This is a genomic window from Geobacter psychrophilus, from assembly GCF_056821595.1.
In genome coordinates, this window is sequence record NZ_JBXDTU010000004.1 from 1,202,501 (window position 1) to 1,260,171 (window position 57,671).

The 57,671-nt window shown below is 57.2% G+C and carries 51 protein-coding genes (2 of these 51 running past the window's edge); 20 read left to right on the forward strand and 31 right to left on the reverse strand.

Annotated elements, in window-relative coordinates; all coding sequences use genetic code 11:
- The 4 genes from ACOCF6_RS07880 to ACOCF6_RS07895 form a co-directional block, all read right to left on the reverse strand.
- Positions 1-173, reverse strand: partial view of a complex I NDUFA9 subunit family protein gene (locus tag ACOCF6_RS07880; protein WP_482459834.1) — the 5' portion only. Its footprint begins 712 nt before the window's first position; the window shows 173 of its 885 coding nt (coding positions 1-173); its start codon is at positions 171-173; the stop codon falls past the left edge of the window.
- Positions 170-1,909, reverse strand: coding sequence for an exodeoxyribonuclease V subunit alpha (gene recD / locus ACOCF6_RS07885; RefSeq protein ID WP_482459835.1), 1,740 nt, complete (start codon positions 1,907-1,909; stop codon positions 170-172). The genes ACOCF6_RS07880 and recD overlap by 4 nt, the downstream gene beginning before the upstream one ends.
- Positions 1,909-3,009, reverse strand: coding sequence for a GGDEF domain-containing protein (locus ACOCF6_RS07890; RefSeq protein ID WP_482459836.1), 1,101 nt, complete (start codon positions 3,007-3,009; stop codon positions 1,909-1,911). Before ACOCF6_RS07890 ends, recD begins: the two co-directional genes overlap by 1 nt.
- Before the next feature lie 79 nt (positions 3,010-3,088).
- Complete coding sequence (locus ACOCF6_RS07895) at positions 3,089-3,538, reverse strand: YqaA family protein (RefSeq protein ID WP_482459837.1); 450 nt, start codon at positions 3,536-3,538, stop codon at positions 3,089-3,091.
- Positions 3,539-3,655: 117 nt separating this feature from the next.
- On the opposite strand from ACOCF6_RS07895, the gene ACOCF6_RS07900 reads away from it, so the two are divergent.
- The 3 genes from ACOCF6_RS07900 to ACOCF6_RS07910 all read left to right on the forward strand — a co-directional run bounded on the left by ACOCF6_RS07900 (position 3,656) and on the right by ACOCF6_RS07910 (position 6,571).
- On the forward strand, positions 3,656-4,693 hold the full coding sequence (locus ACOCF6_RS07900; RefSeq protein WP_482459838.1) for a helix-turn-helix transcriptional regulator: 1,038 nt from the start codon (positions 3,656-3,658) through the stop codon (positions 4,691-4,693).
- Positions 4,694-4,786: 93 nt separating this feature from the next.
- Positions 4,787-5,932, forward strand: a complete 1,146-nt coding sequence (locus ACOCF6_RS07905; protein ID WP_482459839.1) for a class I SAM-dependent methyltransferase — start codon at positions 4,787-4,789, stop codon at positions 5,930-5,932.
- Positions 5,933-6,571, forward strand: coding sequence for an HAD family hydrolase (locus ACOCF6_RS07910; protein WP_482459840.1), 639 nt, complete (start codon positions 5,933-5,935; stop codon positions 6,569-6,571).
- A 101-nt stretch (positions 6,572-6,672) separates the two neighbouring features.
- Here the strand turns inward: ACOCF6_RS07910 and ACOCF6_RS07915 are convergent, their stop codons facing one another.
- The 3 genes from ACOCF6_RS07915 to ACOCF6_RS07925 form a co-directional block, all read right to left on the reverse strand.
- Positions 6,673-7,632: an RluA family pseudouridine synthase gene (locus tag ACOCF6_RS07915; RefSeq protein ID WP_482459841.1), complete on the reverse strand. Its 960-nt coding sequence runs from the start codon at positions 7,630-7,632 to the stop codon at positions 6,673-6,675.
- Positions 7,633-7,757: 125 nt separating this feature from the next.
- Positions 7,758-8,021, reverse strand: coding sequence for a hypothetical protein (locus ACOCF6_RS07920; protein WP_482459842.1), 264 nt, complete (start codon positions 8,019-8,021; stop codon positions 7,758-7,760).
- Positions 8,022-8,044: 23 nt separating this feature from the next.
- The gene (locus tag ACOCF6_RS07925) at positions 8,045-9,478 is read right to left on the reverse strand and encodes a Do family serine endopeptidase (protein ID WP_482459843.1); all 1,434 of its coding nucleotides are present in this window, start codon (positions 9,476-9,478) and stop codon (positions 8,045-8,047) included.
- A gap of 211 nt (positions 9,479-9,689) precedes the next feature.
- On the opposite strand from ACOCF6_RS07925, the gene ACOCF6_RS07930 reads away from it, so the two are divergent.
- Positions 9,690-10,292 (forward strand): helix-turn-helix domain-containing protein, encoded by a 603-nt coding sequence (locus tag ACOCF6_RS07930; protein WP_482459844.1) that lies wholly within the window; start codon positions 9,690-9,692, stop codon positions 10,290-10,292.
- Positions 10,293-10,379: 87 nt separating this feature from the next.
- Entirely contained in the window at positions 10,380-10,649 is a 270-nt protein-coding gene (locus tag ACOCF6_RS07935) for a GSU3473 family protein (RefSeq protein WP_482459845.1), read from the forward strand.
- Here the strand turns inward: ACOCF6_RS07935 and ACOCF6_RS07940 are convergent.
- Positions 10,624-11,901, reverse strand: coding sequence for a M48 family metallopeptidase (locus ACOCF6_RS07940; protein WP_482459846.1), 1,278 nt, complete (start codon positions 11,899-11,901; stop codon positions 10,624-10,626). The two genes, ACOCF6_RS07935 and ACOCF6_RS07940, sit on opposite strands and share 26 nt — an antisense overlap.
- A 77-nt stretch (positions 11,902-11,978) precedes the next feature.
- Positions 11,979-12,632, reverse strand: coding sequence for an isoprenoid biosynthesis glyoxalase ElbB (elbB, locus tag ACOCF6_RS07945; RefSeq protein WP_482459847.1), 654 nt, complete (start codon positions 12,630-12,632; stop codon positions 11,979-11,981).
- Between the two features lie 294 nt (positions 12,633-12,926).
- Here elbB and ACOCF6_RS07950 point away from each other — a divergent pair, with 294 nt between their 5' ends.
- On the forward strand, positions 12,927-14,462 hold the full coding sequence (locus ACOCF6_RS07950; RefSeq protein ID WP_482459848.1) for an SDR family oxidoreductase: 1,536 nt from the start codon (positions 12,927-12,929) through the stop codon (positions 14,460-14,462).
- Between the two features lie 210 nt (positions 14,463-14,672).
- A complete protein-coding gene (lon, locus tag ACOCF6_RS07955) occupies positions 14,673-16,988 on the forward strand; it encodes an endopeptidase La (RefSeq protein ID WP_482459849.1) in 2,316 nt (771 codons plus the stop codon).
- Positions 16,989-17,175: 187 nt separating this feature from the next.
- On the opposite strand, the gene ACOCF6_RS07960 is transcribed toward lon, so the two are convergent.
- From ACOCF6_RS07960 to ACOCF6_RS07995, 8 genes are all read right to left on the reverse strand, one after another.
- A complete protein-coding gene (locus ACOCF6_RS07960; RefSeq protein WP_482463296.1) occupies positions 17,176-17,679 on the reverse strand; it encodes a MogA/MoaB family molybdenum cofactor biosynthesis protein in 504 nt (167 codons plus the stop codon).
- Positions 17,680-17,698: 19 nt separating this feature from the next.
- On the reverse strand, positions 17,699-18,202 hold the full coding sequence (moaC, locus tag ACOCF6_RS07965) for a cyclic pyranopterin monophosphate synthase MoaC (protein WP_482459850.1): 504 nt from the start codon (positions 18,200-18,202) through the stop codon (positions 17,699-17,701).
- A gap of 558 nt (positions 18,203-18,760) precedes the next feature.
- Entirely contained in the window at positions 18,761-19,837 is a 1,077-nt protein-coding gene (locus tag ACOCF6_RS07970; protein ID WP_482459851.1) for a type IV pilus twitching motility protein PilT, read from the reverse strand.
- A gap of 70 nt (positions 19,838-19,907) precedes the next feature.
- Positions 19,908-21,557, reverse strand: coding sequence for an ATPase, T2SS/T4P/T4SS family (locus ACOCF6_RS07975; protein WP_482459852.1), 1,650 nt, complete (start codon positions 21,555-21,557; stop codon positions 19,908-19,910).
- 30 nt (positions 21,558-21,587) lie between these two features.
- Entirely contained in the window at positions 21,588-22,967 is a 1,380-nt protein-coding gene (gene dnaB / locus ACOCF6_RS07980; protein WP_482459853.1) for a replicative DNA helicase, read from the reverse strand.
- Between the two features lie 9 nt (positions 22,968-22,976).
- On the reverse strand, positions 22,977-24,140 hold the full coding sequence (locus ACOCF6_RS07985) for a DegT/DnrJ/EryC1/StrS family aminotransferase (protein ID WP_482459854.1): 1,164 nt from the start codon (positions 24,138-24,140) through the stop codon (positions 22,977-22,979).
- A gap of 31 nt (positions 24,141-24,171) precedes the next feature.
- A complete protein-coding gene (locus tag ACOCF6_RS07990; RefSeq protein ID WP_482459855.1) occupies positions 24,172-25,899 on the reverse strand; it encodes a phospholipid carrier-dependent glycosyltransferase in 1,728 nt (575 codons plus the stop codon).
- On the reverse strand, positions 25,896-27,128 hold the full coding sequence (locus tag ACOCF6_RS07995; RefSeq protein WP_482459856.1) for a peptidase U32 family protein: 1,233 nt from the start codon (positions 27,126-27,128) through the stop codon (positions 25,896-25,898). The genes ACOCF6_RS07990 and ACOCF6_RS07995 overlap by 4 nt, the downstream gene beginning before the upstream one ends.
- 180 nt (positions 27,129-27,308) lie before the next feature.
- Between ACOCF6_RS07995 and ybgF the strand changes: the two genes are divergently transcribed.
- The 6 genes from ybgF (at position 27,309) to ACOCF6_RS08025 (ending at position 34,856) form a co-directional block, all read left to right on the forward strand.
- Positions 27,309-28,034 carry a tol-pal system protein YbgF gene (gene ybgF, locus ACOCF6_RS08000; RefSeq protein ID WP_482459857.1) on the forward strand — a complete coding sequence of 242 codons (726 nt, stop codon included), beginning with the start codon at positions 27,309-27,311 and terminating at the stop codon, positions 28,032-28,034.
- A gap of 52 nt (positions 28,035-28,086) precedes the next feature.
- Entirely contained in the window at positions 28,087-29,115 is a 1,029-nt protein-coding gene (locus ACOCF6_RS08005; RefSeq protein WP_482459858.1) for a LysM peptidoglycan-binding domain-containing protein, read from the forward strand.
- A gap of 70 nt (positions 29,116-29,185) precedes the next feature.
- On the forward strand, positions 29,186-30,277 hold the full coding sequence (gene dprA, locus ACOCF6_RS08010; RefSeq protein WP_482463298.1) for a DNA-processing protein DprA: 1,092 nt from the start codon (positions 29,186-29,188) through the stop codon (positions 30,275-30,277).
- A gap of 94 nt (positions 30,278-30,371) precedes the next feature.
- On the forward strand, positions 30,372-32,696 hold the full coding sequence (topA, locus tag ACOCF6_RS08015) for a type I DNA topoisomerase (protein WP_482459859.1): 2,325 nt from the start codon (positions 30,372-30,374) through the stop codon (positions 32,694-32,696).
- On the forward strand, positions 32,693-34,003 hold the full coding sequence (gene trmFO, locus ACOCF6_RS08020; protein WP_482459860.1) for a methylenetetrahydrofolate--tRNA-(uracil(54)-C(5))-methyltransferase (FADH(2)-oxidizing) TrmFO: 1,311 nt from the start codon (positions 32,693-32,695) through the stop codon (positions 34,001-34,003). The genes topA and trmFO overlap by 4 nt, the downstream gene beginning before the upstream one ends.
- A complete protein-coding gene (locus ACOCF6_RS08025; RefSeq protein ID WP_482459861.1) occupies positions 33,984-34,856 on the forward strand; it encodes an HhH-GPD family protein in 873 nt (290 codons plus the stop codon). The genes trmFO and ACOCF6_RS08025 overlap by 20 nt, the downstream gene beginning before the upstream one ends.
- Before the next feature lie 64 nt (positions 34,857-34,920).
- Here the strand turns inward: ACOCF6_RS08025 and ACOCF6_RS08030 are convergent, their stop codons facing one another.
- A complete protein-coding gene (locus ACOCF6_RS08030) occupies positions 34,921-35,184 on the reverse strand; it encodes a cytochrome c3 family protein (protein WP_482459862.1) in 264 nt (87 codons plus the stop codon).
- A gap of 294 nt (positions 35,185-35,478) precedes the next feature.
- On the opposite strand from ACOCF6_RS08030, the gene gspG reads away from it, so the two are divergent.
- The gene (gspG, locus tag ACOCF6_RS08035; RefSeq protein WP_482459863.1) at positions 35,479-35,919 is read left to right on the forward strand and encodes a type II secretion system major pseudopilin GspG; all 441 of its coding nucleotides are present in this window, start codon (positions 35,479-35,481) and stop codon (positions 35,917-35,919) included.
- Between the two features lie 140 nt (positions 35,920-36,059).
- Positions 36,060-38,717 (forward strand): pyruvate, phosphate dikinase, encoded by a 2,658-nt coding sequence (gene ppdK, locus ACOCF6_RS08040; RefSeq protein ID WP_482459864.1) that lies wholly within the window; start codon positions 36,060-36,062, stop codon positions 38,715-38,717.
- 80 nt (positions 38,718-38,797) lie between these two features.
- On the opposite strand, the gene amrA is transcribed toward ppdK, so the two are convergent.
- The 3 genes from amrA to ACOCF6_RS08055 are packed head-to-tail and all read right to left on the reverse strand — an operon-like array spanning position 38,798 to position 40,429.
- Complete coding sequence (gene amrA, locus ACOCF6_RS08045) at positions 38,798-39,346, reverse strand: AmmeMemoRadiSam system protein A (RefSeq protein ID WP_482459865.1); 549 nt, start codon at positions 39,344-39,346, stop codon at positions 38,798-38,800.
- A gap of 12 nt (positions 39,347-39,358) precedes the next feature.
- Positions 39,359-39,865: a peptide deformylase gene (gene def / locus ACOCF6_RS08050; RefSeq protein WP_482459866.1), complete on the reverse strand. Its 507-nt coding sequence runs from the start codon at positions 39,863-39,865 to the stop codon at positions 39,359-39,361.
- Between the two features lie 3 nt (positions 39,866-39,868).
- A complete protein-coding gene (locus tag ACOCF6_RS08055; protein ID WP_482459867.1) occupies positions 39,869-40,429 on the reverse strand; it encodes a glycine cleavage system transcriptional repressor in 561 nt (186 codons plus the stop codon).
- Positions 40,430-40,548: 119 nt separating this feature from the next.
- Here ACOCF6_RS08055 and ACOCF6_RS08060 point away from each other — a divergent pair, with 119 nt between their 5' ends.
- Positions 40,549-42,561 carry a molybdopterin-dependent oxidoreductase gene (locus ACOCF6_RS08060; protein ID WP_482459868.1) on the forward strand — a complete coding sequence of 671 codons (2,013 nt, stop codon included), beginning with the start codon at positions 40,549-40,551 and terminating at the stop codon, positions 42,559-42,561.
- 12 nt (positions 42,562-42,573) lie between these two features.
- On the opposite strand, the gene ACOCF6_RS08065 is transcribed toward ACOCF6_RS08060, so the two are convergent.
- From ACOCF6_RS08065 to ACOCF6_RS08080, 4 genes are all read right to left on the reverse strand, one after another.
- A complete protein-coding gene (locus ACOCF6_RS08065) occupies positions 42,574-42,897 on the reverse strand; it encodes a hypothetical protein (protein ID WP_482459869.1) in 324 nt (107 codons plus the stop codon).
- A 120-nt stretch (positions 42,898-43,017) separates the two neighbouring features.
- Complete coding sequence (selB, locus tag ACOCF6_RS08070; protein WP_482459870.1) at positions 43,018-44,928, reverse strand: selenocysteine-specific translation elongation factor; 1,911 nt, start codon at positions 44,926-44,928, stop codon at positions 43,018-43,020.
- Positions 44,929-44,932: 4 nt separating this feature from the next.
- A complete protein-coding gene (locus tag ACOCF6_RS08075; protein WP_482459871.1) occupies positions 44,933-45,637 on the reverse strand; it encodes a response regulator transcription factor in 705 nt (234 codons plus the stop codon).
- 5 nt (positions 45,638-45,642) lie between these two features.
- Positions 45,643-46,581: a sensor histidine kinase gene (locus tag ACOCF6_RS08080; RefSeq protein WP_482459872.1), complete on the reverse strand. Its 939-nt coding sequence runs from the start codon at positions 46,579-46,581 to the stop codon at positions 45,643-45,645.
- A 157-nt stretch (positions 46,582-46,738) separates the two neighbouring features.
- On the opposite strand from ACOCF6_RS08080, the gene ACOCF6_RS08085 reads away from it, so the two are divergent.
- Positions 46,739-47,221 (forward strand): hypothetical protein, encoded by a 483-nt coding sequence (locus ACOCF6_RS08085; protein ID WP_482459873.1) that lies wholly within the window; start codon positions 46,739-46,741, stop codon positions 47,219-47,221.
- Between the two features lie 102 nt (positions 47,222-47,323).
- Here ACOCF6_RS08085 and ACOCF6_RS08090 read toward each other — a convergent pair whose 3' ends face one another.
- From ACOCF6_RS08090 to ACOCF6_RS08100, 3 genes are read right to left on the reverse strand one after another with little or no spacing between them, the layout of a single operon-like run.
- Positions 47,324-49,825 (reverse strand): helicase C-terminal domain-containing protein, encoded by a 2,502-nt coding sequence (locus ACOCF6_RS08090; RefSeq protein WP_482459874.1) that lies wholly within the window; start codon positions 49,823-49,825, stop codon positions 47,324-47,326.
- A gap of 7 nt (positions 49,826-49,832) precedes the next feature.
- Positions 49,833-50,351, reverse strand: a complete 519-nt coding sequence (locus ACOCF6_RS08095) for a chromate transporter (RefSeq protein WP_482459875.1) — start codon at positions 50,349-50,351, stop codon at positions 49,833-49,835.
- Positions 50,351-50,908, reverse strand: coding sequence for a chromate transporter (locus tag ACOCF6_RS08100; protein ID WP_482459876.1), 558 nt, complete (start codon positions 50,906-50,908; stop codon positions 50,351-50,353). Before ACOCF6_RS08100 ends, ACOCF6_RS08095 begins: the two co-directional genes overlap by 1 nt.
- Before the next feature lie 195 nt (positions 50,909-51,103).
- On the opposite strand from ACOCF6_RS08100, the gene mtnA reads away from it, so the two are divergent.
- The 3 genes from mtnA to ACOCF6_RS08115 all read left to right on the forward strand — a co-directional run bounded on the left by mtnA (position 51,104) and on the right by ACOCF6_RS08115 (position 55,665).
- Positions 51,104-52,144, forward strand: coding sequence for an S-methyl-5-thioribose-1-phosphate isomerase (mtnA, locus tag ACOCF6_RS08105; RefSeq protein WP_482459877.1), 1,041 nt, complete (start codon positions 51,104-51,106; stop codon positions 52,142-52,144).
- Positions 52,145-52,184: 40 nt separating this feature from the next.
- Positions 52,185-55,310 carry a bifunctional [glutamate--ammonia ligase]-adenylyl-L-tyrosine phosphorylase/[glutamate--ammonia-ligase] adenylyltransferase gene (gene glnE / locus ACOCF6_RS08110; protein ID WP_482463300.1) on the forward strand — a complete coding sequence of 1,042 codons (3,126 nt, stop codon included), beginning with the start codon at positions 52,185-52,187 and terminating at the stop codon, positions 55,308-55,310.
- Positions 55,311-55,392: 82 nt separating this feature from the next.
- A complete protein-coding gene (locus ACOCF6_RS08115) occupies positions 55,393-55,665 on the forward strand; it encodes a GSU3128 family (seleno)protein (RefSeq protein ID WP_482459878.1) in 273 nt (90 codons plus the stop codon).
- Here ACOCF6_RS08115 and ACOCF6_RS08120 read toward each other — a convergent pair.
- The 3 genes in view from ACOCF6_RS08120 to def (ACOCF6_RS08130) are tightly spaced (each overlapping or abutting the next) and all read right to left on the reverse strand, a layout consistent with a single transcriptional unit that may run on beyond the window.
- On the reverse strand, positions 55,655-56,455 hold the full coding sequence (locus ACOCF6_RS08120) for a DUF116 domain-containing protein (protein ID WP_482459879.1): 801 nt from the start codon (positions 56,453-56,455) through the stop codon (positions 55,655-55,657). The two genes, ACOCF6_RS08115 and ACOCF6_RS08120, sit on opposite strands and share 11 nt — an antisense overlap.
- On the reverse strand, positions 56,452-57,411 hold the full coding sequence (gene fmt, locus ACOCF6_RS08125) for a methionyl-tRNA formyltransferase (RefSeq protein WP_482459880.1): 960 nt from the start codon (positions 57,409-57,411) through the stop codon (positions 56,452-56,454). Before fmt ends, ACOCF6_RS08120 begins: the two co-directional genes overlap by 4 nt.
- Positions 57,408-57,671, reverse strand: the 3' portion of a protein-coding gene (gene def, locus ACOCF6_RS08130) for a peptide deformylase (protein WP_482459881.1). The gene runs 252 nt beyond the window's last position; the window shows 264 of its 516 coding nt (coding positions 253-516); its start codon lies off the right edge, out of view; its stop codon occupies positions 57,408-57,410. The genes fmt and def (ACOCF6_RS08130) overlap by 4 nt, the downstream gene beginning before the upstream one ends.

Here is a 57,671-nt window from a genome sequence, read left to right on the forward strand (position 1 = left end):
GTGTGTTCAAAACTTTCCAGGCGGGTCACATCGCCTTCGATCTGTTCAATTCCGTTTGATACATGCGGGCTGCGCTTATGGACCAGCAAGCGCAATTGATGTCCACGTTCCCGTAGTGCATCTATCAGGTGGCCGCCAACAAACCCCGTACCCCCGGCAATCAAAATCTTCACGATGGCACCTCATTCCATAACCTGTCCGCCAGCCCGGAGTGCCTCTCGATACACCGCTCCACTGCCCGGCAAAAAACCTCTTCATCACCCCAGATCTCTAATCCGGTACGAGCCCGGGTGACTGCAGTATACAGCAACTCGCGACTGAGTATGTCTGATACCTGATCAGGCAAAACCAGCAACACCCGGTCAAATTCGCTGCCTTGCGACTTATGTACGGTCAGAGCAAAAGCACTTTCATGTGGAGGCAGGCGCAGCGCAGAGAAGCCTCGCAGCACCGAATCCGTCGCCGGAAAGTAAACCGTTTGTCCCTGCGTAGCATTTGCAGCGCTCACCACCCCAGTATCTCCATTATACAGCCCAAGATCATAATTATTGACCGTTACCATGACCGGCATCAGCGGGATGCCACCATGAGCCTCCATTCGGGATTGAAGCAGGGCCGCTTCGGCCAGCCTGTTGAGTGCGACAATCCCGTATCTTCCTTCCCGAAGTGGTGCAAGAATGCGGAAACGCTCCAATTCATCGAGTGCTGCGGCAGGCGAAGTGACCTGGGCATAGCCTGCAAAACCTTCCGAGGCAGCCATCTTGAGCGCTTCAGCATAGCTCCCGTCAGGTGGAAGCGGGCACCAGCTCAGATCGCTGTAGAGTCCGGACTTGAGCAATGCTAAGGCACCTGCTCCATCCCCGGCGTTGATCAGACGGCTCAACCTCCCGATACCGCTCCGGTCAGTAAAGCGGTAACTTTTCGTCAGCTGAATAATGGCCGGACGGGTGCCAACCGGCATGGAATCCTGGCTACTCCCGGCACAGATATCCGACATAACCGCTCCCGATTCGACCGAGGCCAGCTGATCCCGGTCACCAAGCAGGATCACCCGTGCATCCGGACGCAATGCCTCCAGTAACCTGGCTAGAAGGGGCAGGTCGATCATGGAGGCTTCATCAACCACAAGCACGTCACACAACAGAGGGTTCTCCCGATTATGGCGGAAGCTTGACTGGCCGGGAATCACACCCAGCAGACGGTGGATGGTTGAGACCTCCTGCGGCAGCGCGGAACGGACGGATTCAGAAAGGGGCAGTAATTCAACGGACTGGCTAATGGACTGCTTCAGACGCATGGCAGCCTTGCCGGTCGGGGCCGCAAGCAGAATAACGGGAGGCACGTCATCGGCCAGCTCTAGCAACAGCGCCAGAATGCGGGCCACGGTAGAGGTCTTGCCTGTGCCGGGTCCTCCGGATATGACGGTAAATCGCCGTGTCAGGGTTGCCTGTGCGGCTTCTCGCTGCAGATCACCCTCGTCGCCCGCCAGGGGGAAATAGCGGTCCAGTGCAGCTGTGAATCGGGATGTATCACCAGATATCATCGCGCTGCGGGACAGAATCCCTTCCGCGACCCGGCGCTCGCAATCCCAGGAGCGATGCAGATACAGCCGACCGGCAGCGTCAAGCACGAGCGGCGTGAAGTCTCCAGGCCTGCCAACGGCTGCACACTCTGCCAAAAGCTCCTGCCAGCGGTCAACCGGAGGGATTAGCAGCGAACCGGATTCAGGGTTGAACGGCACTATTTCGTACCCGGCAGCCGCGGACAGGTCAAGGCAGACGCTGCCTCGGCAAGAAACCGCACTGGCAAGGGCGGCCGCAATCCATAGTCCACTTCTCTGCACAGGCTCGATGCGGCCAATGAAATCGGCAAAATAATGATCTAGACTCGAAAGCTGAATGGTATCCATTAGGTTATTATAACCCCTTCTCCCTCAGCAGCGGAAGCTGCGACATCCGCTTGATATTCATAGATGGTCAGGCGGTTTTTTCCACTACGCTTGCTTGCATACATGGCCTCATCCGCATTGGCCATAACCGTCTTCACATCCGGTCCATCCTCCGGATATCCGGCCAGGCCGGCCGAGAGGGTGGTGGAAAGCATATCCCCCTCAAACGGAAAAGGCGTAGCCGCCATGCCTGCCACAACACGCTCAACGGCAGCGACCACGTTGTCTTTGGTGGTTTCATTGAACATGATCACGAACTCGTCACCACCATACCGTGCACAGATATCCGAGGTACGGATATTGGAGGTGATCATGGCGGCCACCTGCCGGATCAGTTCCGTACCGGCAAAGTGACCATACTGGTCATTAATCTTCTTAAGGCCGTCGGCATCGAGCATGCAAATGGCAAAGTTGCGCTTATAACGCTTGGCCATCTTTTCCTGGACATCAGCCAGCATAAGGAAGTTACGCATATTGTTAATGCCGGTGACATCGTCAGTCAACGACAACCGTTCCACCTCCTGGCGGGCATTCTCGGTCTCGCCGGCCAGCATGGCACCCAGGTGGGCTATCAGCATATACGGGAACAGCTCCAGGATATGGGTCAGGTAGTAGTTGATCTCACGAAGGTCTGCCGCAGCCAGCAGGACATAGGACGTAATCGCCAGGCCGGCCATGAGATAGGTGATTCTGCGCCCCTGGGTCAGTGCTGCCGCCATCAGGACCAGATAGATCAGCGAGAGAAACGGGCTGGTAAGTTTGCCGGTATACCAGCAGACAGAAACGATGAATGCCAGGAAAACCATCAGGTCAATGAACGTTTTGAACTGGCTGTATCGGCGGGCAAGCACCCCATAGCGGGCATTCACATTATAGAAGAACAAAATCAGGCAGAATATGGCCAAAAAGGAGAGACTTGACTCATCAGAAGAGGGCATGAGCTTGGTTGCAAGGGCAACCAGAGCAATCAACAGCCAGGAGATATTTCCCATGATACGGTCGTAGCCCTTAAAGCGCTGCTGAACTCCCGTATCAACACTATGCTGTTGAGAATCATCCATGCTGCCCTCCGGCACTGTCTCACGCATCGCTTCCCGGTACCAGTTGACAAGCGCCACGCTGTCGAGAAATCCTGGCTCCTTATCCTGCGGTTCCCAGTGTAATCCAGGCAGTAACAGCATAACGTACAAACTTGCCTGAGGCAACCAGCAGGGTAAAGAGCCCGAAATTGATCCGCAAGACCCCGCCTACCATACAGAGGGGATCACCGACAATCGGCAGCCAGGAAAACAGCAGCGAGAACACGCCATAGCGACGATAGTGGTCACGGGCACGTTCCTGCTGTTCGGGTGACACCCGCAGAACGTTTTCAACCAGCCAGACACCACCGTACATCCCGATCAGGTACGTCGTTACGGCCCCGAGATAATTTCCGACTGTGGCAACTGCTACCGTTGAAAACGGCTCGTATCCGCTTGCCAGCATCATCACCAGCAGCCACTCAGAGCCGAGCGGCAGCAGGGTCGAGGCCAGGAAACTGACCGTAAACAGGGTGACATACCCCGGCTGGTTCAGCCAGTCATGTGCCATGACAGTATACGTCAGAAATTGATTGTCAAATGGATTCAATTGGCTACAATACCTCCGGGACATCTTATATCAGACGGGGCATTGTAACCATATTTGGGAAATCGGCAAGGAGGAAGCATGCAGAAAGGAAAACCAACCAAAAAATATTCCCAGGCAGGGCGGCTCCACTCAATAATCCGGTTACTGGAAGTCCGGCGCGGCATGACCCTGGACGATTTGGCCGAAGAGTGCGGAGTCGACCGGCGCACCATCCACCGTGACCTGAATGCTGTTGAGGAAGCCGGCTACACTCTTACATCCGAGTGGCAGGAGGGGAAAAAGATCTACAGCTTCCTGAGCAAATCCCGTAATATCCCGCCCATAACCTTCACCCTCAACCAGCTGATGTCACTCTACCTGCTACGCTCCCTGGGAGGTGTCCATCTGGCCGGGACACCCTTCCAGACCGAAATTGACGACCTGTTCCGCAACATCACCTCGGTCCTGCCCGACCGTTACGCAGCACACCTGGAAAGGATCGCCCGTGTGTCGCTGCCGCTTCTGCACGGAGCGCGGAACTACTCTTCATCAGCAACCTATATGGAGGGGCTGCAGCGGGCCCTGCTCCACCAGTACCGCATACGACTGGAATATGCAAAAAAAGGAACCAGTGAATCCGAATCCTACGATGTCGATCCGTACACCCTGGTTTTCTATAAAGGCGGTATGTACCTGTTGGGGCTGGCCCATAACCGTACCGGCATGCGCCTGTTTGCACTGGAAAGGATTCGCGGGATTGAGGTGACACGGCAGCGTTTTGAAATACCCGAAGGGTATCAGCCGGAAGCCCATTTCGACACTGCCTTCGGGCTCGTACGGGACAACACCATGCGGGTGCGGGTCCGCTTTTCTCCCGAGGTGGCCCACACGATCAGGGAACGGGTCTGGAGACCGGAACAGCAGGTCAAGACCGATAGAGATGGGCGGGTGACCCTCGAATTCGAGGCCGCCGGGGAGATGGAACTGGTAGCCTGGATACTCTCCTACGGCATGCATGCCGAAGTGCTTGAACCTCCCGAGTTGCGCCAGGAGGTCAAGCGCCAGGTGCGTGAGATGCGCCAGTATTACCGCAGCAAGGACAAGAAATTGGACAAAGGCGGCAAACAGCATGTTTGACAACACTGACTGCCTGAATTATAAAAGACCCTCTTTTTCTGAACTTCCGATCAGTACATTTTGAAATATCCTGCTTATCCGGACCAGGAGCTTATGAGCGATAACAACCTCCTCAATGACATTCTTTCCCAACGCATCTCGCAACAGGGCCGCATCACCTTTGCCGATTTCATGGCAGCCTGCCTCTATGAGCCGGGCCTGGGTTATTACACCTCGCCAGGACGCAAGGTTGGTGCCGAAGGCGATTTTTACACCAGTATATCGGTACATGCCGCCTTCGGCCGGGTGATTGCCCGAGAAATTGCCCAAATGTGGCGCTGCATGGGCTCTCCTGCCGCATTTACCCTGGTTGAGTGCGGGGCCGGAAATGGACGGCTGGCGTGCGACATCATGGATTATCTGGCCGAACGGGAGCCATCCCTCTATGGCAGCCTGCAGCTGGTACTGGTAGAAAAAGAGCCGACTCTGGAGTCGGCGCAACAGGAGATGCTGGCTGCTCACGCAGGCCACGTCGCCTGGCTGTCGCCGGATGAATTCGCATCAGGACGCTTCACCTTCAGCGGCTGCCTGTACTCCAATGAACTGATCGATGCCCTGCCGGTGCATCGAGTGGTAATGACCGTCGAAGGGCTGCAGGAAATCTATGTCACCTTGAAGGACGGCGAGTTCAGCGAAGAAACCGGCCCGCTCTCAACTCCTGCCATCCAGGAGCACCTTTCCCGCATTGCCATTGAGCTGCATCCGGGCCAACAGGCCGAAATCAACCTGGCAGCGCCGCTCTGGCTGGATGAGGCATCACGAACACTGCAAAAAGGCTTCATACTGACCATAGATTACGGTTTCCCGGCCATGGAACTGTACGCCCCCCATCGCACACGGGGGACGCTGCTCTGTTACCATCGTCACCAGATTGTAGAAAACCCGTACATACGCCTGGGAAAGCAGGACATCACCGCCCATGTCGACTTCACCACGCTGATGAAACAAGGCGAAGAACTGGGTCTGCACGCAAACTGGTTTGGCGAACAGTATCGTTTTCTCCTGTCAGCCGGGATCGTAGAGGAAATAGAAGAGATCGAACGGTCAGACGCCAGCGACGAACATAAGCTCAAACTGCGACTGGCACTGAAAAAACTGATCCTGCCCGAGGGGGGCATGGGTGACACCTTCCGGGTTTTGATCCAGTCCAAAGGCATCGATGCCGTCCGGCTGCTCTGTCAGCGCAGGATCGGAGGCTGAGTGCCGGGACAACTGAACGATATCCGCGGAATCATATTTGACCTTGACGGCACCCTGTATGTCTCGCCCTCCTTTGCCGCAGCAATTCAGGAAGCAGCAGCGAACTACATCAGCGAAATCAAAAAGATAGACCTTGAGGAAGCGCGCCGGCTGATGACTGAAACCCGCAGCTATCTGATAGATGAGCGCGACGAGATTCCGACACTTTCTGCTGTCTGCTGTGAACTGGGAGGCAATGTACGCGACCTGCACAGCTACTTCGAAGCAACCCTCCAGCCTGAAGCCCATCTGACACAAAACCAGGATGTCATAGCACTGCTTGAAAACCTGTCCAAAAGCCGCCCGCTGTACCTTTTCACCAACAACAACCGTGCCCTGACAACCCGTATACTCGAACTCATTGGGTTAACCACACTGTTTCGACATACCTATACCATTGACGACACCTGGAAGGGTAAACCTGACGAGGGCCTGCTGGATCGGATCCTCGCAGAAAACGGACTCATGCCATCACAGGCCCTGTTTGTAGGCGACCGTTACGATGTAGACCTGCGACTGCCCGAACAGCGCGGCTGCCCGGTCTATCTGAGTCAAAGCATAGAACAGTTGTTGCGACTGGAGACACTGCTGAAGGACTGATACCACCCACAGTTTTACAGGACAGTAAATGCGAGAGGGCGCACCGTAATACCGGTGCGCCCATTTTTGTTGTGCGGTGGCTGACAAAAACTATCTGATCATCAGGGAGGGGTGCTGCCGGCCAGGTAGTCGCAGAGAGCCTGCATGTCACTGGGCATATCGATGGTAAACTCCAGATATTCTTCCGTAACCGGGTGAATGAATCCGAGGGTGCGGGCATGCAGTGCCTGGCGCCCCAACGTTGTGATCATCTTTTTCAACCGCGGATCGGCCAGATTATTGACCCGTCCCCCGTCAGGATAGAGCGGATCGCCCAGAAGCGGGAATCCGGCCTCAGTCATGTGCACCCGGATCTGGTGTGTGCGTCCGGTCTCCAGTCGCAGCTCCATCAGGGTAATCCGACCGTAACGCTCTTTCACCCGCCAACGGGTAATGGCGTGCTTGCCGTGTCTGGCCTTGCCCGATTGCCGCAGGCGTTCGGTAGGATGACGGCCGATGGCACCTTCAATCTTGCCGCTATCCGTCTGGGGCGTGCCGAAAACCAGCGCCTGATAGATCCGTTTAACGGAATGCACATGAAACTGGGCCGACAGCGCCCGATGCGCACGGTCGCTCTTGGCTGCCACCAGCACACCGGACGTACCTTTATCCAGGCGATGAACGATACCGGGTCGCAGTTCGCCTCCGATGCCTGAAAGGTCGGTGCAGTGCGCCAGCAGGGCATTTACCAGCGTACCGCTGCTGTTCCCGGGGCCAGGGTGCACCACCATGCCGGCCGGCTTGTTGATAACGATCAGTTCACCATCCTCGTAGAGGACCTCCAACGGAATCGCTTCCGGTTGCGGTTCGGCTTCCGTGGGCTCCGGTATCTCTACCGAAACCAGCTCACCACCCTTCAGCTTCAATGAGGGTCGGACAATCTGGCCGTCAACAAGTACCTTGCCGGCTTCGATCAGGCGCTGTACGGCGGTCCGGGTCTCACCCTCCAACTGACTGCTGATGAACAGGTCAAGACGCATGGACTCACAATCAACGGGGTATGTCAGGGTTGTAATATTCATTGCAACTCAATTCTCATTGCGATACACGGGGTACGTGTGCCAACGACGGGTTATTTCAGGGTTTAAAAAACAAAGGCGCACCCCTTTCGGGCACGCCTTCCGAAAAATCATTGCAAAACCGACCACTACCAGATGGAGGACTCGATCTTTCCGGCCCGCTTGATAAGTACATCAACCACCGCAATCTCGTAGATAATATCAGGATTAAGATCAGGTGACACCCGTGAGAGGAAGTGCTGGCGACCTTCTTCCAGCTCTGCGTCGAGAATATCGAAGATATTGTCGTTCTTAATGCCGCTTTCAACCTTCTCCGGGTTGTACATGGCAACATCGGAGAGAATGGCTCTCGCTAACCGCTTCGCAAGTTCTGGACTGTCAATCAGGCTCATGATCACTCTTTCCTTAATCGTAGTTATTTTATCCGTAAGGCAAAATAGATACTTGTATTACCGCGCCGGACCAAAATTGTCATGCTGCTGCCATGCCCGGCCTGCTGAATGATGCGTTGGTACTCACCACTGTTGGAAATCTTTTTCCGGTTAATGGAGACGATCACGTCGCCGCGCCGGATTCCCGCCTCGGCAGCGGTGCCCCCCCCGGCAACATCAACCACCACCACACCACCCTGCTCAGCATCACTGACTGCAAGACCGAGCAGGTCCGCCTGACCCGACTGTCCGCCGCCATCGTCATCCGGATTCCGGCGCTGTTTGGGCGCTGCCTCAGCGCTGGAGAGGGTCAGACTTAGTTCCAGTTCCTTGCCGTCACGGAAGACTTTCAGCTTGACGGCCTTAGCGATGCCGGACTCTGCCACAAGACGCTGCAGGTGAGAGGGATCCTTTACATCGTAACCGTTAAAGGTAATGATCACATCACCCTGTCGCACACCGGCCTTTTCTGCCGGCCCACCTTTCTGAACGTCATTGACCAGCGCCCCCCTGACCTGCTTCAGGCCGAAAGAGCGGGCAAGATCCTCGGTAACCGGCTGGATAGTAACACCCATGTATCCGCGACTGACATTACCCTTTTGCAGCAGTTGGGTGACAATCGGCTTTGCCATGGTGATCGGGATTGCAAAGCCTATACCCTGACCGGCTGCCACAATCGCAGTATTGATGCCGATTACCTCGCCATGGATATTCAGGAGCGGCCCCCCTGAATTGCCGGGATTGATGGAGGCATCGGTCTGGACAAAGTTCTCATAGGTCTCGATGCCCATATTGGAGCGTCCGGTGGCAGAGATAACACCCACCGTCATGGAGCGCTCCAAACCGAAAGGATTACCGATCGCAATGGCCCACTGTCCAACTTCCAGCTTTTCAGAATCACCCAACACCGCCACCGGTAGGTCGGCAGCATTGATCTTGATCACGGCGATATCAGTTTTCTGGTCAGCGCCAATCACCTTGGCATCATAGACCTTATCATTGGAGAGCTTGACCTGTATGCTTTCGGCATCACGAACCACATGGTCGTTGGTAACAATGTAGCCATCCTTGCTTATGATAAAACCTGATCCAAGGCTTTTGTCGCGCCTGAACTGCGGAGCGCCGAAAAAATCCTCAAAAAAAGGCGACATCTCAAAGAACGGCTGGACAATCTTCTTGCGGCTGACGGTTGATATATTGACGACGCAGGGTGTGACCTGTTTAGCGACCGTACTGAAAGCCTTCTGGGTAGACAGAATATCGGACGGAACATCCTTGACCGGCGCTTCTGCCTCACCCGCCTTGCGTTTTGACTCCAAAAATAGCGGTGAATCGCCTTTGCCTGAGCAACCTGCCAGGCAGCCGACAGCCAAGAAGCAGATAATTGCAAACTGTATTGAGCGAAGTGATCCTGTCATATTTACACTACCGGAAACGATGTACGTTATATCCACTGAAAGAAGCAAAAGACTAGCTACATTTACACGTTATGTCAACGGAATTAATGTCTCACAATACTGACGATCACTACCGTTCTATCTGCCATAATAATGTTATTGAAAACACCGGCCGCTTTGTGTAACCATATTAAATAATAGAAATCTATCGCAATTCGCTTGGAGATACAGCATGAGCGACATCAAGGCACAGATCAGGGAATTTCGTATTGGTGAGAAGATCCGGGGCTTGCGCCAACATAAACGGCTGACCCTGCAGGAACTTTCAGATCTAACAACCCTCTCAAAACCGCTTTTGTCCCAGATCGAGAATCAGCAGGTCGTTCCGCCCCTGGCAACACTGCTCAAGATTGCCAAAGGACTCAAGGTCGGCATCCATTTCTTCTTTGAGGACGAGGGCAATCGCCAGAAGTATGTACTGACCAGACGGGAGGATGTCAGAGAGGATGAAAACGTTCCCCGCCCGGTTGCCAATGACATTACACGGCCATACACCTATCACTCTCTGGCTCAGGGACTCCGCCACAAACATATGGAACCATTTCTGGTTGAGTTTGAAGGGCGCGAATGGGATGAAAAACTCTTCTTCAAACACGAAGGGGACGAAGAGTTCCTCTACGTAACCGAGGGGGAACTGGATTTCCACTACAACAGCGAGATCCTGCGACTGCGCACCGGCGACAGCATCTATTATGACTCCAGCCAACCCCACGGATGGGTTGCAATTGGCCCGGAAAAGGCAAAAGCCGTTGCAGTATTGTATTCAAAGGAGTAATTGCATCGAATAGCACCTGACAGTACCGAAGAAATCACCGCAACCTGCCGTCTTCCTGTAACCATGTCCTGCAACAGGAGAACAACAATGAAGATTCCAGTCATGTCCCATTACGACTCCGTAGAGAATGTCGATGCCCGCGATCTTAAACGTCTGATCGCTTCCGGTTCCGTGCTCGCCTTTCGGCGATCAGAATGCTGGGTAAAAATAGGGGCGGATCCGGTGCGCGGCGATGGCGGCCACGAGTACGATGGGCCCGAGCGGCGCAATATCATCCAGAAACCGATATCTGAGGAACAAAAACGTGCCGGACATTACTGCGTGCTGGGGGTCAGCGGCCCGCCATCGGAATGGTGATCTCCCTTGATGACTCCGCCCATTTCAGCAGCATCCCGACCCGCTCAACTACCGGAGGATGCGAATAATAAAAGCCGGCATACAACGGGTGGGGAAAGAGGTTGGAAAGATTTTCGGCCGACATCTTGACGAGTGCCGAGGCCAGATCCTGCGGCCTGCCGGTCAGGTCGGCAGCGAAACGGTCCGCCTCCCGCTCATGACAGCGTGACCGCCAGGCCGAAAAAGGACCCAGTGGAAACAGAACCAGTGAAGACGCAAAACCGAGTACAACCATCCGGGCCGGAAGCGATATATCGTACGGAAGTTCCAACAAGCCCGGCAGCCCCGGCCACATCAACAACTTGAAACTGAGCCACGCCCCTCCTAAAGCAAGCAGTTCGGCCCACAGCAGCCGTTTCCAGATATGCCCCTTCTTCCAATGGCCGATCTCGTGTGCCAGCACCGCCACAATCTCGCCGTGGCTCATCTGTTGGATCAGGGTATCGTAGAGTACAATCCGCTTGACCTTTCCTATGCCGGTAAAGTAGGCGTTGGAGTGTTTGCTGCGCCGTGATGCGTCCATCTGCAAGACTTTCCCGACCTTGAGCCCGGCCTTCTCCATCATGGCTCGGATCTCTTCCTCCAGCCCTGCTTCAGTGACCGGTTCATATTTATTGAACAGCGGCTCGATGATGTACGGAGAGATAAACATCATAAACAGGCTGAAGACAGCCATGAAACCCCACACCCACAGCCACCAGCGTTGCGGGCTCCACCCGATCAACCAGAAAACGACGGCAATCAACACCGCCAGCAACAGTGAACCAATGGCCTGTGACTTCAGAAAATCGGTGATCCAGAGACGCGCTGTCGTGGTGTTGAAACCATAGCGCGCTTCAATTACGAAGGTGCCGTACAGGTCAAAGGGAACCCCCAGCAGTGTCTGGGCCCAGGTCAGCAGCAGGAAAAAGACGATAGCAGCAGGGATGGCGGACCCGTTCAACCCGCTGACAATACCGTCATACGCCGAGAGGACGCCACCGAACAGAAAGATGATCAGCAGAAGGTTGTCAAACAGTGAGTCCCATAGGCCCATCCGGCTTGAATCGAGGGTGTAGGAGGTACTGGTACGGAGTTTTTCCTCATTAATAGCATCCTCGAAACCTTCCGGGACCTTTGCACCGTGCTGCTTGAGGTGCTGCAGATTGATGTGACGCAGCCAGTAGGTGAATGCGGTGATAGCGGCAAAAAGGCTGAACAGGGCAATTTTCATCTAGGTACACGTCCTTTGAAAGCAGAAGGGCGAAGCACCTGTGTCTTCGCCCTTGCATTGTGATACGTGTGCATTTTTCAGATCAGCTTGATGACTTCCTTCACGCACTTCTCGATCCCTTCGTACGCTTCGGAGATGCGGTTGGCCAGCATGTAGGCCGGTGTTGATACAAGCTTGTTCTTCGTATCCACCACAAACCCGGTCACCGGGCACTCCTGGTGTTTTGCACCGGTCTTCTCGATCTCGGCGGCAGTGCCGCTATCATTGCCGATGGTCACGGTGGTGGCATATTCTTTACCCAGGACCGATGCGATAACGACTGGAGCGATGCAAATTGCGCCAATCGGTTTCCCGGCAACAGCCATCTCTTTCAGCAACCTGGCAACTTGGGGGTTAACCGAAGCTTCAGCGCCTTTCGTGGCAAAATCGCACAGGTTCTTGGCGGCACCGAAACCGCCGGGAAAGATAATCGCATCCAGATCAGCAGCCTTCACATCCTTGATATCGCGGATATTGCCACGGGCGATGCGGGCCGACTCCACCAGCATATTGCGCCGTTCGCCCGTTTCCTGCATGGACAGGTGATCTGTTACGGCAAAATCGGTATTCGGTGCCATACAGACCGCTTCACAGCCCGCCTGGTCGATGGCCAGCAGGGCAAATACCGCTTCGTGGATTTCACTGCCGTCCCGCACTCCACATCCTGAAAGTACAACTCCGATCTTCTTCATACCTGTTCCTCCTCCTTTTTGCGATGTCACCGGCAATCAGAACTGTTCTCTATGAGGTTTCCATTGAAGTGTATTGTGCCATAACCCTGTCATATGGCAAGGGATAAGTTAGCTCACAGACTGCAGGTGCGGCGCGATTCCCGTTCAGCTGGATGCCGGTGCAGAGAACAGTGGACAGCCGCTCCAACTCCATGATAACAATTTTTATATGACATCTGCCAGGGTCTTACAAACACCCTCCTGATGCGACCGGTTGTTGATCAGCATTTAATCTGCAAACGACAAGGAACCTCCATGCCAACCGATGACATACAAGCCCCGATCCTGGTTGCGGGCGCCACCGGCTACATCGGTGCCCGGTTGATTCCCCGGCTGCTGCAGGCCGGGTACAAGGTCCGGGCCCTGGCCCGTACGCCGGCCAAAATCGGGAATCGACCCTGGAGCCGTCATCCGAATATGGAGATCGTGAAGGTTGACGTTCTCGACCGCGCGGCCCTGACAACAGCCTGCCGGGGGTGCAGTTCAGCATACTACCTGGTCCACTCCATGAATCATACGACTGGCGATTTTGCCAGAACCGACCGTGAAGCAGCCACAAATATGGTCGCCGCTGCCGAAGCAGGCGGACTCAAACGGATCATTTATCTCAGCGGACTGGGCGAATGGCAAGACACCCTGAGCAAGCATCTGAGTTCACGGGCTGAGGTGGCAGACATCCTGCGCAGCGGCACGGTACCGGTCACGGTCCTGCGGGCGGCCATGATCATCGGTTCGGGCAGCGCCTCCTTTGAAATCCTGCGCTACCTGGTGGAACGATTGCCGATCATTGTCACCCCGCGCTGGGTTGATGTCCCCTGCCAGCCGATCGGTGTCCGCAATGTCCTGCACTACCTGATCGGCTGCCTTGAATGTGAAGACACTGTCGGAGAAATCTTTGACATCGGCCAGGACCAGGTGGTTACGTATCGCCAGTTGATGGAGATTTTTGCCGAGGAGGCCGGTCTGCCGAAGCGGCTGATCATCTCGGTTCCGGTACTGACACCGAGGCTGAGCTCCGCCTGGATCCACCTGTTGACTCCGGTGCCGGCTGTCCTGGCCCGCCCCCTGGCAGAAGGTTTGCGCAACAAGGTCGTCTGCAGCGACAACCGCATCCGAGCACTCATTCCGCAAGAGCTGTTCGACTGCCGACTGGCGATCCGCCTGGCCCTGGAACGGGTCCGACAACGCCAGATTGAAAGCTCCTGGATCGATGCCGGCCGGATTCCTCCCTCCGAATGGAGCACACCCAGTGATCCGAGCTGGGCCGGGGGCACCTTTTACAACGATTCGCGGCAGATCCACCTGGCGGCCACCCCCGAGGAAATCTGGCGGGCGGTTGCCAGTATCGGGGGGGAATCCGGCTGGTACTATGGCGACTGGCTCTGGAAGCTACGTGGCTATCTCGATCAACTGGCCGGAGGGGTTGGTCTGCACCGGGGGCGGCGCTGCCCCCTTGAGCTTTCCCCGGGCGAGGCCCTGGATTTCTGGCGGGTGGTGGAAGTCACGAAACCCACCCGGCTGCTGCTGGTGGCCGAGATGAAGCTCCCCGGAGAAGCGACCCTTGAATTTCGCATTGAGGAAATTTCTCCCGGGGTAAGCGTGCTGAAGCAGATTGCCCATTTTCTGCCGTATGGCCTCCAGGGACTGCTGTACTGGTATGCGGTCACCCCCTTTCACAACTTCATCTTCAACGGCATGCTGAGAGGGATCGGCACGGCTATTTCCCGGCCGGTCATCCGTGGTCCTGAAAAAATACCGGACAACCAGGCCGCGGACACTCTAAAGGTTTAATGTACCGGCCCCGAAAACGGGATACGAGCGTTATCGAAGTCGTTTTCTGCCGGCCCCGATAAACGGAATAAGTACGATCACGAAATTATTTCTGCAACAAAAACCGCAGAAATAATTTCTATCGTACTAAAAACGCAGAAAACGACTTCTAACTTACTAAATCTGTGCTAAAATCCGCCTTCAAGATTTTCATGTAAAGGACCACCCACCATGCCCCACTCCGACATACTCGTCCCCGAAAAGCTGCCGCTGTATATTCAGCAGGAAATGGTGCCCTTTCCCTATATGGTTTTCCCGGTCTATGTCAACGATCGCGACCTGCTGACATTTACCGAAGCCGATAATTACGACAAACTGGTGGCTGTGGTTCTGCGCCGGCCGGTCGACTCCCTGGGAGACCGACCGGGTGAAATCAGTGAAATCGGCACCCTGTGCCGAGTCAACCAGATCAAGAAGATTGGCAACAGCAAGTTCAAGGTAACCCTGGAGGGGATCAACCGCCTGCGCATCCTGGAAACAGAACCAACAGCGCTGATCACACTGGCTCACTGCGAGGTGGTGCGGGAGTTCGTGGAAAAAAACCTGGTCTCGGATGCCCTGGTGCAAAGCCTGAACGCCCTGCTGAAGATCTCCCTTTCCCACGGCAAACCCCTGCCCGATGATGTCATGAAGATGATCGATTACATCGACAACCCGGCCCGCCTGTCAGACCTGGTGGCGCTGTACGTCAATCTGCCTTTGATCGAATTGCAGGAATTACTGGAAACGGTCGATCCGCTGGAGCGCCTCAAAAAGGTTTACGTGCACCTCACCAACGAAGTCCAGCGCATGCAGGTCAAGAACGAGGTTACCAACGAAGTTACCAAGCGGGTCGGGAAAAACCAGAAGGAATACATTCTGCGCGAGCAGATGAAACATATCCAGGAGGAACTGGGCGATGAGGATCCCAAGTCTTCCGACATGAATGAACTCCGTCGCCAGATCGACGAGGCCGAACTGCCGGAGGACATCAAGAAAATCGCCGACAAGGAGCTGAAACGACTGGAGCGCATCAACCCGGCCTCTCCGGAGCACAACGTTGCCCGCACCTACCTGGACTATCTGGCCGGAATGCCCTGGAACAAGAGCACCGATGATAGTCTGGACATTATCCGGGCCGAAGAGATCCTTAACGAGGACCACTACAACCTGAAAAAGGTCAAGGAACGCATTCTGGAGTTTCTGGCCGTGCGTTCACTCAAGGAGAACATGAAGGGACCGGTGCTGTGCTTCGTCGGCCCGCCCGGCGTGGGCAAGACTAGCCTGGGCAGATCCATCGCCCGTTCCCTGGGTCGCAAGTTCGTGCGCATCTCACTGGGGGGCATGCGCGACGAGGCCGAGATCCGCGGACATCGCCGCACCTACATCGGTGCCCTGCCGGGACGGATCATCAAGGAACTCTTCCGCTGCGGGGCCAATAACCCTGTCTTCATGCTGGACGAGATCGACAAACTGGGACAGGACTTCCGCGGCGACCCTTCCAGCGCGCTGCTGGAGGTGCTGGATCCGGAGCAGAACTTCTCCTTCCAGGATCACTACCTGGACGTTCCCTTCGACCTGTCCAAGGTGATGTTCATCACCACCGCCAACCAGCTTGACCCGATCCCCGGCCCGCTCAAGGACCGGATGGAGGTCATCCGTCTGGCCGGCTACAGCACCGAGGAGAAGCTGCACATTGTCCGCAACTTCATCATCAAGAAGGAGATCGAGGAAAACGGCCTGGTCAACTACCCGCTGGAATTCAGCGACGAAGCCATCATCAGGATCATCAGCGACTACACACGTGAGGCGGGTGTGCGCAACCTGCAGCGCACCATCGGCTCCATCTGCCGCAAGGTGGCCAAGGAGATCACGCAGAAAAAGGAACCACGAACAAACATTACCCCTGAGGTGGTGGTTGAACTGCTCGGCCCGAAGAAGTTCCACAACGAGGTCGCTGCCGAAAGCGACCGGATCGGCGTGGTCACCGGCATGGCCTGGACCGAGACCGGCGGGGACATCCTCTTCGTGGAGGCGACCTCCATGCCCGGCAAGCCCGAGCTGATCCTGACCGGCTCACTGGGCGATGTCATGAAAGAGTCGGCCCGGGCAGCGCTCTCATACATCGAGGCCCACGCCGCAGATTTCGGCATTACGCCAGAGGCCTTCGAAAACCGTGCTATCCACATCCACGTCCCGTCGGGCGCCATCCCCAAGGATGGCCCTTCGGCCGGCGTGACCATGGTCACCGCACTGGTATCACTCCTGACGGAAAAACCGGCCAAGCGCGGGGTGGCCATGACCGGCGAGATTACCCTGACCGGGCGAGTGCTTGCTATCGGGGGATTGAAGGAAAAGGTGCTGGCGGCCCACCGGGCCGGAGTCAGGAAGATTATTGCGCCGGAGCGCAACAAGGATGATCTGGACGACATCCCCGAGAATGTCCGCCAGGAGCTGGAATTCATCTTTATCAATGAGGCCCGCGAGGCGCTGGCAGTAGCCTTGTGACCTCAAGCCTGCTGTTACGTGATTCAAAACGCCCCTGTCGGGAAATCCCGGCAGGGGCGTTGCTTTTGCTCATCACTATCGTTCCTCCCCCTTCAAGGGGGAGGTTAGGAAGGGGATGTGGTGCTGATTCCGCCACCGGAAATAACCCATCCCCACCCCGACCCTCCCCTTGAAAGGGAGGGAGATATTACTTCTGAAGATCGAACCTGCCTGCACAATCCTCCTGCCCGCCGCGAATCTTCTCCACCCCATGTCCGATGGCCGGCCATATCGCCGCCAGATTCTCCACCGCTCCCTTGGGGCTCCCCGGCAGATTGATAATCAGCGACTGGTGCCGGATGCCGGCCACCGCCCGCGACAACGCCGCCATGGGGGTAATCTTCAGACTTTCCTGCCGCATCAGCTCTCCCAATCCGGGGATCATCCTGCCGCAGACCTGCATGGTCGCCTCGGGGGTGACATCACGGGGCGAGACACCGGTACCGCCGGTGGTCAGGATCAGGTCGGCGATATCCCGATCCGCCCAATCCGTAAGTACCTGTACGATCTGCTCATATTCATCGGGGATGACATGGGCATGCACTGTACGCACCCCGCGCTCCGCCAGCCAGGCCGAAAGGGCCGGTCCGCTTTCGTCGGTCCGTTCGCCGCGCGACCCCTTGTCGGACAGGGTCAATATTGCTGCTCTGATCTGGTTCATCTCCCCTCCTCTAAATTATCGCCATGTCGTGCCCGACAACCGCATCCCGCCGGTAGACACCGCTCTTGCCTCCCTCTTTGTACAAAAGGCTGATCTGACCGATTGCGATAGACTTATCGGCCCCTTTGCACATATCGTAAATCGTCAGGGCGGCCAGAGTTGCGCCGGTCATGGCCTCCATCTCTACTCCGGTCCGCTCCAGGGCGCGTACCGTGCACCTGATTGCAATCGTACCTGCATCCGCATCCTGCTCAAAGTCCACTGTCACATGGTGAATGGCCAGAGGGTGAGAAAGCGGGATCAGCTCCGGAGTCCGTTTTGCGGCCTGGATGCCGGCCAGACGCGCCACCCCCAGCACATCCCCCTTGGCCATGCCGCCGCTGTTGATGGCTGACAACAACTCCGGCGACATCAGAACTACGGCCTCGGCTATGGCGGTCCGCAAGGTCGGCTGCTTGGCGGAGATATCCACCATAACCGCATGGCCGCGTTCATCGAAATGATTAAAGTTCATAGTTCCACCTTTTTGTCGTTTATTAACGATACCGGAAACGCTTCAAGTCTATGCCGTACTGCCTAACGTTATCATACCATAAGAATGATACCCCGTATTCGTGGCAGCTGAGAAACTGTCTTTATTTATATACAGAGGCACCGCCAAAGGATAATGCGCTTACGACCCTGCAATCATTACGTTTTTAATGGCAGTTCAACCGGTAGCATGTATAAACAAATCATACTGCCGCCAAAACGAACGAACAAGGCAATTCAGAAAACAACTACCATAACAGGCAGATACGCACCATCACGCTTATGGCACGTTATATGCTGAGTTAAACCTCCGAGTCTTTCACTACAGTGATGGAGGTGGATTATGCCGGAATTTTACTGCATCAAATTTGGACTTCTGTCAGCTGTGTTTTTTCTTGGCACTCTCTTGGTAATCATTGTCAGCTGGCTGGAAATAAAGGCCAATCTACCCAAAAGACCGATGATGAATAAACGTGAAAGCCATCAATAACACCAAACTCAAAAGGCCCCGAAGCGGGGCCTTTCCTTGTTAAACCGGCTGTCAGGCCGGTGTCCCGCCTGCCTGCAGCAGATACTGTTCAAACTGCTTTTTGTCAATCGAACAGCGGTGGGCCTCTTCAGGGTTGATCCGCTTGGTTTTAAGCAGGTCCAGCAAATGCTGGTCCATCAACTGCATGCCCTCCCGCTTGGCGGTCTGGATGATGGAAGGGATCTGGAAGGTCTTGCCTTCGCGGATCAGGTTGGCAACAGCCGGCGTTCCCAGCATGATTTCCAGGGCCGGCACACGCCCCTTGCCATCCACCGTCCTGAGCAGCTGCTGGCAGACCACCCCTTTCAGGGATTCTGACAGCATGGAACGGACCTGCTCCTGCTGGTCAGTGGGAAAGACGTCGATGATCCGGTCGATGGTCTTGGCGGCGGTATTGGTATGCAGGGTCCCGAAGACCAGATGGCCGGTCTCGGCGGCACTCATGGCCAGCTGGATCGTTATCAGGTCGCGCATCTCGCCCACCAGGATGATATCGGGATCTTCGCGCAGCGCCGCCCGCAGCGCTGATGCGAAGCTTTCGGTGTGCTCGCCGATCTGGCGCTGGTTGAGCAGCGACAGCTTATTCTCGTGAATAAACTCCAGCGGGTCCTCCAGGGTCAGGATATGCTCCTTGCGGGTGGAATTGATCAAATCGATCATGGCCGCCAGGGTGGTGGACTTGCCCGAACCGGTCGGTCCGGTCACCAGCACCAGCCCCTTTTTGAAGTTGGTCATGCGACGCACACCTTCCGGCAATCCCAGCTCGTCGGCTGTCAGGATCTTGGTGGGGATGATGCGGAAGACCGCTGCCACGCCGCGGTGGGTCATCATGATGTTGCCGCGGAAACGGGCCAGATCAGGCACGGAATAGGCGAAGTCCAAGTCCTTCTTCTCGGTGAAGTGCGCCTTCTGTTTCTCGTCCAGGATCTCGAACAGCACCGCCATCAGCTCGTCATGCCCCAGCGGCTTGAACTGCTGCCGGGCCATCTCGCCGTGCAAACGGAAGATGGGCGGGTTGCCGCTGGAGAGATGCAGGTCAGAGGCGCCCTGGTCATTCATCATTCTGAAAAGTGCATCTATCTTGGCCATGCTTCACTCCCTTGAATGAAATCGAAACGTGCATAACTTCCCTGCCCTGCCACAGCAGATCCGGGGCGTGTTACAATATAACAGAGGAGATATATTCCTCCGGCGATACGGCTCCGTTCATCAGCAACTGCAGCCCCTCCTCGGCGATCCCCTGGTAGCCGATGATGCTCAGGTACTTCACCAGGGCGGCCACATCAGTGGACTGTTCAAAGACCCGCAAAAATTCTGCATCGAATTCAATAACATCCACCAGGAACCGGCGGGAGCTGAAACCGCTGTGTCCGCAGATATCGCAGCCGACCGTACGGTAGAATGAATGCGGGGGCCGTTCCAGTCCCATGATGGTCAACTCTTCTGCCGGTGGAACATACTCTGTACGGCATTCGGGACACAGCACCTGAATTCCCTTGAAAGAGATTATCCCATTGACGAATACCGGCAGGAAATAATGCTTCTGCTGATAAAGCAGAAGATGTCGGAGCACATTGCCGGTGCCGCGCACCTGGAGTCCGGCCAGCACCAGCTTGCCGCGCATGGCCGCCCGGCAGGCGGCGGTGAACGGCTGCCCCTCGGTGGCGTCTTCAATCACCAGGATATCCGGGGCATGGTCCAGGGCGTCCATAATGACCTTGGCGCGCTCGGGTTCGGAGTTTGGGAACTGGATGCGCGGGAAGCGCTTGTTCATCCTGCCCGGCCCCTCGCCCAGGATAATGACGGTCTTGCCGTCCGTATCGATCTCCTCCAGCATCAGATCGATGAAACGGTCCCGTTCCTGGGTATTGCGGGAGGCAAAAAACGTGACCCCCCGTTTGGCCCGGGCCAGCGCAGCAAATCCGACTTCCTGGGGCGCCTGCAGGTGCAGACCGGACAAGCGCGACGGCAGCCTAACCTCCACATGGGGACGGATCGTAATATAGTCGCCACCGTAGCCGGCCATAACCGCAATCTGGAATGTGATCGGATGGCAGCGGAAATCGAAGGTCAGCAGGCCGCTGTCCCCCTGCTCACTCCCCTGGGTCATGCCGGCATTCTTGCGGATCTTCAGGGTAATGTCCGGATAAAAATTGCTGGCCACGCTGCCCACCTGCCGGGATACGCCGCTGCGCCTGCCGCTGATGACCACCAGATCCCCCAGGGGCTGCAGCGAAAGGGAGGAGAGACGCTCTTCCAGGATGTACATCAGCAGGTGTTCCAGGAGCTTGCCCCCGCCCAGGTCTGCATTGATGATATCAATCGTTGCCGCATCGAAGACCTCCGACTCGAACCCCAGGCCCTCATTTCCCGCAGTACCGTAAAAGATGTCGACCATTTCACGGATTTCGCGGATTAGCGCTACGGAAACATTTACCACGCAGCCAGTGGACTGCTCGACAGACTCGATAGCCGGGCGGTTGAGCGGATCGGAAATGGCTATATTCAGTTCATTGCCGGCCTTGATCATCGGTATGAAATTAAATTTCCTGGCCAGCTGAGCCGGTACCAGACGGACCGCATCCGGATCGATACAGTCTCTGTTGAGACGGACATAGGGCAGATCCAGCTGATTGGAGAGGGCCCAGTCGATATCCTCCTGGGCGACGATGCCCAGATTGATCAGCGCTTCACCGAAGCGGGTTCCGCTCCGTTTCTGCTCCTCCAGCGCCGCTGCAATATCATCTGCTGAGATAATCTGGGATGCAGCAAGGATGTCTCCAAGCGTGCCTTTTTTCATGTCAGACATGGTTCCTCCTGCCTTCAGGTGCTGGCTGGGTTATGCATCGCTACGATCACTGCGGTTTTCGAAACGGGTATGCTCGCCGATAAAGGTCAGCTCGATGGTGCCCAGTGCGCCGTTGCGCTGCTTGCCGATGATGATCTCGGCATTGCGCTCGTGCCCCTTGCTGCAGGTGGTGTCCGGTTTGCGGCACTCCTCGCAGTAGACAGTCTCGCGGTACACGAACATGATCACGTCGGCATCCTGCTCGATGGCACCCGACTCACGCAAATCGCTCATCATCGGGCGCTTGTCTGCCCGTTTTTCCAGTTCGCGGTTGAGCTGTGACAGCGCCACCACCGGCACATTCAGCTCCTTGGCCAGCCCCTTGAGTGAGCGGGAAATCTCCGAAATCTCCTGTTGGCGCGATTCCGGATTATTGCTCCCCTTCATCAGCTGCAGATAGTCGACGATAATCAAGCCGATATCGTGCTCACTCTTCAGACGGCGCGCCTTGGAACGCAGCTCCAAGACGCTGATGGAGGGCGAGTCATCGATGAAGATCTTGGCATCATGAATGATACCGGCGGCCTGGGCCAGCCGCGGCCAATCCGAATCATGGAAATGTCCAGTACGCATCCTGCCGAAATCCACCCGGGCAATGGAGGCCAGAAAACGCATCACCAGCTCTTCCTTGCCCATCTCCAGCGAAAAGATCACCGAAGGGGTTTTCTTTTTGTTATGCGGATTGGCACTGGCATACTCGGCGATGTTCAGCGCCAGGGTGGTCTTGCCCATGGAGGGACGCGCGGCGATGATGATCAGGTTGCCGGGCTGAAAACCGGCCATCTTGTGGTCCAGGTCCACATAGCCGGTGGGAACGCCGGTGACATGTTCCTTCTGATCATACAGACTCTTGAGGATATTCATGGCCTCTTTGAGGACCGACTGTACCGGCACATACTGGGGCCGCGATTTGTTCTCCGAGATCTCGTAGATCTCTTTCTGGGCCTTGTCCAGCAACTCCTCCACATCGGCCTGTTCCTCATAGCCGCGGCTGACAATCTCGGTGGCCACGCTGATCAGCTTGCGATTGGTTGACTTTTCCTTCACCATCTTGCAGTAGTAGGCGATATTGGCCGCTGTCGGGACGTAATCCACCAGGGTTGCCAGATAGGCCGCACCGCCGATCTCTTCCAGCTCACCGGCCTTCTTGAGCATGTCGGTCATGGTGATGAAATCGCACGGCTCGCGCTGGTCGGACAGCTTCATCATGGCCTGAAATATCTTGCGGTGGCTCTCACGGTAGAAATCGTCCGGCGTGAGCATTTCCAGCACACGGTTGATGGCGTCGTTATCGATCAGGATACCGCCCAGGATGGACATTTCCGCTTCCAGGCTCTGGGGGGGTAGTTTTCTTAGGTCTTCGTTACTCATAGTCTTTGGTTAACTCCTGTGTACTGCGATAACGGCCTTGACCGCCGTCACCACATCCCGGGCATCGTCCATGGTCATTTTCGGAAAGAGCGGCAGGGACAGGATCCGCTCAGAGGCATAACTGGCGACCGGCAGATCCTGATCGGCCATGGGCATGTGTTCACGGTACCAGGCATGGTGGTGGATGGCCTTGTAGTGCAGGCCGCTACCGATGTTGTGCTGCTTCAGCTCCTCCATGAAGCGGTCGCGGTCAATGGACAGCTGTTCGATCCTGACCAGCGGGGTGTAGAGGTGCCAGGCATGGCGCTGAACGTAGGGGGCATAGTGCGGCAGGGCCAGTTCCGGGACATCGGAAAACGCCCGGTTGTAGAATTCGGCAATCTCCCGGCGCAGATCGATGAAACGGTCCAGCTTGGGCAGCTGGTGGATGCCGATGGCGGCCTGGATGTCCATCATGTTGTATTTGAAACCGGGCATGAGGATGTCGTAGTTGGGGGTGCCGCTGGCGGCAAATCGCTTCCAGGCCTCGCGGCTCATGCCGTGGAACTTCATCAGCGAAATCTCTTCGGCCAGGTTCTCATCGGCGGTACAGACCATGCCCCCTTCGCCGGTGGTGATATTCTTGTTGGGATGGAAGGAGAAGATCGAGATCGAATCCAGGGAGCCGATGCGCTGGCCTTTGTACTCGGTGCCGGCGGCGTGGGCAGCATCCTCGATGATTGTCAGGCCGAACTCCCGGGCCAGGGCAAAGAGCGGATCCATATCGCAGGATTGACCGGCAAAATGCACCGGAATGATCGCCCGGGTGCGCGGGGTGATCTTGGCCCTGATCAGGTTCACATCGATATTGAGCGTCCCCGGTTCGATATCCACCAGCACCGGCGTGCCGCCGCAGAGGATGATCATGCTGACCGTGGAGGCAAAGGTCATGGGGGTGGTGATAATCTCATCCCCCTCCTTGATCTTCAGGGCCAGCAGGGTCAGGTGCAGTCCGGCGGTGGCGGAGGTCAGCGGTATGGCAAAGGGGGCGCCGACATAGGCCTTGAAGGCCTCTTCAAAACGTTTGACCTTGGGACCGGTGGTGATCCAGCCGGAACGGAGCGAATCGACGACCTCGTTGATCTCGGCATCCTCGATGGTGGGGGTGGAAAAAGGGAGAAAGGTTGAACGCATGGGATTCAGATACTCCTTGGTAAAGTGTGTATCAGCGGTTGCTGATCAGAAGGCGTCGCCCCGCGTCGCCTTTGATGACAGGTTCGGGTTTCAGCAAGGGCCGAAGGCTTTCAAACTCACCTGTCTTGAGCAGCACCAGGACATGCTTTTCACCGCCCCACATCGTGACAAGCGCTTTTTGGTCCGGAAACCAGGCCGACTGATCCCCCTGTTGGCTGCCGAATTCCAGTTCATCGATCTTGCCCGTAACCAGCACACGCCGCCCGGTGTACCACGAGACCGCCTGCATGGGGCCAAAGGTAACGATGCGGGTGTCAGGACCGGCCAGGGAAGCGGCCTTCAGTGACAGCTCGCGCGGTGATTCAGCGCTGGCTATCTGTGGCATGATCAGCTTCGGAACAACAATTTCAAGCAGAAACGACCCGAGACAGAGCACAACCAGCATCCGGACCGGATTGCGGCCGGCAGACGCCAGCGCACCGAAACCCTGCAGCAGAAACAGGCCACCCAGCGTCAGACAGGCAACGAGTGAAATCGGTGGCGAGTGGCGGACAAACTGGGCCAGTGCCCCGGACCAGGCCGGCACCACCCCGGACAGAATCGACACAATCTGGGGCAGACTGGCATATCCCAGTGCCGCAGCCCCCAGAACGGTCAGGGTAATCCCCAGCATGAGCGCAGCGGCCTTCAGGGAGCGACCGCGGCCATCCAGTACCTGATCGATGCGATGGCCGATCAAGAGTGCCAGCGGCGGGAAAACCGGCAGGATGTAGGGGATCAGCTTGGAGCTGGATTTCGAGAAGAACAGGAAAATGAGCAGCGCCCAGATCAGCAGATAGATTCCAGCCCGGCCATCTTCATGATGCCGGTCGCGCCAGGCCCTGACAAGCGCACCGGGGATAAAGAAGGCCCAGGGCAGCATCGTGCCGAGCAGTACCGGCACAAAGAACCAGAAGGGCTGGTAACGGCCGTGCACCGTGCTGGTGAAACGCTGGAAATGTTCGCGGATAAAGAAAAAATAGGCAAATTCGGGGTTGCGCAACGAGACCGCCACGAACCAGGGGGCCGCAACCGCCAGGAACAGCAGCAGACCGGTTGTCAGACGCATCTCGGACAGCAGCTTCCAGCGCCTGCTCAGCAGGAGATAGAAAAAGATGATGCCGGCGGGAAAAACCATGCCGATCAGACCCTTGGCCAGGGTCGCCAGGGCGCAGAACAGATAGAACAGATACCAGGGCAGTGCCCGCGACCTGCGCCCCTCGCGCTGGGCCGCCACGATAAAGGCACCCAGGGCTGCTGTCAGACAGAAGGTCAGCAGCATGTCGGTCAGAATGATGCGCGACTGCAGAACGAAACCGGCCGACGTCCCCAGAATCAGAGCCGAGATCAATGCGCAGCGGCGACCGTAGAGATGGCGGGCAATGATATAGGTCGCCAGCACGGTCAGCAACCCGCACAGGGCCGAGGGAAAACGGGCGGCAAATTCATTCTGTCCGAAGACCTTTAGCGAGGCGGCGTTGATCCAGTACAACAAGGGCGGTTTTTCAAAATACTTGACGTAATTCAGTGTAGGGGTGATCAGGTCGCCCCGCTCCAGCATCTCGCGGGGGATCTCGGCATAGCGCCCTTCATCCGGATCGATCAGGGGCAGCGCCCCCAGGTACAGAAAGAAGGGAATTCCAAGAACTACCGCCAGTATCAGCAGGTCGCGCAGCCAGCCACCCGCTCCGCTGCGGGCATACGGCTTGAGGTCTCTCATAGTCCGGCCTTCTCGCGTCGGATGAGATCGAGCGACTCTGCGGCAAAGGGCAGTTTCATCAGCAGGCGCTGGTTGGGATTGATCGATTCAACCTGCTCGGTTTTTCCGGATGCAGCCAGCAGATCCAGACGTTCAACAATCAGGGTATCTGTTCGAATGCCGGTACCGATAAACTCCAACCTGTCACCAACCCGGATACGGTTGCGGGCCTCGATCACGGTTGAACCGTCCGCACAGCGCTCTTCTACCAGGCCAACAAACTCGTGGCTGCGAATGTAGGCCGAGTCGTATTCCTGGCCGACCGAACGCGGCTCGCCGAACAGAAAGCCGGTGGTATAGCCGCGATGACTCATCTTGGCCAGCTCCTCCAGCCATTCAGGCCGACAGCGCCAGCCGGCCGGGTCAACAGCATATTCATCCAGCGCCTGGCGGTAGATGCGCAGCACCGAAGCCACATAGTTGATGCCCTTCATGCGACCCTCGATCTTCAGCGAGGCGACGCCGCTTTCCACCAGCGCCGGGATCTGCTCCAGCAGGCAGAGATCGCGCGAGTTGAATATAAAGGTCCCGGTTTCATCCTCCATCACCGGGAAATATTCGCCGGGACGGGACTCCTCCACCAGGTGGTAACTCCAGCGACAGGGATGGGTGCATTCCCCCTGGTTGGCATCCCGCCCGGTCAGCATGCTGGAGATCAGGCAGCGCCCGGAATATGAGATGCAGAGTGCACCATGCACAAAGGCCTCGAACTCCATGCCGGGGACGGCTGCGACGGTCTCGCGGATGTTCTCCAGGGTCATCTCGCGGGCCATGTTGATGCGGCGGATACCCTGGCGCTGCCAGAAACGGGCACTATGCAGGTTGATGGTGTTGGCCTGGGTGGAGAGATGCAGTTCACGCTCCGGCGAGATCTCCCTCACCAGCTCGATCACCCCCGGATCGGCCACGATATAGGCGTCAAACGGCAGGGCCGCAACACTTCTCAGATACTCGTCCAGAGCACCCATCATCTCGTTACGCGGGTAGCTGTTGACCGTCAGATAGGCTTTCACCCCCCGGCTATGACAGAGATCCAGTGCCGACGACATCTCCTGCAGTGAGAAGTTATCGGCCTTGTTGCGCAGTCCAAAGGCGTGCCCTCCCAGATAGACCGCATCGGCGCCGTAATGCAGGGCGATTTTCAATTTTTCCATATTGCCGGCCGGGGCCAGCAGTTCGGGCTTGTGCACAGATGGATTCCGATGTGGTTTAGTAATATACCGGGGTGGGGAATGCTAGCACATTATACCGGTCAATTAAACTGAAACCTGACAGAGCAGCCTAAGTATGTTGACGAAAAGACAGCTTTCACTTGACAAAGCGCGGTTTATCGCTTTAATTATGAAAAACATCTATCAAATGGGGGAATTATGGTATCCGGCTGCAGATGGATTACAAGCGTTGTGTTCTGTTTTGCGCTGACCGGCTGCGCCGCCAACGATCTGATGCTCAAGCGACAATCCGAGTCGGAAGCCAAGGTTGAACACCTGATTCAATCGGGCAAAAAGGCCGAAGCGCGCATGAATGAGTTGTCCAGCCAGATCCAGACCCGGGATGACCAGGCCAAGGCCACCGCCTCCCAGATCACCCAGCTCCAGGAAACCATCAGGGGACTGCGCAGCGCTCAGGACGAGCTGAAAGCCCGTCTCGCTCTCCTGGCCCAACAGACCGCGATACCAAAAATCGAGGTCATCAACCAGGAGACCACTCCGAAGAGTAAAGATACCGGCCCACCGGCAGAGTATGTCAAGGCCTTCGGGCTTTACAGCGCCAACAACTTCGCCAGCGCAATCACTGCCTTCGAAACTTTTCTGAAAAACAACCCCCAGAGCGATTACGCCGCCAATGCGCTATACTGGATAGGTGAATGCCACTACAGCCTTTCCGACCTGCCCAAGTCGAAGGAAATCTTCTTCAAGGTAGCCGGAAACTATCCGAACAGTTCCAAGGCGCCCGATGCCCTACTTAAACTGGGCTATACCCTGGCTGCAATGAAAGAAAAAGACAAGGCCAATGCCATCTTTGAGAGCCTGATCAAATCATACCCCAGCAGTCCGGCTGCTGTAAAAGCCCGCGAACGACTTACTGCGAACTGAAGTCTGCAGACAGATCCTGCGACTATCTCATGAGTGAAACACTGAGGTGCCTATGAAATTCAGACTAACGATACTGCTGCTGGCGTTAACCTTGCTGGTGCCCTGCCTGGCCGTTGCTGCTGACCAGGAAGAGCCTACCATTTATGTCATCAAGCAGGGTGATACGCTCTGGGGCCTGTCGGACCGCTTTATCAAGGATCCAAACTATTGGCCGAACATGTGGTCAAAAAACAGCCAGATCACCAATCCGCATGTGATTTATCCGGGCCAGAAAGTACGCGTCTTCCCTGACCGGCTGGAATTTGAGCCAAAAGAAGAAACGGGCATACAAAAGAAAACGGTTACCGCACCTGCTGCTGCGGTCGCAACAACCGATACCCTGGCTGAGGTTGTCAAGGAACGGACCTATGCCGTGCGGGGCAGCGAAGGCTTTATCCTGGAAACCGGCACCACGCCGACCGGGACGATTATCGGTCTCAACAACAACCGCGAGATTGCCGGTGACGATGACATCGTCTACACCAACATCGGCAAGGAGCGCGGTGTCAAGGGGGGCGAGAAATTCTCCGTGTATCGCCGGGACGGAAATGTCAGCCATCCGGTCACTAACGAAATCCTGGGCACCAAGATAACCCCCCTGGGAACAATACAATTGACCGATCTTGAAAAAAGTACGTCGCGCGCCATCATTACCAGGACAAACCAGGAAATAACATCCGGTTCCTATCTTTTGCCCGCCCGCGACAACAAGCTGAGGGAGATTCCCCTCAAGATGACCTCCCGCGACCTGAAGGGTTATATCGTCGACAGCTACAGCGGCATCGGCATTATTGCCTCCGGAGACATCGTCTACATCGATCTGGGGAGCAGGCACGGCGCAGAGCCAGGCAACATGCTGTATATCGTTCGCGATGTGACTATCGACGGCAGCTCTTTGTCGGGTTATACTGAAAAGCTACCGCAGGAACTTCTCGGAGCTCTGGTCATCCTGGAAACAGGCAAAACAACCGCTACCGCGATCGTTGTCAAAAGCATTGATGCAATCTACAAAGGCGACCGCCTGATAAGCCAGACAAAGTAGTATAAAGATACTAGTAAAAAAGACCGGCAAGTTGCCGGTCTTTTTTTGTCGAGACCACATGGGTGTCGCAATGGACAATTATTACTGGATAGGTCTCAAAGCTGTCACCGGCATCGGAAATGTCGCCTTTCGACGTCTGCTGGAGCGCTTTGACACACCCGAAGCGGCCCTGAAAGCACCTTCAGGAGCGCTGGCCGGCATCAGGGGCATTACTCCTGCGGTAATCGATGCCATCAATAACAGCGAATGGTGCCGCATTGCGGAGGAGCAGTGCCGCAGGCTTGAATCAGCTGCTGTGCATCTGGTGACCTATGTCTCGCCGGACTACCCCAAATCCCTGTTTGAAATTCCCGATCCGCCCCCCTTTCTGTACATCAGGGGAGAACTGCACTCCCATGAACCTGCCATTGCCATTGTCGGTTCGCGGCGGGCAACACCCTACGGCTTGATGACAACCGGGAAACTGGCCGGGGAGCTTGCCGGCCATGGTGTGTGTATTGTATCGGGTATGGCGCGGGGAGTCGACACGGCCGCCCACAAGGGGGCTCTGCAGGCCGGGGGCAGAAGCATCGGCGTGCTGGGTTGCGGAGTGGACAAAATCTATCCGCCGGAAAACCGCGCTCTTTTTGATGAAATGGCCGACAAGGGCTGTCTGGTATCTGAATTCCCGCTGGGAACCCTGCCTTTGGCCGAAAATTTTCCGCGCCGCAACCGGATCATCAGCGGGCTCTGCAGCGGTGTGCTGGTTGTTGAGGCCGCCGAGAAAAGCGGCTCGCTGATCACTGCCCAATATGCCCTGGAGCATGGTCGTGACGTTTTTGCCGTTCCGGGGAATATTTCATTTGCCACCAGTCGCGGCAGCAATCGACTGATCAAACAGGGGGCTAAACTGGTTGATTGTGTTGAGGATCTCCTTGAAGAACTCCCGGGATTCGCTGACAGGACTGCTGAAACCCCTTTGTTCCAGAAGCCGGCGCGCACCTTCGCCCTGACACCCAAAGAGGCCGTCATATACGAACTTCTGGCCCGTTCGCCGCTGCACATCGACGACATCATCAGCCAAACTGAATTGACAGCCGGCGAGGTTTCCTCTATGTTACTCCACCTTGAACTCAAGGGTGCCATCACGCCTCTGCCGGGCACCCATTACGCAATTACTTGACCCGGATAAACCGGATACGTGCGTTAACGAAAATATTTTCTGTTAAAAACCACAGAAAATACTTTCTAACTTACTAATAAGGACTCTTTTACTTATGTCGAAAAACCTTGTAATCGTCGAATCCCCCGCCAAGGGGAAAACCATAGAAAAGTTCCTGGGCCCGGACTATAAAGTCCTGGCTTCGTTCGGTCACGTACGCGCCCTGCCAAGCAAGCAAGGCTCCGTTGACATCGATAAGGGCTTTGAACCCAAATACCATGTACTCCCGGAAAGCAAAAAGCATCTCGATGCAATCAAAGCAGCGCTCAAGGGGGCAGATCAACTGCTGCTCGCAACTGACCCCGACCGCGAAGGGGAAGCGATCTCCTGGCATCTGCTGGCGGCACTCGGCCTGGACAAGAAAAACCCCGGCATAAAAATTCAGCGGGTTGAGTTTCACGAGATCACCAAAGACGCTATTCTGCACGCCGTACAAAATCCCCGCGATATTGCACTTGATCTGGTGGACGCCCAGCAGGCCCGTTCGATTCTGGACTATCTGGTCGGCTTCAACCTGTCGCCGTTTCTCTGGAAAAAGATTCGCTACGGCCTGTCGGCCGGTCGCGTCCAGTCAGTGGCGCTGCGTTTGGTGTGTGAACGTGAGAAGGAGATCCAGGCCTTTATCGAGCAGGAGTACTGGACCATCGTCGCCCGACTGGGTGTGGCCCCCGGACAGGAGTTCAAGGCCGGATTGGTGGATGTGGGCGGCAAACGGCTGGGCAAGTTCGACATCCCCGGCGAAGAGATTGCCGCCGGCCTGAAAACAGCCCTCCAATCGGGCAGCTACCAGGTAGCCAAGATCACCAAGACTGAGAAGAAGCGCAACCCCTCCCCACCGTTCACCACCTCGACCCTGCAGCAGGAGGCCTCACGAAAACTGGGTTTCTCTGCCAAAAAGACCATGTCCACCGCCCAGAAGCTGTATGAAGGCATTGATATCGGCGAAGAGGGCACAGTCGGTCTGATCACCTATATGCGTACCGACAGCGTCAATCTTTCGGCCCAGGCGCTGACCGAGGCCCACGATGTCATCTCGGCGGCCTACGGACCCGAATACGCCCTGGCCAAGCCGCGTATTTTCAAGACCAAGACCAAGAACGCCCAGGAGGCCCATGAGGCCGTCCGGCCGACCTATATTGCCAAGACACCGACCGAGATGAAGAAGTATCTGACCCCGGACCTGCACAAACTCTACGAACTGATTTGGAAACGTACTGTGGCCTGCCAGATGTCCGAAGCCCTGCTGGACCAGACCTCCGTTGACATCAGCGCCGAGCTGGCCGCTGCACCGGCCTCGGGACCGTTTGCCGGCGCCAAACGCTGCGGACTGCGTGCCGCCGGCACCGTCATCCGTTTTCCCGGTTTCATGAAACTGTATATCGAAGGAGTGGATGACCAGGATGAGGAAAAAGAGGGTCTGCTGCCCGCCATGACTGAGGGCGCCGCGCTGAAGATGCACGAGATCCTGCACGAGCAGCATTTCACCCAGCCACCGCCCCGCTATACCGAGGCGACTCTGGTAAAAACACTGGAGGAGTACGGCATCGGCCGCCCCTCAACCTTCGCCTCGATCATGAATACGCTGGTGGAGCGCAAATATGCCCGTCTCGACAAGAAGCGCTTCTTCCCTGAAGACGTGGGCATGGTAGTCAGCGATTTGCTGACAGCCCATTTCCAGAAATATGTCGATTACAACTTTACCGCCGGACTGGAAGAAGAGCTGGATCAGGTTTCACGCGGTGAAAAGGAATGGAAACCGCTCCTGAAGGAGTTCTGGGAACCGTTTATAGCCCTTCTGAAACAGAAAGAGGGAGAAGTCAACAAGGCTGACCTGACGACCGAAGCAACCGATGAAGTCTGTCCTGAATGCGGTAAACCGCTGGTCGTGAAACTCGGCAAGCGCGGCAAGTTCATCGCCTGCTCCGGTTTCCAGGAAGGGTGTAAATACACCCGCAATGTTGCTGGCGACAAGGACACCGAAGCCAGCGAACCGGTTGTTTCCGATGAAAAGTGCGAAAAGTGCGGTGCTGCCATGTTGATCAAGGACGGACGCTTCGGCAAATACCTGGCCTGTTCCGGCTACCCGGCCTGTAAAAACATCCAGCCCCTGATCAAGCCACGGGGGACAGGAGTAGTCTGTCCCGAATGCAAAGAGGGTGAACTGACCGAGAAAAAATCCCGCTACGGCAAGATGTTCTACTCCTGTAACCGCTATCCCCAGTGCAAGTTCGCTCTCTGGGATCCACCGGTTGAACGGGCCTGCCCGAAATGCGGCTTCCCGCTGCTGGTGCAGAAAAGCCTCAAGCGCGAGGGCGATTTCGTCAAGTGCCCCAAAGAAGGGTGTGATTTCAAAGAAGGCGGCAAGGTGAAAACCGTTTGAAAACACTCACTATTATCGGCGGCGGCCTGGCAGGCTGTGAAGCGGCCTGGCAGGCCGCAGAGCGCGGCGTAGAAGTTACACTCCACGAGATGAAACCGGAAAAACTCTCTCCGGCCCACCATCTGCCCGGTCTGGCCGAACTGGTCTGCTCCAACTCCCTGCGGGGCGATTCGCTGGATAATGCCGTCGGGCTGCTGAAGGAGGAACTTCGCCGCTGCGGTTCACTGATCATGGCAGCGGCCGAAGCGACCCGCGTGCCGGCCGGCGGAGCCCTGGCCGTTGACCGGCTGCTGTTTTCCGAGTATGTGACAGCCAAGATCAGCTCCCATCCGCTGATTCATCTCAAACCGGGTGAGATCGGGCAGATCCCCGTTGACGGCAGCGTTATCATCGCCTCCGGTCCGCTGACCAGCGACGCCCTGGCTGCTTCTCTGGCAGGCCTGACCGGTGACCGCCTCTATTTCTATGATGCCATTGCCCCGATTGTTGCCGCTGATTCCCTCGACATGACCAAGGTCTTTGCAGCTTCCCGCTACGGCAAAGGGGATGGAGACGACTATCTCAACTGCCCGCTGAATGAGGCCGAGTACCTGGCCTTCGTGGCCGAACTGGTGGCCGCCGAGAAGGTAGCAACCCGTGATTTTGAAAAGATTGTCCATTTCGAGGGGTGCATGCCGGTGGAAACCATGGCCGAGCGGGGTGTTGAGACGCTGCGCTTTGGGCCGATGAAGCCGGTCGGCCTGGCCGATCCCCGTAGCGGCGCAGAGCCGCATGCCGTGATCCAGCTGCGGGCCGAGAACCGTGACAAGACCATGTACAACCTGGTCGGCTTCCAGACCAAACTGACCTGGCCGGAGCAGCGCCGAGTATTCAGGATGATTCCGGGACTGGAAGGTGTCGAATTCATCCGGCTCGGCTCGATGCACCGCAATACCTTTATTAACTCGCCGGCACTCCTGCTGCCGACCCAACAGCTCAAATCCGACCCGCGGGTGTTTTTTGCCGGCCAGATCACCGGAGTGGAAGGGTATGTCGAATCGGCCGGCAGCGGCTTTCTGGCTGGCATTACCGCCGCAGGTCTGATTGCTTACGGGCAGACGCCTACCGTCCCCCCCCCCGAAACGGCCCTGGGGGCCTTGATGGCGCATATAACCAATGCCGATGCCCGCCATTTTCAACCGATGAACATCAACTACGGTCTGTTTCCTGACCTGCCCGGGCGGGTGCCAAAAAAGGAAAAGCGCCAAAGACTGGCAGAACGGGCCTTACTTGCGTTGAATGAATGGCGTGCAGCCCTTGCAGCTTGATCCGGCCGAACTCACCCGTTGCTACCAAAAAAACAGTGACATCGACGCGGAAACGGTCAAGGCCTTCCAGCACCTGATATACACCCATTACCAGGCAACTCCCCGCCCCATGCCATGGCGTGACACCCATGACCCATATCGCATCCTGATTTCAGAGATCATGCTCCAGCAAACCCAGGTGGAACGGGTTAAGATAAAGTACAACGAGTTCCTGGATGCCTTTCCAACCTTGCTTGACCTGGCCTCTGCCCCGCTGGTGGATGTGTTGAGGGTCTGGCAGGGATTGGGCTATAACCGGCGTGCCATTGCCCTCAAGCGCTGCGCCGAAGAGATCGTGAGCCGTTTCAGCGGTCGTTTTCCATCCGCAATCCCGGACCTGGAATCTCTGCCCGGAATCGGCCCCTACACCGCCCGGGCAGTTGCCGCATTTGCCTTCGGCATCGCTGAACCCTGTATAGAAACCAATATCCGTACCGTGTTCCTGCATTACTTTTTCCACACGCACGACAGCGTCAGTGACAGTGCGATCATGCCGCTGGTGGCCGCAACAATCGACCACAGCAATCCCCGCGAGTGGTATTATGCCATGATGGATTTCGGCGTTATGCTCAAACAGCGCTACCCGAATCCGGGGCGTCGCAGTCGTCATCATCTGCAACAGTCCCGCTTTGAGGGATCGAACCGCCAGCTGAGAAGCCGCCTGCTGCAGGCAGTGATTTCGAATAGGGGGATTACGGCCGCGGAACTAACCGCGCAGCTGGGTGCCGAGCAGGAGGATGTGGAGAGGAATCTGGCCGACCTGACGCATGAGGGCTTTCTGTATCAGTCAAGCAGAGGTTACATCGTTAAATAACTGCACCAAAAAGGGGTAGCGCTTTCGCGCTACCCCTTCTGATCACACACTTATCAGCGGTGTCTTATTTGTGGCACTCTTTGCAGGAAGTAGGACCTTTTTTCCCTTCAGCGTGGCAACCCTTGCAGGTCTTGTGAGCAAAATCCTTACCGAATCCCTCAATTTTGCCGCCAGTTGCAGCAGCATGACACTTGGTACAGTCTTTCAGGGACTCCTGATGGGCCTTGTGATTGAACTTGACACCTTTCTTCAGTTCGATGACATCTCCAGCGAAGGCGGTACCGGCAAATGCGGCCAGGGCAAACAGAGCGATAACAGTTTTTTTCATTTTGTACTCCTTTTTTTTGAGGTTTCTGCCCGAAGGTCAGGATAGTAAAGCTCATCATAGCTTTGAGTTTGATTATACACATCCTGTGCCAAACGAACCAAATCTGCAACAGGGCAATATTCAGCCACTATTTTATTTATTATCGATTCTGCTACCCGGACAGCACCTCAATTGAGGTACAGGATATTTCTTTTGGGACAGCTCCGCGTAAATTGAAATCCCTTGTCCATGTCTGACCCTTCATGTAACATTCACTGCATATACAAAATCAAACCGTAGGGAGGATGCTGCGCAATGAAACAACTCAACAACAGAAACGGTTTTACACTGATCGAGATTATGGTGGTTATAGTCATTCTTGCGATGCTGGCGGCACTGGTCGGCCCCAAGCTGATGGGTCGAACCGATGATGCCAAGATCCAGACAACCCGGACACAGATCGGCAACCTGGAAACAGCACTTAAATTCTACAAGCTGGATAACGGCGTGTACCCCAGCACCGAGCAGGGCCTGAATGCGCTGGTCACCAAACCAACGGTAGGTGTCATACCGAAAAGTTACAAGGATGGCGGGTACCTGGAGAAAAAACAGGTTCCCAAGGATGGCTGGGGCAACGACTACTTGTATGTTTCACCCGGAGAGCATGGCGATTATGATCTCTTTTCCTACGGAGCCGACGGGGCCAAGGGGGGTGAAGGCAAAAACTCCGACTTGAACAACTGGGATACGAAATAGAGGAAAGCCCCACTTTATTGTTGTTATTTTGAAAATCTGCGCTATAGTCTTCCACTGTAACCCGTTATTTTTATTATGAATAAACGTTTTTAGCGAGTGTAAACTGCACAAGCGTTATCTACTACAGAGGAGGCAGCACAATGACGCAGAAGTTCGTGTATTTCTTTGGAAATGGCCAGGCAGAAGGTCGGGCCGATATGAAAAACCTGCTGGGCGGTAAAGGGGCCAATCTGGCAGAAATGTCCAGCATCGGTCTCCCAGTCCCACCCGGTTTCACCATCACGACCGAGGTCTGTACCGAGTTTTACAAAAATGACCAGAAATATCCCGGATCATTAACGGCTGAAGTTGCCGCCAATCTGAAAAAGATCGAAGAGTTGATGGGCAAGAAGTTCGGTGACCCACAGAATCCCCTGCTTGTGTCAGTCCGTTCCGGTGCCCGGGCCTCCATGCCGGGCATGATGGATACGGTTCTCAACCTCGGCCTCAACGACACCACCGTCCAAGGCATCATCGCCCAGAGCGGTGATGAACGCTTCGCCTACGATGCCTATCGCCGCTTTGTGCAGATGTATTCCGACGTGGTCATGGGCATGGAAAAGGAGGTTCTCGACCACCTGCTGGAGCAGAAGAAAGAACAGCGGGGTGTCCACCTGGATACCGATCTGACCGCCGCCGATTGGAAGGATTTGGTAGCAGTTTTCAAGGCCACCATCAAGCAGGAGCTGGGACAGCCGTTTCCCGAAGACCCCCAGGAACAGTTATGGGGTGCCATCGGCGCTGTTTTTGGTTCCTGGATGAACCAGCGCGCCATCACCTACCGCAGACTGAACAATATCCCGGCCGAATGGGGTACCGCCGTCAACGTGCAGTCGATGGTATTCGGCAACATGGGCAACGATTGCGCCACCGGCGTAGCCTTCACCCGCGACCCTTCCACCGGTGAGAATTATTTTTACGGCGAGTTCCTGGTGAATGCTCAGGGCGAAGATGTCGTGGCCGGTATCCGCACCCCCCAACCGATCAACCGGGTTAAGGACAAGGACGGCAAACTGCCCTCAATGGAAGAGGTCATGCCGGAGTGCTACGGACAGCTGGTCAAGATTCGCGACATTCTTGAAAAACATTACAAGGACATGCAGGACATCGAGTTCACCATCGAGACCGGCGTGCTCTACATGCTGCAGACCCGCAACGGCAAGCGTACTGCGCCGGCTGCCATAAAAACCGCTGTCGACATGGTCCGGGAGGGGTTGATCGACGAGCGGACCGCGGTCCTGCGTGTCGCCCCCAGCCAGCTTGATCAACTGCTGCATCCGTCGCTTGACCCCAAGGCACCCAAGAACATTATTGCCAAGGGTCTGCCCGCTTCACCCGGCGCGGTCTCAGGAACAGTAGTCTTCACTGCCGACGAAGCCGAATCCGAGGCTAAGATCGGACGTAAGGTTATCCTGGTGCGCATCGAAACATCCCCCGAGGACATCCACGGCATGCACGCAGCCCAGGGCATCCTGACCGCTCGCGGCGGCATGACATCCCACGCAGCTGTCGTTGCGCGGGGCATGGGCAAATGCTGCGTTGCCGGATGCGGCGACATCAAAGTGGATTATTCCGCCGAAACCTTTACCGCCAAGAACGGTGTCGTCGTCAAGAAGGGTGATACCATCACCCTGGATGGTTCCAATGGTCAGGTCATATTGGGAGCGGTTGCAACAATTCCGGTAAAACTGACCGGTGATTTCGCAGCCCTGATGACCTGGGCGGACTCGTTCCGCACCATGAAGGTCCGCACCAATGCCGACACGCCCCATGACTCCAAGGTGGCCCGCGAATTCGGCGCCGAAGGGATCGGCCTGTGCCGTACCGAACATATGTTCTTCGATGCCGAGCGCATCGCGGCAGTTCGCGAAATGATCCTGTCCGAAGAAGTCGAAGGCCGGGAACTGGCTCTCGCAAAGATCATGCCCATGCAGAAGGGTGACTTCATCGGCATCTTCCGTGAAATGAAGGGTCTGCCGGTCACCATCCGCCTGCTCGACCCGCCACTGCACGAGTTCCTGCCCCAGGAAGAGAAGGACATCGAGGATCTGGCCAGGACCATGAAGGTCACGGTCAACTCCGTCAAGCACAAGATCGAGCTGCTGCACGAATTCAACCCCATGCTCGGACACCGCGGCTGCCGCCTGGGCATCACTTACCCCGAGATCTATGACATGCAGGTGCGGGCCATCATGGAAGCGGCCTGCGAGCTGGTGAAAAACGAGGGTTTCAGCATCGTACCGGAGATCATGATACCGCTGATTGCTACAGCCAAAGAACTGCAGGTACTGAAACAAAACGCTGTGGCCATCTGTGAAGAGGTTATCGCCCAGTATGGCGTCAAACTGGAGTACCTGATCGGCACCATGATTGAACTGCCGCGCGCTGCACTGACTGCCGACGAGATCGCCCAGGAAGCGGAATTCTTTTCTTTCGGCACCAACGACCTGACCCAGACCACCTTCGGCCTCTCCCGCGACGATGCCGGCAAGTTCCTGCCGTTTTACGTGGAGCACGGCATTCTGGAGGAAGATCCCTTTGTCTCCCTGGATCAGACCGGGGTCGGCAAACTGGTGAAGATGGCCTGCGAGCTGGGCCGGAGCACCCGTCCCGGCATAAAACTCGGCATCTGCGGCGAGCATGGCGGCGACCCGGCCTCCGTCATCTTCTGCCACAAGATCGGACTGGACTACGTCTCCTGCTCGCCATTCAGGGTGCCGATCGCCCGCCTGGCTGCAGCCCATGCCGCGTTGGCCTGATTCTGCTGCTCTATAGAATGAATAAAGGGTGGACCGTTCCCGGTCCACCCTTTTTTCCACCTATACTTGTTGAGAGCGATCTATTTTTCCCCGAATACCTGGGCGCTGAAGATGTAGATTTCGCAATCCTTCTCCCAGGCATTCTCAGGAAGACCGGCCTTGAGGCAGGTATGTTTCAGAAACATCTCCCGATCCCAGCCGTATTCGGTCGCAACCTGGGGCAACAGCACCCCCCGGTAGCTTTTCTTGACTATGAACAGCCCATGTCTGCCGACAACGATCTCCTCCACGGTTTCAACCTTCTCAAGCGGGGAGAGCACGGAAATCTCCAGGTCAAAATCAGCCAGATCCGGCTCTTTCATGGGATAAAAGCGCGGGTCGTGGGTCGCGGCAGAGACTGCCATTTCCTGGACCAGCTGATACAGCGGCTTTTCCGAGATGAAATTGCCGATGCAGCCCCGCAGCTGCCCGCGCTGTTTGATGGTCACGAAACAGCCGTTTAGGGCCTGCAATCCGGCAGAGGCTGGCTCGATCACCGGGATCTTTCCGCTGGCAATGTACCCGGCAATAGTCGCCCGGGCGATTTTCAGCAGTTCCTTCTGTTCCTTTTTTGTCAGCAGCTCTGCCACGTTCACTCCATCTCAGATATAGTTTTTTCTCCTGAACAACCCCGTTTTGATACTCACAATGCGATCAAGAAACAGGATCCCGTCCAGGTGGTCCATCTCATGCTGGATGGCAACCGCCTCAAAAGCGCTGGCCGCTATCTCGCGTTGACTGCCGTCCGGTTCAGAGAAGCGGACCGTGATTGCCGTGGCCCGTTCCACATCGCCGGTGTAATCCGGCACACTCATGCATCCCTCGCGCATGATTGCCGCGCCATCACGCGCCACTATCTCGGGATTGATCATGCAGAGCTGGCCGTGGTGATTGTCTTTGCCCTGACGGCTGGCCGAGACATCCACCACGCAGACCCGCAGGGTGACACCGATCTGCGGCGCGGCTACGCCCACCGAGCCGGGGCCGGCATGCATGGTGTCCAGCAGATCGTTGACCAGGTTTTGAATTGCTGCATCTATGTTTTCCACCCGATGGCAGACCTTTTTCAGAACCGGGTGGGGATAGCGCAGGATCGGTTGATTGGGCATAGGTCAGAAGGCCACCGGCGTCACGATACGGACAACGATCTCCACGTTCAACTCCTTTTTCAGATCTTCCAGCAAGGTCTCAAGACCCTCCGGGGTCTGTCCTTCAGGGATGGCCGCTTCCAGCATCATGACGTAGACCGGCTCCTCGGCAGTACCGATCAGCTTGGTGTTGAGGTCCATGATATTGACCCCCAGTGCCGCCAACTCACGGGTGACGCGGTAGACGATGCCGGGCTGATCGGCGCCATACACCGAGATCATGCAGATCTCCCCTTCGGTCTCCTGACGGGTGATCTCATCGGCATGCAGGGTCCGCACCGCCAGTGACATGCCCAGGCCTTCACAGGCTGGCTTCAACTCGTCGTGCAGTCGTGTCTTGCTGAACGGGCGCGGGTGAGAAACGATCAGGATCATGGCAAATTCGCCCGCCAGCATGGTGCAGCTGGAGTCGGCTATATTGCAGCCCAGGCGGAAGAGCACCTCGGCAATACCGGCCACGATGCCGGTACGATCCTTGCCGACCACGGAAACGGCGTAATGCAGGGTTTCTGGCTGCTGCGTCATGGATTCCTCCCGCAATGCGGATATTCTGTCTATGTGGTTATCATCATTCGTTTTCATCTGCAATTATTTTCTTGTTTCGGGTATAGTGCCCGTATGCCAGTTCAGAAAGGAATCCCGCCATGAGCCACGGTATGTTCCGCTCCGTCTGCCCCTATGACTGTCCCGACACCTGCGGTCTGCTGGTTGAAGTTGAGAACGGTCGCGCGATACGCGTGGCTGGTGACCCGGAGCACCCGATCACCCGCGGCCTGCTCTGCCCCAAGATGCTGCACTATGAACGCACGGTGCACTCCCCCCGCCGTCTGACAACACCCCTGCTGCGGAGCGGCCCCAAGGGCTCGGGCAGATTTACTCCGATCAGCTGGGCCGAGGCGATCGAACAGGTTTGTTCTCACTGGAAACGGTTAATTTCACAGCATGGCAGCGAGACGATCCTGCCCTATTCCTATGCCGGTACCATGGGGCTGGTGCAAAGAAACAGCGGCCATCCTTTTTTTCACAGGCTGGGCACTTCTCGGCTGGAACGGACCATCTGTTCGCCGGCCAAGGATGCCGGCTGGAAGGCGGTCATGGGCGAGACCCCGGCCATGGATCCAGCTGACATGGAGCAGAGCGACCTGGTCATCCTGTGGGGCATCAACGCGGCGGCCACCAGCATCCACGCCATGCGCGACGCCCAGACGGCCCGGCGGCGCGGGGTTACAGTCTGGGCTATCGACACCTACCACACTCCAACCTGTGACGCAGTCGATGAGGCCTTTATCGTCAGTCCGGGCGGCGACGGCGCCCTGGCGCTGGGCATGATGCACGTCTTGGTGCGGGAGCGACTGACTGACCAGGAGTTCATAACGGCCAATGTATTCGGATTCGACCAACTGAAAGACACCATATTGCCTCAATGCACACCGGAGCTGATGTCCCCGCTCTGCGGCCTGACGGTCGGGACCATCGAGCGCCTGGCGCGGACATATGCCGCAGCCAGGGCACCCTTCATCCGACTGGGGAGCGGCCTGACCCGCTACGGCAATGGCGCCATGACGGTCCGCAGCATCACCTGCCTGCCGGCCCTGACCGGCGCCTGGCAGCGCCCCGGGGGAGGGGTGTTTCCCGGTACATCAACGGGTGCCGCCTTTCCCATAAGCAGCGTGACTCGCGAGGATTTCATGTCCGCTCCCACACGGCTGGTCAGCATGAATCAACTGGGCCGGGCACTGAATGATGCAACCGATCCGCCGGTGAGCTCGCTGTATGTCTACCACTCCAACCCGGCCAGCATCGCCCCCGACCAGAATGCCGTCATCCGCGGACTGGAACGCGACGACCTGTTCACCGTGGTGCACGAGCGCTTCATGACCGACACGGCCCGCTACGCCGACATCCTGCTGCCGGCCACCAGTTCCCTGGAGCAGTCCGACCTGTACCGCAGCTACGGCAGCTATGTCAGCCAGCGCTGCGACGCCGTCATCCCCCCGGTGGGTGAGTCAAAGAGCAATTGGGAGGTATTCAGCCTGCTGGCCGGGGGCATGGGCTGGGACGAACCGTTCTTCCGGCAAACCGCCGATGATCTGATCGAGCAGCTCCTTCATCCTGAATCGCCTTGGCGGGACGGGGTAACAACCAACCGCCTGCGCCACGGCAAACCGGTATATCTGACTCCGCCCGTTGATCCAGAGCAGCGCTGGCAGACCCTTTCGGAGCTGATCGAGATTCTGAATGATCGCGAGGCTGAGCCGCTGCCGCGGCCGCTCCCGACCCACGCCGCAGCTGATGGCTTCCCGCTCAGACTGCAGCCGGCCACGACACCCTTTGCCCTCAATTCCAGCTTCTACGAGCAGGATGATCTGCGTGCACGCCAGACGTGCCTGCAGCTGATGATGAATCCGGCCGATGCCGTGACTCGCGGATTGATTGAAGGACAACAGGTGTTTGCATACAATCAACAGGGTGAGGTTGGTTTTACCTTGAAGGTCTCGGAGCGGGTTCCGGTCGGGACAGTGGTGACAGAAGGGGTCTGGTGGAGCGAGTTCATCCCCGGCGGGCGCGGGGTAAACGCCCTGACATCCCAGCGACTGACGGATGGCGGGCGGGGAAGTACCTTGTATGATGTGACGGTGGAGGTGCGGGGGAAGTAGTGTTCAGGACTGCTACTCGCCATCCTCGCGGTCAACAGACTCCATATCCCGCCGCTTGCGGCGCAGCCACAGCTGCAGCGCCAGATCCACCAGGACCAGACCGCTGACGGACAGCAGATAGGCTGTTCGCCCCTGAAAGTACCCCAGGCAGTTGAAGAACATATAGAGTGCCACGACCGCCGGCAACAGCCCCCGTGTGGTGCGGACCCCGGCCTCGACAGCCTCCTGCTCGTCCATGCCGGCCAACAGGCGCGGCGCCAGATGGTAACCGATGGCCGTATCTACCAGCACCAGCACGGTATTGATAATGAAAATTGGAAGGTGGTACTGTTCCACGTTTGATTCCCCTTGTCTATTTAGTAAGTTAGAAATTATTTCTTGCGCTTTTTGGCAAGAAAATAATTTCGTTAACGCACTTATCCTGTTTATCAGGGCTGGTCTGCAAGCAGTTTAACATCATTTCCGCCGTGCCACCCGCTTGTCCCCCACCCTGATCGTCACCTTTTCGCTGTCAAAATGCTCCAGCAGCGGAATCAGGAACTTGCGCGACAGGCCGGTGCATTCGCGATAGTCGGTCGGGATGATCTCTCCCTTCTGGTGCAGCAGGGTCACCAGTTTCTCCCGCAGGCCCTCCAGGGCGGGACTGGCATAAAAGAGGTCGTTGGAGATCCGGGTAACAGAGCCGTTCCTGACCAGCAGCGCCAGATTTGTACGGGCTGTTTTCTCGTCACAGCGGAAGCGCTCCATAATCTCTTTGACCGTCGGTGGCTCAATGCCCCCCTCCTGCAGGAACAGCGCAATCCTGCCGGAAAGATCCTCGACAGTACTGCCCTTTCTGGCGACCTTGCCACCCGGCTTGACGATCTCCCGGTCCGGAATCAGCATGCCGTCCTTTTCCAGTGCAGAAAGCAGCGGCGTGAAGAATCTCTGATCGCTCCGTTTCGGCAGCCGCGTCTTGAGCTCTTCCTTGCCCATCCCCTCCTTGAGCGGGTTGGCGTCCAGAAATACCGTCAACTCGTCAACCAGCCCTTTTTTGAGGGCTTCAAAGGCGCTTTTGGCCAGGAACAGCCTTGGCTCGCGGACGACCTGCAACACCTCACCGGACGAGAGCAGCGCCGCCAGCGAGGCTTCCACCCCCTTGCGCGGCACACCGGAGCGGAGCAGAATCTCATCAAAGCTGATGCCGGACAGCAGACTCTGGGCGATGATCAGGGCAATCGTGCGCTGCTGTTCGGCCTGCCCGAAGGCCTGAAGCAGTTCGAGCGCCTCGCTGTTTCTGCGGCGACGGCGCGGCGGAAAGGGATCCAGCACGACACCGCCACCGACCGTAGTGGCCGGCGCCGACATGCGCAGGATGTAACTGTCGCCGGAGAGCAGCAGGGCCGGCACCTTCAGCCGCAGCTGGGCATAGGCGCTTTCCCCCGGCTGGAGCGTATCGCGGTCCAGCAGGATCACCTGGGCCGAAACCTCATAGGTGGCGGAATGAAGCCGCAGGGTGGCGCGGTGTTTCAGCTCGCGGGGCGCCGAGGCCAGGTAGTCCAGGCGCACGTCCACGGCCCGGGTGGCCCGGAAGACGCCCCTTGGCACTACCACATCCCCGCGATGGGCCTGGTCCAGATCGATACCCTGCAAGTTGACGGCCAGACGCTGGCCGGCCTGCCCCTGTTCGGCCTTTGCACCGTGGGCCTGAATGCCTCGTACGCGCCCTTCGCGGCCCGAAGGGAGCAGCTCCAGTTCATCGCCCACCCGAATCTCGCCCGCCAGCAGCGTACCGGTCACTACTGTCCCGAAACCGGCCACGGTAAAGACCCGGTCAACCGGCAGACGGAAACTCCCTTCCCTGCGCTTTTCGTCCGCCATCTCCGCCAGCCGGGCCAGCTCGGATCGCAGTTGGTCCAGACCCTCGCCGCTGCGCGACGACACCGGGCAGATGGGCGCCCCCTCCAGGAAGCTGCCGGCCACAAAATCCCGCACCTCTTCGGTCACCAGCTCCAGCCATTCACGCTCAACCAGATCGCGCTTGGTCATGGCCACCAGCCCGCTCTTGACACCCAGCAGCCGCAGGATATCCAGGTGTTCGCGGGTCTGGGGCATGATGCCCTCATCAGCGGCGATCACCAGCATGACCAGATCCATGCCGCCGACGCCGGCCACCATGGCACGGACGAACTTTTCGTGACCCGGCACATCCACGATTCCGAAGCGGATGCCCCCCGGCAGTTCCAGATGGGCAAAGCCCAGCTCAATGGTAATGCCGCGGGCCTTCTCTTCCTTCAGGCGATCGGTGTCGATGCCGGTCAGGGCCTTGACCAGCGAGGTCTTGCCGTGGTCGATATGTCCGGCGGTGCCGAGGATCAGGTGTTTCATGCCCTTACCCCTTCCGGCTGAAACGGTAGCCGACGCCGCGCACGGTCTGGAAGTGGACCGGGTGGGTCGGATCCGGCTCGAAATACTTGCGCAGCCGGACGATGAAGTTGTCCAGGGTGCGGGTTTCGGTGTCGTTGGCATAGCCCCACACCGACTGCAGCAGGGCACCGCGCGGGATGATCTCCCCTTCCTTCTGGAAAAAGAGCGACAGGACCCGCACCTCCATCTCGGTCAGATCGATCTCACCCTGGGCGGTCCGGGCACGGTAGGAGAGCGGAAAAACCTCGTTGCTGCCGAAGCGATAGCCCTCTTCCACCGGGTCGGGACGATACCACGAGGAGCGCCGGAGCATCCCCTTGACCCGCAGCAGAAACTCCACCAGGTTGAAGGGCTTGGTCAGGTAGTCGTCAGCGCCGTTTTCCAGCCCCTCCACCCGGTCACCATCCTCGGAGCGGGCGGTCAGCATCAGGATCGGCACCCGCGGATCGAGGGTGCGAATGGCCCGGCAGACCTGGAAACCGTCCATACCGGGCAGCATGACATCCAGGATGATCAGTTCAAAGTGCTCCACCTCCAGGGCGATCAGGGCCTTTTCCCCGGTTTCGAAATGGCTGATACGGCAGCCTTCCTCTTCCAGGTTGAAACAGATGCCCCGCGCCAGGTGGATCTCGTCCTCGACCAGCATGATATGTGGTTTTTCATTGTCCATAGTCATTACCCCGCCGGTAGAGTTATGATGAAGGTGCAACCCCTGCCAAGGCCTTCGCTCTCCACCAGGACATTTCCGCCATAAGCGCGGATGATGGTTGCAACGATATACAGCCCCAATCCGGTCCCGCGGATATTTTCTCCGGCCGGATGGACACGGTAGAACATTTCGAAGACATGCTTCAACTCATGCTTATCGAGCCCACGCCCTTTATCCTGGATCGACAGGCGGGCCGTATTCCCGGCCCTCACCAGGCGGACGGCTATGTCCGGGCTGCCGGGCGAATAGAGCACGGCATTTTCGAACAGGTTGCGCAGCACCATGCCCATCTCTTCCGGATCGACCAGCAGCTTGAGCGCCGGCTCCGCCTCCAGCGTGATGCTGCCCCCCTGGGGCAGGTTGGCGCGCTCACGCTCAACATATTCAGCCAGCATAACGGTCATATCCGTCAGGCGCCGTTCTGCCGGTTTGCGACGCTGTTCCAGACGTGCCGCCATGAGCAGATTATTGATGAGATAATGCAGTCGGTCCGTATCCGCCAGCATGGTCCCGACAAAGGCATCCAGCTTATCCTCGGCCGGCCGGCGCAGGCGGATGGTTTCAAGGTGCAGCTGGATCGAAGCCAGCGGTGATTTCAGCTCATGGGTGACCTGGGAGATGATGTCGCGCTGCTTGGCGTAGAGCTTGGACTGGCGGTTCCAATATACGAAAATAACGTACACCCCCACCAGGATTACGACCAGCAGCAGCAGCCCCTCGACCATAACCGGCCAGTTGAAGCCCATGCCGAGGAGCTCGGGGCGGTATTTCTCCGCCAGCGCCCTGAATTCGCGATGTTTGCCGACAAACCAGTAGATCCAGAACACCACCAGCGTGATCCAGACCAACTGGATGGCGATCAGCGCCATGACCGGATGAAATATCTTACGCAGCAGTACTTTCACACGTCCTCACTACCGGCAGATTTTCCCGGCCCGGATATCCGGGCAAAGGAATGTTTACAAAAAAATGCAGAAAATCACTTCAAGCTTACCCATTATTCTGTTATAACCGCTGGGCACGTGCAGCGCAATCAGAGAGTAAACCGGAGAGAATATACACATGGCCAGTTTTGATTTTAAACACCTGAAGCGTACCATGACCATTTACCGCGTAGTCCAAGTCCTGTTGATGTGCCTGCTGGTGTATGTGGCCATCATCTTCCAGAACAATTTCAGCCTGCTGGGTAAGCCTGAAAAATTCATGTCCAGCATTGTCGCAACCATCGTGATCCAGCTGCTGCTGCTCTACCCGATTTACCGGCTGGCGTGGCGTGATGTCGGCGTCGAGATCGAAGGCTGTGTTGTCGGCCTTACCAAGGAAGCCCAGGCGGCCTTGCGAAAAAAACGCTTGCTGGGCGATCTCTGGAAATTCAGCGCGGTCGGGTTTTTCCTGGCCTTTGTGAGCCTGGTTCCGGATGCAAAAAAGGCTGTGGGCGCTCCCATCATCCTGGCCATCATCATTTTTTCATTCCTGTTGATGTGCCTGACCTACTTCCAGTGTTACAACTTCAGCGCCAAGAAACGGATGAAGCAGAACGGATAATTCACAAAACACCAGCCCGTATCCCTTCTCCCTTTGGGAGAAGGTGCCCCAGCGGGGCGGATGAGGGGATTTTGTGACATAACAACGATCCCGTTATATTTCTCATTTCCCCCCGAAAAACGCCCTCATCTTCATAAACACCTCGTCCGAATCACCCCGAACCAGCTCCGTAGCAGGCAGTGACCGCAAGAAGGTCTTGCCGTAGCCCTTGGTGGTTATGCGCCGGTCCAGAATCAGGACTGCACCGCGGTCGTCGCGGCTGCGGATCAGGCGGCCAAATCCCTGGCGAAACTTGATCACGGCCTGGGGAATGGAAAACTCCCGGAACGAGTCGCCGCCGCTGGCATCGATCTGCTCGGAGCGGGCCTGCTGCACAGGCTCCGTCGGTACCTGGAACGGCAGGCGGGCAATGATTACCAGTCGCAGTGCTCCACCTTTCACATCCACCCCTTCCCAGAATGAATCTGTGCCGAACAGCACGGCATTACCATCCTTGCGGAAATGGGCCAGCAGGGCATGACGCCCCCCCTCACCCTGCTTGAGCACCGTCAGGCCCAGCCTGGAGAGAGCCGGCGTCAGGGCGGCATGCACCTTGTTGAGCAGATCGTAGGAGGTAAACAGGACAAAAGCGCCCCCCTTGGAGATACCCACGGCCCGCAGGATGCGTTCCTCCAGCGCTTCGCGAAAACCGGGAGCAGTCGGTTCGGGCATGTCGTCCGGCACAGCCACGAAGGTCTGGGAGGCATAGTCGAACGGCGAGGCCAACTGCAGCTCCTTCAGCCGTTCCTTGGGCAGCAGGCCGAAACCGGTGCGCTTCTTGAGGTACTTGAAATCACCGCCGACTGTCAGGGTGGCCGAGGTGACAATAATCGTTTTCAACCGGTCGAGGATGGTTTCCTTGACCTGGCCGGAGATATCCAGCGGTGCGGCGCACAGCCTGGCCTGCACGCCCCGGTGGCCTGACGACGTCTCAATCCAGCTGCAGTACCCTTCCGGATTACTGATGAAGAACAGCAGACCGTCGACCATGGCCTGCAGGCGCCCTTCAATGCCGGCGGTGTCCAGCAGCTGGTCGCTGAGCTTCTCCTTCAATTTGTCAGGCAGGTCATTGCAGCGGCGCACCAGGGTCCGCAGGGCTGAGGTGTAATCTCCCAGTGCAGCTGCCAGGGCCTGCAGCCGCTGGCAGCACTCCTGCCAGAACGGCCGGCGCTGGACATCAGGGGTTATCCGCAGCTTGCGTTCGCGCCCACCTTCCCCTCCGGCCTCACTTTCCACGGCCAGGGCCAGCCAATCCATGGTTGCTTCGGTCAGTGCGCCGACATCGCGGCTCTTGGGCATCAGATGGGTTTCCAGCAGGGCCGAGAGTTCGGTGTAGAGTGCTTCCATGCTTTCGGGCAGATCGCGGGTCAGGCGATTGGAGATGATCGTCAGCAGGCCGGCCTTGGTGCTCTTTTGGGGGACAAGGCGATGCAGCTGCTTCAGAATGGCGCCCCGTGAGATGAGCAGCGACAGGTGGCTGGTGGCCACATCCTCCAGGTGATGCCCTTCATCGAAGATGAGACGGCTAAAGGGTGGCAGGATGGCGGTGGCGTCATAGCCGGTCTCCTTGCGCAGAACAATATCCGACAGCAGCAGGGCGTGGTTGACCACCAGGATGTTGGCGGACGAGGCATCGCGCCGTGCCCGGTAGAAAAAGCAGCGGTTGAAGTGCTTGCATTTGGAACGGCTGCACTGGTCGGCCTCGCAGCAGACCTCCTCCCAGGTACTGCTCCGCGGAGCAAATGACAGATCTGTGCGGCAGCCATCCTGGCAGACCTTGCTCCACTCGATGATGCTGGTCAGCTCCGCCGAGGCATCATCAGGAAACAGTGACGGTTCAGCCTCGGCATGCTCCAACTTTCGCAGGCAGGCGTAGTTGCTGCGGCCCTTGACCAGGACCGCCTTGAACTCGACCTGGGAGTTGCGCGCCAGAAAGGGGAGGTCTTTCCGGATCAGCTGTTCCTGCAGATTGATGGTGTTGGTGGAGACCACCACCCGCTGATTGTTGCGCACCGCCCACAGAACGGAGGGCACCAGGTAGGCCAGGGATTTGCCGGTGCCGGTGCCGGCCTCCACCAGCACAACCTTGTCACTGTTGAAGGCTTCACTGACGGCAAGGGCCATGCGCAGCTGTTCGTCGCGCTGTTCGTACCCTTTCAGATGCGCCATCATACCGTCGGTTGCGAAGACACGACCGATCTCGTCCAGAGAGATCAATTCGCCTTTTTTTTCCGCAAAGGGGGAAACCACCTGGTAGCAGCGGCTGCAGTCGTTGTTGATGATGGCGAAGCCGATGCCCTGGTTGCCGGCCACTGAGGCGATCTCCATGTCGGCCCCGGAAGGGGTCAGGTCTCCGGAGGGGTGGTTATGCACCACCACATCACCACAGGCGGCCCGGGCCAGGATGGCGGGCACCGCCGTTTTGGTGCCGCGGGCAATCGCCTCGACCTCGCAGACAATGCCGTCCAGATCGGTGCGGCCGATAAAAAAGACCTCGTTGCCGGAGGCCTCTCCAATTTCATGACGCATCAGCAGCAGCGCGTCGTCGTTAAAATAGTTTTTCATGATTTTCTCAATTGAGTATCAACCCCACCACTCCCGCCCCAAGTATCACAAGCATCGGACTGACCCTGGTCCATTTGAAGAGCGCAAATCCGGCCCCCAGGATAATGAATTCATTTATCCCGGACAGGGATTCGGCCCCCAGGTTCCAGGCCGCCGCCGCAACCAGGCCCACCACCGCCGGCAGCAGGCCGTCCAAGGTGTTTCTGACCAGGTCGATGTTCTTCAGCCGGTGATAGTTGCGCCCTATGACCAGCATCAGGACAACGCAGGGTATGAAGATACAGACCGTGGCCACCAGACCACCCAGAAATCCGCCGGCCCGAAAGCCGGTGAAGGTGGCCAGCATGGCCAACGGACCGGGGGTCAGCTGGGAAAGGGCCAGTCCGTCCAGAAACTGGCGCAGTGTCAACCAGCGGTACTGCTCGACCATGATGTGGTTGAGCAGCGGGATCAATACATAGCCGCCACCGACAAAGATCAGGCCGATGCGGAAGTAGATCCAGGCCAGTGAAAACAGGGAGACCATCAGCAGTGCCTCCGGCGGTAGAGGCACATCCCCAGCGACCAGGCGGCAGCTGCCAGCAGGACCCAGGCGGCATTGAGCTTGAAGAAAACTGTGGCAGCGAAAGAGGCCAGGGCCAACAGGGAGCTGTTGAGACCCTTGATCTGTTTGCGCCCCATATCAATGGCCACCACCACGATCAGGCCGATAACCACCGGGTTGGTGCCTTTCAGCGCCGCCTGCAGCTGGGGCAGTTTGTGGTAGGTGAAATAAAGCCAGGACAGCAGCGATACCAGCAAAAAGGAAGGCATGATAAAAGCGACTGCAGCGGTAACCCCACCGCGGATGCCGCGCAGGTGATGGCCGGTAAAGGTGCAGACATTCAGGGAAAAGGGACCCAGTATCTGGCCAAAGGCCAGGCCATGCAGGAATTCTTCGCTGCCGATCCACTGCTTCTCCTTGACGCAGATCCGTTCAATCAGGGCAACGATGGCCATACCGCCGCCAAAACCGGTCAGGCCTATCTTGGCAAAGGTCAGAAAAATCTCTGTCAGGGGAACTTTTTTTTCAGGAACATGCATTGATATAAGTTATACCAGCGCTTCCGTCGTATCGGCAAGGGAGAAATGATTGCCTGTATCACCGCCTCCGTGATACAAATATCAACTTGCCGCACATTATTTGCCCAACCCGGACAAACAGGATTGATTCGTTACCAGATTATATTTTTGTCACAATAACAAGCAGATAGATTATTAACGCACCAAGGAGACACCATGTCCTTCCGAACCATTGAATGGCGCGACGATGCCGTCATCATGATCGACCAGACCCGACTGCCGGGAGAAGAGATCTACAATACCTACAGTGACTTCAAGGCCGTGGCCGAGGCCATCCGGGGCATGATCATCCGCGGGGCTCCGGCCATCGGCGTGGCGGCAGCCATGGGAATTGCCCTGGGGGCCCGGGACATTATCGCCGACACCCATGAGTCCTTCTTCCAACAGCTGGAGAATGTCTGCAATGTCATGGCCCGCACCCGTCCCACGGCAGTCAACCTGTTCTGGGCCATCGAGCGCATGAAACGTGTCGCCGAGGCGCATCGCGATAAAAAACTGAATCAGATCAAGGAGATCCTCAAGAAGGAAGCCATTCTCATCGAAGAGGAAGACCTGACGATCTGCCATAACATCGGCAAATGGGGCGCCACCCTGATCCCGGAAGGGGCCACGGTCCTGACCCACTGCAATGCCGGCGGCCTAGCCACAGCCGGTTACGGCACCGCCCTGGGGGTCATTCGTGCCGCCCACGAGGCCGGCAAGAACATCCAGGTCTTTGCCGACGAAACCCGCCCCTGGCTGCAGGGGGCACGGCTGACCGCCTGGGAATTGATGAAGGCAGGCATCCCCACCACGCTGATTTCCGACAACATGGCCGGATTCTTCATGAACCGCGGCGAGATCACCTGCTGCGTGGTCGGCGCTGATCGCATCGCCGCCAACGGCGACACGGCCAACAAGATCGGCACCTATTCCGTGGCCGTTCTGGCAAAGGAAAACAACATCCCCTTCTACGTGGCAGCCCCCGTTTCCACACTGGACCTGACATTGAGTGACGGCAGCAAGATCCCCATCGAGGAACGCCCCGCCAGCGAGGTCACCCACATCAAAGGCATCGCCATAGCACCCGAGGGGGTCGGTGTGCGCAACCCCTCCTTTGACGTGACACCGGCCCGCTACATCAGTGCCATCATCACCGAGAACGGCATCGTAAAGGGCGATTTCCTCTCCGGGCTGCGCAGGATTACAGGCAACTGACATGCATGTAGAACGTTTTTCACTGGATTTCAACCGCATCATGGCTATCGAGGCCACTGACGTACGTTCCCATGAACTGTCCCTGTTCCTGGAATCCCACGGCTATCAGTACGGCTCACGCTCCGCCGACAACATACTTCTGGTGCAACCGGTCTTTCCGCTTGAAACCCTGCATCGCATCCTGGTCTGCTCCCTTCTGACCCCATCGCCGGACATGGCGCTCAACAACTTTGAACGTCTGGCCGGTGTGATCAACACCGCAGACCTGGCCGAGGTGGCACACCGGAAAAAGCGGCTGGCACAGTTTCTGATGGTCTGCGGCTCATCCCCCTTTCTGGTTAATCTTATCTTCAAGACACCCGACACCTTCCGCTGGCTGTTCCTGGAGAATGCCATCGATCTGGCCCGGACAGACGACGACATGCTGGCTGCGCTGCGCAGGCAGGTAAACGGCAAGACCGATTTCACCGAACTGTTCAAGGCATTGCGCTGCTTCAAACGGGCCGAAATCCTGCGCATCGCCACCCGTGACCTGAACGGACTGGCTCCACTGGAGGAGGTAACACGGGAACTCTCCGGCCTGGCGTCCTCCTCACTGCAAGTCGCCCACGATGTCTGCCGCCAATGCCTGATCCGCGAACACGGCATCCCCCTGATGCAGTCCGAAAGCGGTCCGCGCGAAGCTGAAATGACCGTGATCGGCATGGGCAAACTGGGCGGCAACGAGCTCAACTTTTCCTCCGACATCGACATCATCTATTTCTACGAATCCGATAACGGCGAAACCAGCGGCATCGACAGCGGTACCGCCGGCACGAAAGGGGTCATCTCCCTGCACGCCTTCTTCAACAAACTGGGTGAGATGATCAGCAAGGCCCTGTCCCAGGTCACTGAGGACGGCTTTGTCTTTCGGGTGGACGTGGGACTGCGGCCCGAAGGCAAATCCGGCGACATGGCGGTCTCACTGCGATCGGCCGAGATTTATTACGAGTCGTGGGGCCAGTCCTGGGAACGCACCGCCATGCTCAAGGCCCGGCCGGTGGCCGGCTCTCTTGAGCTGGGTGAACAGCTGCTGAAAATGCTGCAGCCGTTTGTGTACCGCAAGTATCTCGATTACAACCTGATCGAGGACATGAAACACATGAAGCAGAAGATCGATGCCTCTCTGGCCCGTTCCATGGAGGGTGAAACCAACCTCAAACTGGGGCGTGGCGGCATCCGGGAGATCGAGTTTTTCATCCAGGCCCTGCAGCTGGTATACGCCGGCAAGAATCCCAAACTGCGGGATCGCAACTCGCTCAATTCGCTGGAGGGCCTGTTGACCGCCCGCCTGATCTCCGAGGACGATCATCGCATGCTTTCCGATGCCTACCGCTTCCTGCGTACTGTGGAACACCGCATCCAGGTGGTACAGGAACGTCAGACCCACAATCTGCCGATCAAAGACGATGAAATCCTGGCCTTGTCACGTCGCAGCGGGTTCCTGCGCACGGGCGGACTTCAGCGCTTCCGCGAGGTCCTCGAAGAGCATCGCGGCAATGTCTCGACCATCTACGGCAACCTGTTCCACACCCGTGACGAGAAGCTGCCACAGGCTGCCGACCCCGAGGTGCTCTTCTTTCTGGATCACAAGGCCGACGGGGATCTGGTCAAGGATATGCTGGCTGAGCGGCGCTTCGAAAACGTGGATCGCGCCTATGACAACCTGCTGTCACTCCGCAATGGACCGGTGAAAGCCAATCTGACCGAGCGCAGCCGCCGACTCCTCGAAAAGATATCGCCACTGCTGCTGCACGAAATCTTTGAATCTCCCGATCCGGACATGGCCCTGGCTAACCTGGAGCGATTCCTGGCAATGATCGGTACCCGCTCATCATATTACGCCCTGCTGGCCGAAAATCGCGAAACACTCAATCTGCTGGTATCGTTGTTCGGCATGTCCGAGTTCCTGTCCAAAATCCTGATCGGGCACCCGGAACTGCTGGACAGCCTGGTGGCCCGCAACGATGCATCCTCCATCAAACCGAAGGAAGTTATGGCCAGGGACCTGGCCAGCCTGCTGGAGCAGTCCGACTACTTCGAAGAGCAGCTGGACGTACTGCGCAGGTTCCGCAACGAAGAGTTTCTTCGCATCGGTCTGAATGATATCCACGGCAAACTGGGACAGAGCGAAACCACCAGCCAGCTGAGCCTGCTGAGCGAAGTCTGTCTGGACGCCGCTTTCCGGCTGGCAGTACAGGAGCTGAAACGTTTTGGAACGCCTACCCACCTGGTGGACGGCACCCGGAAGCTGGCCAGCCTGGCGGTGATCGGCATGGGCAAACTGGGTGGCGGTGACCTCAATTACCACTCCGACCTGGACATCATCTTCGTTTATGACCACCAGGGGCTGACCGATGGCGACAAGCAGATCTCCAACCATGAATATTTTGCCAAGCTGGCCCAGAAGGTCATCTCCATCCTGACCATGCAGACCCGCGAGGGGTATGTCTACAAAATTGACACCCGGCTGAGACCGTCGGGCAATGCCGGACCATTGGTCACTTCGCTGGATTCGTTCCTGGACTATCATCGCAAAGAGGCACAGATCTGGGAGCGACAGGCCCTGACCAAGGCCCGCGTTGTGTTGGGAGACCAGCAGCTGGCGAACCAGCTGCACGATGTTATCCGCCAGACCGTTTACGGAGCCTCCATTGATGACGACGGCCGCCGGGAAATTCACCGCCTGCGCATGCGCATGGAAAACGAACTGGCCAAGGAGACCGCCGACAATTACAATATCAAGACCGGACGGGGCGGCATGGTTGATGTCGAGTTTGCCGTACAGTACCTGCTGCTGAAATACGGCTACCGCTTTCCGGAACTGCGCACAACCAACACCATTGTTGCGCTCAAGGAGATCCAGACCCTGGCGCTTTTGCCCGGGAACGATGCCGAGACACTGCTGAGCGGTTACAAGTTTCTCCGCAAACTGGAGAATCGCCTGCGCATCATTCATGACTATTCTGTCAATGACCTGGGAGGTTCGAAGAACTATATCAACAAACTGGCCTTGCGACTGGGGTACGATCCAAAGCTGAAAAACCCCGGGGCAAGCCTGATCTGCGATTACGAGGAAATCACTGGCATGATCCGTGACTGTTACGATCGGATATTAGCAAGTTAAAACGTATTTTCTGCGGTCAATCTGCAAAAATATGTTCGTTAACGCGTTGATCCGCTGTAACGGGCTGAGGGGAGAAAACAGTATGAAGATCCGCAAGAAGATTCTGGACTATGAGTACGAAGAGGTGCTGGATACCAAGACCCGTGAGTTGATCCGCGTTGGCTGCGCCATTGCCGTAGGCTGCCCCACCTGACTGAAAAAACACTTCGCGGTCGCGAAGGAGGCCGGGGCAACGGGGGCAGAACTGCGGGAGGCGATCGCCTACGGCATCATTGCTCCATCGGGCAGGGCCAAAAATTTTGCCCTGGGCATGCTGGATGAGGTGGAGGGTACACAAGTCGATTCTAAGGCATGATGTTCCCGGGCTGCTCTTCGATCAGCAGAATCTGGCTCAAAGCTTCATCGATCTTGCGCACATCAACGGTGGTGTTAAAGCAGGGGCCGAAAGGACGATCGTTGAGGATACCGATGACCGGCAGGGGATAACAATCCTTGATGCCGGAGGTCAGATCCCGCTCACAGGCCACGGCCAGCACCAGCTTGGGCCGTTTTTCCACGATGACCTTGCGGGCCAGGGTGCCGCCGGTAGCAACGGAAATATCAATATTATACTTGCGTCCGATATCCACGAGCCCCTTGATATCGCAGCGGCCGCACAATACGCACTTGTTGATGTCCCCGGTGACCTTGATCTCGCAGTCAAACAGCTGGATGCAGTGCGGCAGCAGCACCAGAACCCGGTCCGGGCTGATCTTCTGCCGCTGGGAAACCACCAGGCTGTTGTTCATGGCTATAAACGACTGGCGGATGCCGTCCTTGTCCAGCCCCAGCATGCGTCCGACGAACTCGATCACCGGCAGCAGAAACTTGATCACCACCAGCCGCATAAAGCGGGTAAAGAAGATATCCTTGCCCAGGGCAGTGGTCAGCACCAGCAGGCCGGTACCCAGAATGGCCATCCCGGAAAGCACAGCCACGGCGATACCGACGATATGCGGCAGGTTGGGATGGATATTGGCCAGACCGCGGTTGGGCACCCACCAGGCCAGAAAAATCAGGCCCACCAGGATCAGGCAGGTCAGCCCCATCAGAGATATGAACAGCCGCTTGCGGGGGGGGGCTATCTTCTCTTCCATGGAGCTCATACGGGTACGCCTTCACTTTGAGCGCTTCCAAGCAACGCACCTTCGGCAATTGCGTATCCGGACAGGAAGCTGGCGATATCCAGACGTTTTTTACCCGCCAGCTGTACCTCTTCGATTATCAGGCTGCCGGTCAGGCAGGCCACCTCAAGCCCTTTTTTATCGGCCCGCAGCACCTGGCCGGGCAGTCCGCTGCCCGTACCGACCCTGGCACGGTAGATCTTGAGCACCAGGCCATCCAGAAAGGTGTACGCACCAGGCCAGACCACCAGACCCCGCACCTGGTTGTGGATGCTGCCGGCAGCCCGGCACCAATCAATCTGGCCGTCATCCTTCTTCAGCATGGGGGCATAACAGCTGAGGGCGCCGTCCTGAACCTGCGGCACAATGGAACCGGCGGCAAGTCCGTCCAGGGTTTCTGACAGCAGCTCCGCCCCCATGACCGACATGCGGTCATGCAGTGACACTATGTCTTCGTTCTCATCAAGGGGTGTCGAACGCTTGAGCAGCATCGGCCCGGTGTCCAGACCGACATCCATCAGCATGGTGGTGACACCGGTTTCCGTCTCGCCATTGACGATACACCAGTTGAGCGGAGCAGCCCCACGATACCGGGGCAGCAGCGAGGCGTGCACATTGATGCAGCCCAGAGGCGGAATATCCAGCAACGCCTTGGGGAGGATCTGCCCGAACGCCACAACAACAATCACATCGGGACGCAATTCCCGTAGACGCTCAATGACATCCGGGTCGCGGACCTTGAGCGGCTGATGAACAGGAATGCCGTATTTCAGAGCCAGCTCCTTGACCGGCGGCGACATAAGCTTCTGCCCTCTGCCTTTGGGTCGATCGGGCTGGGTTACAACCGCCACAACCTGTTCGCCGCGATCGATCAAGCATTGCAGGGTAGGACAGGCAAACTCCGGGGTTCCCATAAAGATCACACGCCGGACGGTCATTGGTTTCCCTCGCCGGATTCAGCCATCCTGCGGGCCCTGCGTTGAAACAGATCTCGCTTGAGCGGAGAGAGGTGGTCGACAAACAGGATGCCGTCCAGATGATCGATTTCATGCTGGAAGGCGATGGCCAGGAGCTCCTCCGCCCGCCAGGTTCGTTCATTTCCGGCAAGGTCAAGGGCCTTGACCACTACCCGGGCATGCCGACGGACATTGGCAGCATATTTCGGCACGGACAGGCACCCTTCTTCTTCGAAGGCTTC

Coding starts and splice junctions, on each gene's coding strand:
- gspG (WP_482459863.1), top strand. CDS start 35,479: ATGAAACAACTCAACAACAGAAACGGTTTTACACTGATCGAGATTATG.
- glnE (WP_482463300.1), top strand. CDS start 52,185: ATGGCTATCGAGGCCACTGACGTACGTTCCCATGAACTGTCCCTGTTC.
- ACOCF6_RS07985 (WP_482459854.1), bottom strand. CDS start 24,140: ATGCGTTCAACCTTTCTCCCTTTTTCCACCCCCACCATCGAGGATGCC.
- ACOCF6_RS07930 (WP_482459844.1), top strand. CDS start 9,690: ATGAGCGACATCAAGGCACAGATCAGGGAATTTCGTATTGGTGAGAAG.
- ACOCF6_RS07975 (WP_482459852.1), bottom strand. CDS start 21,557: ATGTCTGACATGAAAAAAGGCACGCTTGGAGACATCCTTGCTGCATCC.
- ACOCF6_RS07940 (WP_482459846.1), bottom strand. CDS start 11,901: ATGAAAATTGCCCTGTTCAGCCTTTTTGCCGCTATCACCGCATTCACC.
- dprA (WP_482463298.1), top strand. CDS start 29,186: ATGGACAATTATTACTGGATAGGTCTCAAAGCTGTCACCGGCATCGGA.
- dnaB (WP_482459853.1), bottom strand. CDS start 22,967: ATGAGTAACGAAGACCTAAGAAAACTACCCCCCCAGAGCCTGGAAGCG.
- mtnA (WP_482459877.1), top strand. CDS start 51,104: ATGTCCTTCCGAACCATTGAATGGCGCGACGATGCCGTCATCATGATC.
- fmt (WP_482459880.1), bottom strand. CDS start 57,411: ATGACCGTCCGGCGTGTGATCTTTATGGGAACCCCGGAGTTTGCCTGT.
- ACOCF6_RS07925 (WP_482459843.1), bottom strand. CDS start 9,478: ATGACAGGATCACTTCGCTCAATACAGTTTGCAATTATCTGCTTCTTG.
- ybgF (WP_482459857.1), top strand. CDS start 27,309: ATGGTATCCGGCTGCAGATGGATTACAAGCGTTGTGTTCTGTTTTGCG.
- ACOCF6_RS08085 (WP_482459873.1), top strand. CDS start 46,739: ATGGCCAGTTTTGATTTTAAACACCTGAAGCGTACCATGACCATTTAC.
- ACOCF6_RS07920 (WP_482459842.1), bottom strand. CDS start 8,021: ATGAGCCTGATTGACAGTCCAGAACTTGCGAAGCGGTTAGCGAGAGCC.
- ACOCF6_RS08075 (WP_482459871.1), bottom strand. CDS start 45,637: ATGGACAATGAAAAACCACATATCATGCTGGTCGAGGACGAGATCCAC.
- def (WP_482459866.1), bottom strand. CDS start 39,865: ATGCCCAATCAACCGATCCTGCGCTATCCCCACCCGGTTCTGAAAAAG.
- recD (WP_482459835.1), bottom strand. CDS start 1,909: ATGGATACCATTCAGCTTTCGAGTCTAGATCATTATTTTGCCGATTTC.
- ACOCF6_RS07900 (WP_482459838.1), top strand. CDS start 3,656: ATGCAGAAAGGAAAACCAACCAAAAAATATTCCCAGGCAGGGCGGCTC.
- ACOCF6_RS07895 (WP_482459837.1), bottom strand. CDS start 3,538: ATGGCACATGACTGGCTGAACCAGCCGGGGTATGTCACCCTGTTTACG.
- topA (WP_482459859.1), top strand. CDS start 30,372: ATGTCGAAAAACCTTGTAATCGTCGAATCCCCCGCCAAGGGGAAAACC.
- ACOCF6_RS08055 (WP_482459867.1), bottom strand. CDS start 40,429: ATGACGCAGCAGCCAGAAACCCTGCATTACGCCGTTTCCGTGGTCGGC.
- ACOCF6_RS07935 (WP_482459845.1), top strand. CDS start 10,380: ATGAAGATTCCAGTCATGTCCCATTACGACTCCGTAGAGAATGTCGAT.
- ACOCF6_RS07905 (WP_482459839.1), top strand. CDS start 4,787: ATGAGCGATAACAACCTCCTCAATGACATTCTTTCCCAACGCATCTCG.
- ACOCF6_RS07970 (WP_482459851.1), bottom strand. CDS start 19,837: ATGGCCAAGATAGATGCACTTTTCAGAATGATGAATGACCAGGGCGCC.
- ACOCF6_RS08090 (WP_482459874.1), bottom strand. CDS start 49,825: ATGAAAAACTATTTTAACGACGACGCGCTGCTGCTGATGCGTCATGAA.
- selB (WP_482459870.1), bottom strand. CDS start 44,928: ATGAAACACCTGATCCTCGGCACCGCCGGACATATCGACCACGGCAAG.
- ACOCF6_RS07915 (WP_482459841.1), bottom strand. CDS start 7,632: ATGAATATTACAACCCTGACATACCCCGTTGATTGTGAGTCCATGCGT.
- moaC (WP_482459850.1), bottom strand. CDS start 18,202: ATGAACTTTAATCATTTCGATGAACGCGGCCATGCGGTTATGGTGGAT.
- ACOCF6_RS08120 (WP_482459879.1), bottom strand. CDS start 56,455: ATGAGCTCCATGGAAGAGAAGATAGCCCCCCCCCGCAAGCGGCTGTTC.
- elbB (WP_482459847.1), bottom strand. CDS start 12,632: ATGAAGAAGATCGGAGTTGTACTTTCAGGATGTGGAGTGCGGGACGGC.
- ACOCF6_RS07890 (WP_482459836.1), bottom strand. CDS start 3,009: ATGGATGATTCTCAACAGCATAGTGTTGATACGGGAGTTCAGCAGCGC.
- ACOCF6_RS07990 (WP_482459855.1), bottom strand. CDS start 25,899: ATGAGAGACCTCAAGCCGTATGCCCGCAGCGGAGCGGGTGGCTGGCTG.
- ppdK (WP_482459864.1), top strand. CDS start 36,060: ATGACGCAGAAGTTCGTGTATTTCTTTGGAAATGGCCAGGCAGAAGGT.
- ACOCF6_RS07950 (WP_482459848.1), top strand. CDS start 12,927: ATGCCAACCGATGACATACAAGCCCCGATCCTGGTTGCGGGCGCCACC.
- ACOCF6_RS08060 (WP_482459868.1), top strand. CDS start 40,549: ATGAGCCACGGTATGTTCCGCTCCGTCTGCCCCTATGACTGTCCCGAC.
- lon (WP_482459849.1), top strand. CDS start 14,673: ATGCCCCACTCCGACATACTCGTCCCCGAAAAGCTGCCGCTGTATATT.
- ACOCF6_RS08095 (WP_482459875.1), bottom strand. CDS start 50,351: ATGGTCTCCCTGTTTTCACTGGCCTGGATCTACTTCCGCATCGGCCTG.
- ACOCF6_RS08030 (WP_482459862.1), bottom strand. CDS start 35,184: ATGAAAAAAACTGTTATCGCTCTGTTTGCCCTGGCCGCATTTGCCGGT.
- ACOCF6_RS08100 (WP_482459876.1), bottom strand. CDS start 50,908: ATGCATGTTCCTGAAAAAAAAGTTCCCCTGACAGAGATTTTTCTGACC.
- ACOCF6_RS08005 (WP_482459858.1), top strand. CDS start 28,087: ATGAAATTCAGACTAACGATACTGCTGCTGGCGTTAACCTTGCTGGTG.